56 protein-coding genes (2 of these 56 running past the window's edge) are annotated in these 54,964 nt (G+C 63.3%); 40 read left to right on the forward strand and 16 right to left on the reverse strand.

What is annotated here, in order from left to right:
* Position 1: a 1-nt sliver of an ArsR/SmtB family transcription factor gene (locus HB375_RS11330; RefSeq protein WP_246728445.1), read on the reverse strand. Its footprint begins 704 nt before the window's first position; a 1-nt sliver of its 705-nt coding sequence is all that appears in the window; its start codon straddles the left edge of the window (only 1 of its three bases is visible, at position 1); its stop codon lies off the left edge, out of view.
* Positions 2-135: 134 nt separating this feature from the next.
* On the opposite strand from HB375_RS11330, the gene HB375_RS11335 reads away from it, so the two are divergent.
* Positions 136-1,059 (forward strand): DMT family transporter, encoded by a 924-nt coding sequence (locus tag HB375_RS11335; protein WP_167673078.1) that lies wholly within the window; start codon positions 136-138, stop codon positions 1,057-1,059.
* A 230-nt stretch (positions 1,060-1,289) separates the two neighbouring features.
* Here the strand turns inward: HB375_RS11335 and HB375_RS11340 are convergent, their stop codons facing one another.
* Positions 1,290-1,577, reverse strand: a complete 288-nt coding sequence (locus HB375_RS11340) for a hypothetical protein (protein WP_167673079.1) — start codon at positions 1,575-1,577, stop codon at positions 1,290-1,292.
* A gap of 221 nt (positions 1,578-1,798) precedes the next feature.
* On the opposite strand from HB375_RS11340, the gene gatB reads away from it, so the two are divergent.
* The 4 genes from gatB to HB375_RS11360 all read left to right on the forward strand — a co-directional run bounded on the left by gatB (position 1,799) and on the right by HB375_RS11360 (position 5,597).
* Positions 1,799-3,274, forward strand: a complete 1,476-nt coding sequence (gatB, locus tag HB375_RS11345; RefSeq protein ID WP_167673080.1) for an Asp-tRNA(Asn)/Glu-tRNA(Gln) amidotransferase subunit GatB — start codon at positions 1,799-1,801, stop codon at positions 3,272-3,274.
* 56 nt (positions 3,275-3,330) lie between these two features.
* The gene (locus HB375_RS11350) at positions 3,331-3,963 is read left to right on the forward strand and encodes an SGNH/GDSL hydrolase family protein (RefSeq protein ID WP_167673081.1); all 633 of its coding nucleotides are present in this window, start codon (positions 3,331-3,333) and stop codon (positions 3,961-3,963) included.
* A gap of 537 nt (positions 3,964-4,500) precedes the next feature.
* Positions 4,501-5,142: a glutathione S-transferase family protein gene (locus HB375_RS11355; protein ID WP_167673082.1), complete on the forward strand. Its 642-nt coding sequence runs from the start codon at positions 4,501-4,503 to the stop codon at positions 5,140-5,142.
* On the forward strand, positions 5,139-5,597 hold the full coding sequence (locus HB375_RS11360; protein ID WP_167673083.1) for a GNAT family N-acetyltransferase: 459 nt from the start codon (positions 5,139-5,141) through the stop codon (positions 5,595-5,597). Before HB375_RS11355 ends, HB375_RS11360 begins: the two co-directional genes overlap by 4 nt.
* A gap of 28 nt (positions 5,598-5,625) precedes the next feature.
* Here HB375_RS11360 and HB375_RS11365 read toward each other — a convergent pair whose 3' ends face one another.
* Positions 5,626-5,991: a hypothetical protein gene (locus HB375_RS11365; protein ID WP_167673084.1), complete on the reverse strand. Its 366-nt coding sequence runs from the start codon at positions 5,989-5,991 to the stop codon at positions 5,626-5,628.
* Positions 5,992-6,051: 60 nt separating this feature from the next.
* Positions 6,052-6,303 carry a hypothetical protein gene (locus HB375_RS11370; RefSeq protein WP_167673085.1) on the reverse strand — a complete coding sequence of 84 codons (252 nt, stop codon included), beginning with the start codon at positions 6,301-6,303 and terminating at the stop codon, positions 6,052-6,054.
* Between the two features lie 187 nt (positions 6,304-6,490).
* Here HB375_RS11370 and HB375_RS11375 point away from each other — a divergent pair, with 187 nt between their 5' ends.
* Positions 6,491-7,198 carry a glutathione S-transferase N-terminal domain-containing protein gene (locus HB375_RS11375; RefSeq protein ID WP_167673086.1) on the forward strand — a complete coding sequence of 236 codons (708 nt, stop codon included), beginning with the start codon at positions 6,491-6,493 and terminating at the stop codon, positions 7,196-7,198.
* A 51-nt stretch (positions 7,199-7,249) separates the two neighbouring features.
* Here the strand turns inward: HB375_RS11375 and HB375_RS11380 are convergent, their stop codons facing one another.
* Positions 7,250-7,654 carry a DUF2147 domain-containing protein gene (locus tag HB375_RS11380; protein WP_167673087.1) on the reverse strand — a complete coding sequence of 135 codons (405 nt, stop codon included), beginning with the start codon at positions 7,652-7,654 and terminating at the stop codon, positions 7,250-7,252.
* Positions 7,655-7,869: 215 nt separating this feature from the next.
* Here HB375_RS11380 and ndk point away from each other — a divergent pair, with 215 nt between their 5' ends.
* The 3 genes from ndk to HB375_RS11395 all read left to right on the forward strand — a co-directional run bounded on the left by ndk (position 7,870) and on the right by HB375_RS11395 (position 10,966).
* Positions 7,870-8,292, forward strand: a complete 423-nt coding sequence (ndk, locus tag HB375_RS11385) for a nucleoside-diphosphate kinase (RefSeq protein ID WP_167673088.1) — start codon at positions 7,870-7,872, stop codon at positions 8,290-8,292.
* 99 nt (positions 8,293-8,391) lie between these two features.
* On the forward strand, positions 8,392-10,521 hold the full coding sequence (locus HB375_RS11390; RefSeq protein WP_167673089.1) for a molybdopterin-containing oxidoreductase family protein: 2,130 nt from the start codon (positions 8,392-8,394) through the stop codon (positions 10,519-10,521).
* A gap of 82 nt (positions 10,522-10,603) precedes the next feature.
* Entirely contained in the window at positions 10,604-10,966 is a 363-nt protein-coding gene (locus HB375_RS11395) for a hypothetical protein (RefSeq protein ID WP_167673090.1), read from the forward strand.
* A gap of 51 nt (positions 10,967-11,017) precedes the next feature.
* On the opposite strand, the gene purN is transcribed toward HB375_RS11395, so the two are convergent.
* The 4 genes from purN to HB375_RS11415 all read right to left on the reverse strand — a co-directional run bounded on the left by purN (position 11,018) and on the right by HB375_RS11415 (position 14,110).
* Complete coding sequence (gene purN, locus HB375_RS11400; protein WP_167673091.1) at positions 11,018-11,662, reverse strand: phosphoribosylglycinamide formyltransferase; 645 nt, start codon at positions 11,660-11,662, stop codon at positions 11,018-11,020.
* Positions 11,662-12,729, reverse strand: coding sequence for a phosphoribosylformylglycinamidine cyclo-ligase (gene purM, locus HB375_RS11405; RefSeq protein ID WP_167673092.1), 1,068 nt, complete (start codon positions 12,727-12,729; stop codon positions 11,662-11,664). The genes purN and purM overlap by 1 nt, the downstream gene beginning before the upstream one ends.
* 239 nt (positions 12,730-12,968) lie before the next feature.
* Positions 12,969-13,496, reverse strand: coding sequence for a hypothetical protein (locus tag HB375_RS11410; RefSeq protein ID WP_167673093.1), 528 nt, complete (start codon positions 13,494-13,496; stop codon positions 12,969-12,971).
* A gap of 8 nt (positions 13,497-13,504) precedes the next feature.
* Positions 13,505-14,110, reverse strand: coding sequence for a hypothetical protein (locus HB375_RS11415; protein ID WP_167673094.1), 606 nt, complete (start codon positions 14,108-14,110; stop codon positions 13,505-13,507).
* A 163-nt stretch (positions 14,111-14,273) separates the two neighbouring features.
* Here HB375_RS11415 and HB375_RS11420 point away from each other — a divergent pair, with 163 nt between their 5' ends.
* From HB375_RS11420 to HB375_RS11450, 7 genes are all read left to right on the forward strand, one after another.
* The gene (locus HB375_RS11420; RefSeq protein ID WP_167673095.1) at positions 14,274-14,804 is read left to right on the forward strand and encodes a CDP-alcohol phosphatidyltransferase family protein; all 531 of its coding nucleotides are present in this window, start codon (positions 14,274-14,276) and stop codon (positions 14,802-14,804) included.
* Positions 14,805-14,830: 26 nt separating this feature from the next.
* Positions 14,831-15,913, forward strand: coding sequence for an AI-2E family transporter (locus tag HB375_RS11425; RefSeq protein WP_167673096.1), 1,083 nt, complete (start codon positions 14,831-14,833; stop codon positions 15,911-15,913).
* Positions 15,906-16,598 carry a P-loop NTPase family protein gene (locus HB375_RS11430; protein ID WP_167673097.1) on the forward strand — a complete coding sequence of 231 codons (693 nt, stop codon included), beginning with the start codon at positions 15,906-15,908 and terminating at the stop codon, positions 16,596-16,598. Before HB375_RS11425 ends, HB375_RS11430 begins: the two co-directional genes overlap by 8 nt.
* A gap of 149 nt (positions 16,599-16,747) precedes the next feature.
* Complete coding sequence (locus tag HB375_RS11435; protein ID WP_246728476.1) at positions 16,748-18,916, forward strand: RNA degradosome polyphosphate kinase; 2,169 nt, start codon at positions 16,748-16,750, stop codon at positions 18,914-18,916.
* A gap of 1 nt (position 18,917) precedes the next feature.
* Entirely contained in the window at positions 18,918-20,438 is a 1,521-nt protein-coding gene (gene ppx / locus HB375_RS11440) for an exopolyphosphatase (protein WP_167673099.1), read from the forward strand.
* Between the two features lie 151 nt (positions 20,439-20,589).
* Entirely contained in the window at positions 20,590-21,213 is a 624-nt protein-coding gene (locus HB375_RS11445) for a 2OG-Fe(II) oxygenase (protein WP_167673100.1), read from the forward strand.
* Between the two features lie 72 nt (positions 21,214-21,285).
* On the forward strand, positions 21,286-21,828 hold the full coding sequence (locus HB375_RS11450) for an NUDIX domain-containing protein (protein WP_246728446.1): 543 nt from the start codon (positions 21,286-21,288) through the stop codon (positions 21,826-21,828).
* Positions 21,829-21,870: 42 nt separating this feature from the next.
* On the opposite strand, the gene HB375_RS11455 is transcribed toward HB375_RS11450, so the two are convergent.
* Both HB375_RS11455 and rnd read right to left on the reverse strand, forming a co-directional pair.
* Positions 21,871-22,278, reverse strand: a complete 408-nt coding sequence (locus tag HB375_RS11455; protein WP_167673101.1) for a hypothetical protein — start codon at positions 22,276-22,278, stop codon at positions 21,871-21,873.
* Between the two features lie 265 nt (positions 22,279-22,543).
* On the reverse strand, positions 22,544-23,713 hold the full coding sequence (gene rnd, locus HB375_RS11460) for a ribonuclease D (RefSeq protein WP_167673102.1): 1,170 nt from the start codon (positions 23,711-23,713) through the stop codon (positions 22,544-22,546).
* Between the two features lie 254 nt (positions 23,714-23,967).
* On the opposite strand from rnd, the gene aspS reads away from it, so the two are divergent.
* The 3 genes from aspS to HB375_RS11475 are packed head-to-tail and all read left to right on the forward strand — an operon-like array spanning position 23,968 to position 27,743.
* Positions 23,968-25,776 carry an aspartate--tRNA ligase gene (aspS, locus tag HB375_RS11465; RefSeq protein ID WP_167673278.1) on the forward strand — a complete coding sequence of 603 codons (1,809 nt, stop codon included), beginning with the start codon at positions 23,968-23,970 and terminating at the stop codon, positions 25,774-25,776.
* A gap of 12 nt (positions 25,777-25,788) precedes the next feature.
* On the forward strand, positions 25,789-26,655 hold the full coding sequence (locus HB375_RS11470; RefSeq protein WP_167673103.1) for a glycosyltransferase family 2 protein: 867 nt from the start codon (positions 25,789-25,791) through the stop codon (positions 26,653-26,655).
* Positions 26,652-27,743, forward strand: a complete 1,092-nt coding sequence (locus HB375_RS11475; RefSeq protein WP_167673104.1) for an acyltransferase family protein — start codon at positions 26,652-26,654, stop codon at positions 27,741-27,743. The genes HB375_RS11470 and HB375_RS11475 overlap by 4 nt, the downstream gene beginning before the upstream one ends.
* Here HB375_RS11475 and HB375_RS11480 read toward each other — a convergent pair.
* Positions 27,715-28,335: a CatB-related O-acetyltransferase gene (locus HB375_RS11480; protein ID WP_167673105.1), complete on the reverse strand. Its 621-nt coding sequence runs from the start codon at positions 28,333-28,335 to the stop codon at positions 27,715-27,717. The genes HB375_RS11475 and HB375_RS11480 overlap by 29 nt on opposite strands.
* A gap of 105 nt (positions 28,336-28,440) precedes the next feature.
* On the opposite strand from HB375_RS11480, the gene HB375_RS11485 reads away from it, so the two are divergent.
* Entirely contained in the window at positions 28,441-30,735 is a 2,295-nt protein-coding gene (locus HB375_RS11485; protein ID WP_167673106.1) for an NADP-dependent malic enzyme, read from the forward strand.
* A 91-nt stretch (positions 30,736-30,826) separates the two neighbouring features.
* Here the strand turns inward: HB375_RS11485 and HB375_RS11490 are convergent, their stop codons facing one another.
* A complete protein-coding gene (locus HB375_RS11490) occupies positions 30,827-32,686 on the reverse strand; it encodes a hypothetical protein (RefSeq protein ID WP_167673107.1) in 1,860 nt (619 codons plus the stop codon).
* 85 nt (positions 32,687-32,771) lie between these two features.
* Complete coding sequence (gene erpA, locus HB375_RS11495) at positions 32,772-33,098, reverse strand: iron-sulfur cluster insertion protein ErpA (protein WP_167673108.1); 327 nt, start codon at positions 33,096-33,098, stop codon at positions 32,772-32,774.
* A 95-nt stretch (positions 33,099-33,193) separates the two neighbouring features.
* Here erpA and HB375_RS11500 point away from each other — a divergent pair, with 95 nt between their 5' ends.
* From HB375_RS11500 to HB375_RS11565, 14 genes are all read left to right on the forward strand, one after another.
* Positions 33,194-34,399 (forward strand): deoxyguanosinetriphosphate triphosphohydrolase, encoded by a 1,206-nt coding sequence (locus HB375_RS11500; protein WP_167673109.1) that lies wholly within the window; start codon positions 33,194-33,196, stop codon positions 34,397-34,399.
* A gap of 49 nt (positions 34,400-34,448) precedes the next feature.
* Positions 34,449-36,209 (forward strand): arginine--tRNA ligase, encoded by a 1,761-nt coding sequence (argS, locus tag HB375_RS11505; protein WP_167673110.1) that lies wholly within the window; start codon positions 34,449-34,451, stop codon positions 36,207-36,209.
* A 111-nt stretch (positions 36,210-36,320) separates the two neighbouring features.
* Positions 36,321-37,787 (forward strand): SPOR domain-containing protein, encoded by a 1,467-nt coding sequence (locus HB375_RS11510; protein WP_167673111.1) that lies wholly within the window; start codon positions 36,321-36,323, stop codon positions 37,785-37,787.
* Between the two features lie 54 nt (positions 37,788-37,841).
* The gene (gene nagZ / locus HB375_RS11515) at positions 37,842-38,861 is read left to right on the forward strand and encodes a beta-N-acetylhexosaminidase (RefSeq protein ID WP_167673112.1); all 1,020 of its coding nucleotides are present in this window, start codon (positions 37,842-37,844) and stop codon (positions 38,859-38,861) included.
* A gap of 30 nt (positions 38,862-38,891) precedes the next feature.
* Positions 38,892-39,692, forward strand: coding sequence for a segregation and condensation protein A (locus HB375_RS11520; protein WP_167673113.1), 801 nt, complete (start codon positions 38,892-38,894; stop codon positions 39,690-39,692).
* Position 39,693: 1 nt separating this feature from the next.
* Positions 39,694-40,401 (forward strand): SMC-Scp complex subunit ScpB, encoded by a 708-nt coding sequence (scpB, locus tag HB375_RS11525; protein WP_167673114.1) that lies wholly within the window; start codon positions 39,694-39,696, stop codon positions 40,399-40,401.
* Positions 40,398-41,519 (forward strand): ABC transporter ATP-binding protein, encoded by a 1,122-nt coding sequence (locus HB375_RS11530; protein WP_167673115.1) that lies wholly within the window; start codon positions 40,398-40,400, stop codon positions 41,517-41,519. Before scpB ends, HB375_RS11530 begins: the two co-directional genes overlap by 4 nt.
* Positions 41,520-41,575: 56 nt before the next feature.
* Positions 41,576-41,818: a twin-arginine translocase TatA/TatE family subunit gene (locus HB375_RS11535; RefSeq protein ID WP_167673116.1), complete on the forward strand. Its 243-nt coding sequence runs from the start codon at positions 41,576-41,578 to the stop codon at positions 41,816-41,818.
* 53 nt (positions 41,819-41,871) lie between these two features.
* Positions 41,872-42,378, forward strand: coding sequence for a Sec-independent protein translocase protein TatB (gene tatB, locus HB375_RS11540; RefSeq protein ID WP_167673117.1), 507 nt, complete (start codon positions 41,872-41,874; stop codon positions 42,376-42,378).
* Positions 42,378-43,178 carry a twin-arginine translocase subunit TatC gene (gene tatC, locus HB375_RS11545; RefSeq protein ID WP_167673118.1) on the forward strand — a complete coding sequence of 267 codons (801 nt, stop codon included), beginning with the start codon at positions 42,378-42,380 and terminating at the stop codon, positions 43,176-43,178. Before tatB ends, tatC begins: the two co-directional genes overlap by 1 nt.
* A 95-nt stretch (positions 43,179-43,273) precedes the next feature.
* Entirely contained in the window at positions 43,274-44,638 is a 1,365-nt protein-coding gene (gene serS, locus HB375_RS11550) for a serine--tRNA ligase (protein ID WP_167673119.1), read from the forward strand.
* Between the two features lies 1 nt (position 44,639).
* Entirely contained in the window at positions 44,640-45,407 is a 768-nt protein-coding gene (gene surE / locus HB375_RS11555) for a 5'/3'-nucleotidase SurE (RefSeq protein ID WP_167673120.1), read from the forward strand.
* Between the two features lie 10 nt (positions 45,408-45,417).
* The gene (locus tag HB375_RS11560; RefSeq protein WP_167673121.1) at positions 45,418-46,119 is read left to right on the forward strand and encodes a protein-L-isoaspartate O-methyltransferase family protein; all 702 of its coding nucleotides are present in this window, start codon (positions 45,418-45,420) and stop codon (positions 46,117-46,119) included.
* A gap of 116 nt (positions 46,120-46,235) precedes the next feature.
* Positions 46,236-47,441, forward strand: a complete 1,206-nt coding sequence (locus tag HB375_RS11565; protein WP_167673122.1) for a M23 family metallopeptidase — start codon at positions 46,236-46,238, stop codon at positions 47,439-47,441.
* 88 nt (positions 47,442-47,529) lie between these two features.
* On the opposite strand, the gene HB375_RS11570 is transcribed toward HB375_RS11565, so the two are convergent.
* Positions 47,530-48,423, reverse strand: coding sequence for an ATP-binding protein (locus tag HB375_RS11570; protein ID WP_167673123.1), 894 nt, complete (start codon positions 48,421-48,423; stop codon positions 47,530-47,532).
* Between the two features lie 246 nt (positions 48,424-48,669).
* Between HB375_RS11570 and yajC the strand changes: the two genes are divergently transcribed.
* The 5 genes from yajC (at position 48,670) to HB375_RS11595 (ending at position 52,943) form a co-directional block, all read left to right on the forward strand.
* Positions 48,670-48,948 carry a preprotein translocase subunit YajC gene (yajC, locus tag HB375_RS11575; protein ID WP_205800145.1) on the forward strand — a complete coding sequence of 93 codons (279 nt, stop codon included), beginning with the start codon at positions 48,670-48,672 and terminating at the stop codon, positions 48,946-48,948.
* Between the two features lie 194 nt (positions 48,949-49,142).
* On the forward strand, positions 49,143-50,750 hold the full coding sequence (gene secD, locus HB375_RS11580) for a protein translocase subunit SecD (protein ID WP_167673125.1): 1,608 nt from the start codon (positions 49,143-49,145) through the stop codon (positions 50,748-50,750).
* A 12-nt stretch (positions 50,751-50,762) separates the two neighbouring features.
* Entirely contained in the window at positions 50,763-51,701 is a 939-nt protein-coding gene (gene secF, locus HB375_RS11585; RefSeq protein WP_167673126.1) for a protein translocase subunit SecF, read from the forward strand.
* 4 nt (positions 51,702-51,705) lie between these two features.
* Positions 51,706-52,092 (forward strand): Mth938-like domain-containing protein, encoded by a 387-nt coding sequence (locus HB375_RS11590; RefSeq protein WP_167673127.1) that lies wholly within the window; start codon positions 51,706-51,708, stop codon positions 52,090-52,092.
* Between the two features lie 2 nt (positions 52,093-52,094).
* Positions 52,095-52,943 (forward strand): phytoene/squalene synthase family protein, encoded by an 849-nt coding sequence (locus HB375_RS11595; RefSeq protein ID WP_167673128.1) that lies wholly within the window; start codon positions 52,095-52,097, stop codon positions 52,941-52,943.
* 4 nt (positions 52,944-52,947) lie between these two features.
* Here the strand turns inward: HB375_RS11595 and trmFO are convergent, their stop codons facing one another.
* The gene (trmFO, locus tag HB375_RS11600; protein WP_167673129.1) at positions 52,948-54,366 is read right to left on the reverse strand and encodes a methylenetetrahydrofolate--tRNA-(uracil(54)-C(5))-methyltransferase (FADH(2)-oxidizing) TrmFO; all 1,419 of its coding nucleotides are present in this window, start codon (positions 54,364-54,366) and stop codon (positions 52,948-52,950) included.
* 89 nt (positions 54,367-54,455) lie between these two features.
* Between trmFO and HB375_RS11605 the strand changes: the two genes are divergently transcribed.
* Positions 54,456-54,964, forward strand: partial view of a glucose 1-dehydrogenase gene (locus HB375_RS11605; RefSeq protein WP_167673130.1) — the 5' portion only. Its footprint extends 250 nt past the window's final position; the window shows 509 of its 759 coding nt (coding positions 1-509); the start codon lies at positions 54,456-54,458; the stop codon falls past the right edge of the window.

Below are 54,964 nucleotides of genomic sequence, written 5' to 3' on the forward strand. Positions count from 1 at the left end.
TGGACTGATCATAGGCCTTATAAACGTCCGGGTCAGCACAGGACGTTTCGGCCGTCGCCGAAGCGTTCCAAGAGGACTTGCGCCGAGCGCCATGACACTGTGCTCGCATCACCCCGAAACGAACGGAAAATGTCCATGGCTCCCGATTCATCGAAGACGCCGCGCTATGCCGTCGAACTGGCGCTGCTGGCGGCGCTCGCGACCCTTTGGGGCGCGTCCTACACCTTCATCAAGCTCGGTATCGAGACGATCCCGCCCGTCACGCTCATTGCCGGGCGCACCATTATCGCGGGCGCGGTACTGCTGGTCATCCTGCGTCTGCGCGGCATCACGCTTCCGCGCGATGCGGCGAGTTGGCGAAACTTCGCCATTCAGGCCTGTCTCAACAGCGTCATCCCCTTCACGCTCATCGCCTGGGCGGAAAAGTCGGTCGATGCGGGGCTTGCGGTGATCCTGAACTCCATGACCCCGGTCTTCACCTTCCTCATCACCCTCGTCTGGTCCCGCCACGAGCCCACGACCTTTCGCAAGATGGCGGGGGTGTTGATCGGCCTTTCGGGAACCTGCGTCATCGTCGGCGCGCAGGCCTTCACGCATATCGGGCAGGAGTTGGTGTCCCAGCTCGCCGTAGTGCTGGCGACGGTCTGCTATGCCGGGGCGGCAATCTTTGGACGCAACTTCAAGGACCTCGATCCCATGGCCCCGGCGGCGGGCTCGCTTGTCGCTGGAGCGGCCATGCTGATCCCGGTCAGCCTCATCGTCGACCGGCCCTGGACGCTGTCGCCCTCGGCCTCGTCGATCATGGCGCTGGCCGGCCTTGCGGTGTTCTCCACCTCAATCGCCTTCGCTATCTATTTCAGGCTCATCAGGACGCTCGGCTCAGTCGGGACGACCGCGCAGGCCTATCTCCGCGCGCCCATCGGCGTGGCGATTGGAGCTTATTTCCTCGGCGAGCGGCTGAGTTCCTCGGCCTGGATCGGCCTTGCCTGCATCTTGGTCGGCGTGGCGCTGATGACGATTCCGCGAAGGGAGAAGGCACCGGTTCCGAAATTGGCGTGACTTGGGAGCGGCGTCAGGCTGCAACATAAGAAAAAGGGCCGTGGCAATGCCGCGGCCCTTCGCGTTTTCAAATGTGCTGTCCGATCAGACGAACGGAAGTCGTCGGCGGCAAATTGGGTCTTCGTCGTCCACATGTGTGGGCGCGCTGGGTGGCGCCCTAAGACGTTGCGCCTCATGCGGAGGCGCAACGAGAGGACCTGACTTTCGCCAGGCCCTCAAAGAGATCGCTTCTATTGATTGGGAGTGGTCGGGTTGCCGGTGTTGGGCGACATGGGGGTCGCGGGCGCTGACGTCGGCGGCTCCGGAGCCGTGCGCGGTTCGGTCTGCGTCGGTGTGCTGCCCGTCGTCGTCGGTTCGCGGTTGCCGCCGCTATAGAAAAGGAAGGCCAGCAGACCAAGGGCGACAACAAGACCGGCGATCAGATAAGCAAGAGTGTTGGAGCCTCGCGTTTCCGTCTCATAAAGATCAGCATCGCGGTTGTAGAGATTAGGTTCCCGATCCATAGGATCCATAGCCATTGTCTACTCCTTGCCCGTTTTGTAGGTGTGTCAACGCTCAAGGGGAGATGCGGTTTCATTCCGGCTTGGCCATGAACTTGAAAGATCATAAGAATATCATCGTTTATCTTGACGCTGGCGAGGCTGTTCTGGGCGGGTGTTCGGATTGAAAGGGGTTGACCCGGACGGGTGGAGGCTCTTACTCCGGGCATGAAACGTTGAGAGATGAAGGCGCGAAGGTCATGAACGCTCCGGTCAATCCGAAGAAACTCATCAAGGGCGCGACAGGCGATTGGGAAGTCATCGTCGGCATGGAGATCCATGCCCAGGTGACGAGCCAGGCGAAGCTGTTTTCCGGTGCCTCGACGGCTTTCGGCGGCGACCCCAACAGCCACGTCTCGCTTGTCGATGCGGCCATGCCCGGCATGCTGCCCGTGATCAACGAGGAATGCGTGCGTCAGGCCATCCGTACGGGTCTCGGGCTGAAGGCTGAGATCAACCTGAAGAGCACCTTCGACCGCAAGAATTATTTCTATCCGGATCTGCCCCAGGGCTACCAGATCAGCCAGTACAAGAGCCCCATCGTGGGCGAGGGCGAGGTCATCGTTGACGTCCCGGAAAGCGGTGAGACGATCACGGTGCGCATCGAGCGCCTGCACCTCGAGCAGGATGCGGGCAAGTCGATCCACGACCTGCACCCGACCATGAGCTTCGTCGATCTCAATCGCTCTGGCGTGGCGCTGATGGAAATCGTGTCGAAGCCGGACATCCGCTCGTCGGACGAGGCGCGCGCTTATGTGACCAAGCTGCGCACGATCCTGCGCTATCTCGGCACCTGCGACGGCGACATGGACAAGGGCAACCTGCGCGCGGACGTGAACGTCTCAGTGCGCCGTCCCGGCGAGCCGTTGGGCACGCGCTGCGAAATCAAGAACGTCAACTCCATCCGCTTCATCGGCCAAGCCATCGAGGTCGAGGCGCGCCGCCAGATCGGCATTCTGGAAGATGGTGGCACCATCGACCAGGAAACCCGCCTCTTCGATCCCGGCAAGGGCGAGACACGCTCCATGCGCTCGAAGGAAGAAGCGCACGACTACCGCTACTTCCCCGATCCGGACCTGCTGCCGCTCGAATTCGACCAGGCTTATGTGGACGATCTCGCGCAGCACCTGCCGGAACTGCCGGACGCCAAGAAGGCGCGTTTCATGGGCGATTATGGCCTCTCGGCCTACGACGCGAGCGTGTTGGTGGCCGAGCGCGCCTCCGCCGATTATTTCGAGGAAGCCACCAAGGGCCGCGACGGCAAGGCCGCCGCGAACTGGATCATCAACGAACTGTTCGGACGCCTGAACAAGGAAGGCAAGGACATCTCCTCCTCGCCGGTTTCCGCCGCGCAGATCGGCGCGATCATCGACCTGATCGGCGAGAACGTGATCTCCGGCAAGATCGCCAAGGACCTGTTCGAGATCGTCTTCACCGAAGGCGGCGACCCGCGTCAGATCGTCGAAGCGCGCGGCATGAAGCAGGTCACCGATACCGGCGCCATCGAAAAGGCCATCGACGAAGTGATTGCCTCCAACCCGGACAAGGTGGAGCAGGCGAAGGCGAAGCCGACGCTACTCGGCTGGTTCGTCGGCCAGGTCATGAAACAGACCGGCGGCAAGGCGAACCCGCAAGCCGTGAACGAGCTTCTGAAGTCGAAGCTCGGCATCGAGTGATTGAAACGGCCCGGTGATGACATCGCCGGGCTTTTTCTTTTCGGGCATGTGAAATCATGACCGCGCAGCAGCCCAATCCCTTCGCGCCGCACTGGCTGATCCGCGACATCGTCATCGGATCGCATATTCCAGCCGCGGGGCCGGGCAATTTGCTGTTCATCGGCGATTCCATCGTCGAGGGTTTTTACTGGAACCGCGTGGCCGCGCTGCCGGTCGTCAATGCGGGCTATTCAGGCATATGGACCGAGGCGCTGGAGCCGAAGGTGCCGCGCCTCGTGGAAGCAGCGAAGCCGCGTATCGTCGCGCTGCTCGTCGGCACCAACGATGCCAAGAAGGGACAGACCGAAAGCGGCCTCGATGCGGTTATCGACGTCTTTTCGCGCACGGTGCGCCAGGCTGTGAGTGCGGGCGCGCCGGTCATCGTCGTCACGCCGCCGCCGGTCGAGACAAGTAAGCGCCTTACAAACTTCTATTCGGTCGAGGCCATGAGCCTCCTCAGCCGCCGCATTATGAGTATCGCGGAGGGCGAGGGAGTGCATGTCGTGGACATGCACGGCGCCTTTGCAGCCGAGAACGGCGATGCGAAGGCGGGCGTGACGACCGATGGCGTCCACCTGTCGGCCCAGGCCTATCGCGCCATGCACGATATGCTGGAGCGCAAGATTGCACATCTCACGGATCGCACCTGACGATCCGCGTGGGGTTGGCAACACGCCTGACCTGCCCTAATATTCGCCCACGGCTGAAGTCTCAGCCGGTTCTCATCAACCCGCAGCCGAAGGAGGCGTCACATGGCTCTGCCTTGCTCATGCGCACGCGCGCGCCTTCACCCCATTCACGTTGCAGGTTTCGATGAAACAAATCACGCTGGCTCTTGTCTGGCTGACAATTAGAATTGACATTCTCCCGGCTTTTGAACGCACGCCGAAAACACACTCCACGACACGTCTTTCTCCCTCCGCGCTGAGAACCATGCTCGGTACGAGACTGAGCCACCATTTGCTGAAGGACATCGGCGGAGACAGAGGGGCGCAGGACTGACCGGTATCTTACGGAAATTCATAGACCGAGACCTTATGCATCCCGGTCAGCTTCGGGGACTTCGTGCCTTCGCTCATGCAGCGCGTCGCGGCAATGGATTGCGACGCGCAAGGTGCGAGGTCGGCTGCTTTCGATAAAAAAGCCGATGGGCTAAGGTCGGTCACCCGATATCGCGAGGTTGATTCATGTCCGCACGCTTCGAACTCCATGGCACGTTTCTGTCCGGTCCGACCTACAAGGTCGGCCTCGCGCTGTCCCTTGCGGGTGAACCTTTCGATTATGTGCATGTGAGCTTGCGTGACGGCGAGCATAAGCAGTCCGCCTACATGTCGAAGCAGCGTTATGGGCAGGTGCCGCTTCTCGTTGACAGGTCGAACGGGCGCCAGCTTTGCCAGTCCGCTGCGATCCTCGAATACCTGGCTGACAAGCTTGGCAAATTCGGCGGCGCCACGCTCGATGAGCGCCTGGAAATCCGCGAATGGCTCTTTTGGGACTTCGACCGCCTCGCGCCGCCGATCTATCGCACGCGGGCGATCAAGGCCGGCTACCGCAAGGGCGGGCCGGAAATCCTTGAAATGTACGCGACGGAAGCGCCGCTTGCGCTTGGCGTGCTCGACAAGCACCTTGCCGGTCGCGATTGGATGGTCGGAGAGGGCGTCTCCATCGCCGACATCGACATTTTTGGCGTGCTGACTTACGCGGCCGAGGGCGGGTTCGACCTCAGCGCGTATACCAATATTGCCGCCTGGATGAAGCGCATGGAAGCGCTGCCGGGCTTCGGCGCGCAGCCGGGGCTTCTGCCGCAGGCCTCCCGCGAGGCCGCATGAGCGCGTTGTCGTTCCGCGAGGCGACGGCGGATGATCTGGAAGCGATCATCCGCCTGCACGAGGAAGACGAACTCGGCTCGCACGGCGACGCCTGGACGCCGGAGAACCGGCCTGCCTATGAGGCTGCGTTCAAGGCCATTGCCGCGAGCGCCGAGAACAAGCTCTTCGTCGCCCTGCAGGATGGTGAGATCGTCGGTACATTCCAGCTCACCTTCATTCCCAACCTGACGAGCCGAGGCGCTTTACGGGTGAAGGTGGAGAGCGTGAAGGTGAAAGCCGCCAAGCGCTCCCTCGGCATCGGCGCTCAGATGATCGCCTTCGCGGAGGAGGAAGCGCGCAAGGGCGGGGCGGCCATGTTGGAACTGACCTCCAACAAGACCCGCAAAGAGGCGCACCGCTTCTACGAGCGCATCGGCTTCTCGCGCAGCCACGAGGGGTTCAAGAAGAAGTTTTGACTGGGCGCCGCGGAGCTTATGCCGTGGTTCAAACGCCCGCTTCAGGGCGGCAGCGGAACCAGACGACTTCATCTTCTTGATTGAGGACAACATCGGTGAATCTTGCGCCCGTCGTCAGACACCGCAGGTGAAAGCCACCTTTCAACTTCACCTCGGAGCAGAGTTGATCAAGCTCTTGATCATCGTCCGGCCATGAGGAGGCGTCGGTAAAATAGGGGCGGTAACGCTCGAACTTGGACGTGTCGAGCAAGCGCCCATAAGTCCACGGAAAGTCGATCGCCTTGACCGCTATTTCCGCGATGGCTTCGCCACCAAGCTCTAGGACAAGCCGCTCAGGGAAATGCTCAGGAGGCGGCGCGGCAAGAGCAACGATCCGTTTCAGCCGGTTCCACATCCTGAGGCTCGTCCGAAGGGACGCGTGCGTGACCGTTTATCTATCACGCACGCTGTCGTCTTAAGCCTTCCCAGCCTTTAGGCGCTTGTTGCACTCGCTCCAGAACTGCGGCCACTTCGCATCCTTGGCGACGGCGCCCTTGGCCTTGGCTTCCTTCCATTCGGCGCTGCACTTGTGCATCCGCTCGCGGGCGGCGAGTTGGCCGGCGGTCGGCTCTTTCTTCGGTGCATCCTGAGCCAGAGCCTCGAGCGGCCAGGCGAGCGACAGCACGGTGGCGGCGGCAAGCGCAGTGCGGAGAACGCGGTTCGTCATCAAAAAACTCCCAGATGCCGTCGGAACGGCGGCTAGGGTTCATCTCATAGTGAAATATTGAAACATGCAAGCGCGGCCGGGGAGGCATGCGGCCTATCCACCGGATTTCGCCTGGAGTCGTGCGCCGATCGATCATATGTCTTAAGTTCCGGCATCAGACGATGTCACGAACTTGAAGAGGCGTTTTATGGCGGGTTCCGCACAACAGCCCATCGATCTCTATTACTGGCCGACTCCGAACGGATGGAAGATCTCCATCATGCTGGAAGAGACGGGGCTGCCTTATACGGTCCATCCGGTGAACATCGGCAAGGGTGACCAGTTCAAGCCGGAATATCTGGCGATCTCGCCCAACAACAAGATGCCCGCCATCGTGGACCCGAACGGGCCGGGCGGCCAGCCGATCTCGGTGTTTGAATCCGGCGCGATCCTGCAATATCTCGGTCGCAAGACCGGCCAGTTCTATCCGCAGGACGAGCGCAAGCGGGTCGATGTCGATCAATGGCTGTTCTGGCAGATGGGCGGTTTCGGCCCCATGCTCGGCCAGACGCATCATTTCCGCATCTATGCGCCGGAAAAGATCCCTTACGCCGTCGACCGCTACACCAACGAGGCCAACCGGCTCTATGGCGTCCTGAACAAGCAGCTTGCGACCCGTGAATTCGTGGCGGGCGAGTATTCCATCGCCGACATGGCTATCCTGCCCTGGGCGAAGCTGTGGGAGCGCCAGGGCCAGAACATCGAGGACTTCCCGCACGTGAAGCGCTGGCTCGACACCGTGCTCGCGCGTCCCGCAGTCCAGCGCGGCATCACGGTCAGCGCCGAGGAGCGCGGCAAGACCGACCTGACGGACCCGAAGGTCCAGGCGGTCCTGTTCGGACAGCGGGCGCGGTAAAGGGCCTGTCATGGCCGGGCATGTCCCGGCCATCCATCCCCGATCCGGTCTCTAATTCACCTTCGTCCAGGTCTGCGAACGGCAGATCAGGCCGCCGAAAACGCAGCCGGAGAGCTTCATGGCCTGGCCTTGGAAGCTCATCTTGCCCGTATAGGTCTTGCCGTCCTTGTAGTTGTAGAGTTGGCCGGAAAATCCGTCGCCGGCGGGCTGGATGTCGGTGATCATGTGGACGCCGACGAGATTGCGGCTGCGCAGAGAGGCATCCGGGTTGTTCACGTCCTTGGCCTCGCCCTGGACGCTGACGATGGTGCCACAATAGGCCGAGCCGCATTTGGCGATCTTCACGCGGGTTTCGCCGCTTTCGCTGAGGTAGGTTCCGCTGGGATCGGCGGGCTGAGCGTTCACGGCCCCAGCAAGAAGAAGCAGGCCGAGGCCGGCAAGCGTGGCGGATTTCATGATTCACTCCCGAAGTGCCGGTCTTCATCCTGACGCCGGCTCTTTCGAGAACATTAGCGCATTTTTCGGGAAAAGGGAGATTGCGGTCTTAAAGGGGGCTCGAGCGTTTCCCTTTCGCAAGGGGCTTCGCAGGCGCGAAAAGGCGCTTGAGAGGGGCCGGAAGCGCGGCTATAAGCGCGGCACTTTCCACATTTTGACCTCAAGAGTGAACAGTCATGGCCCTCGAGCGCACTTTTTCCATCATCAAGCCCGACGCGACCGCCCGTAACCTTACCGGCGCGGTCAATGCCGTCATCGAAAAGTCGGGCCTGCGCATCGTGGCGCAGAAGCGCATTCTCATGAGCCGCCGCGAGGCTGAGACCTTCTATGCGGTCCACAAGGAGCGTCCCTTCTTCGGTGAGCTCGTGGACTTCATGATCTCCGGCCCGGTCGTCGTGCAGGTTCTCGAAGGCGAGGGCGCGGTGCTCCGCTACCGCGAGATCATGGGCGCCACCAACCCGGAGAGCGCTGCTGAGGGCACCATCCGCAAGCTCTACGCCAAGTCCATCGGCGAGAACTCGGTGCACGGCTCGGACAGCACCGACAACGCCAAGATCGAGATCGCCCAGTTCTTCTCGGGCAACGAGATCGTCGGCTAACGCCGACCTTGGCCCCCGCCTGGGTGACTATAAGACCTCAAAGGGCCGCCTTCGGGCGGCCTTTTCTTTTCCAGGGCTCACCGCCATCATGCGCCCGCCATGAATCAAGCTCCCCGCATCGATCGCCGCACCTCCGTTTGCCCGCACGATTGCCCGTCCTCATGCTCGCTCGACGTGGAGGTCATCGATGGCCGGTCCATCGGTCGGGTGCATGGGGCGAAGACCAACAGCTACACGGCGGGCGTGATCTGCGCGAAGGTGGCGCGCTATGCCGAGCGCATCCATCATCCCGACCGGCTGCAATACCCGCTGAGGCGAACCGGGCCGAAGGGTTCTGGGCAGTTCGAGCGCATTTCGTGGGACGAGGCGCTCGACATCGTGGCCAATCGGTTTCTGGCGGCCGAGCGCGATTTCGGGGCGCAATCCGTCTGGCCCTATTACTACGCGGGCACGATGGGCTTCGTCATGCGCGACGGCATCAACCGCCTGCGGCATGTCAAAAAGTATTCGGGCCAATATTCCACCATCTGCACCACCATGGCTTGGACCGGTTACATCGCCGGGACGGGCAAGCTCGCGGGGCCGGATCCGCGCGAGATGGCCGTGTCGGATTGTGTGGTGATCTGGGGCACGAACCCGGTGCACACCCAGGTCAACGTGATGACGCACGCGATGCGCGCCCGCAAGGAACGCGGCGCGAAGATCGTCGCCATCGACATCTACATGAACGCCACCATGAAGCAGGCCGACATGGCGCTGCTCGTGAAGCCGGGCACGGACGGCGCGCTCGCCTGCGCGGTGATGCACGTGCTCTTCCGCGACGGCTATGCGGATTGGGATTATCTCGAACGCTACACCGACCATCCGCGTGAGCTGGAAGAGCATCTGAAAAGCCGCGATCCGGTCTGGGCCGCCGCAATCACCGGGCTCTCCGTCGAAGAGATCGAGACCTTCGCCAAACTCGTGGGGGAGAGAAAGCGCACCTATTTCCGCCTCGGCTACGGCTTCGGACGCCAGCGCAACGGCGTCGTCAACATGCACGCGGCGGCTTCCATCGCGGCAGTGACGGGAGCCTGGAAATACGAAGGTGGCGGCGCATTCCACAACAACGGCGCGATCTATCACTGGAACAAGGCGCTGATCGAGGGACATGACGCCATCGACCCCACGATCCGCAGACTCGATCAATCGCAGATCGGCCGCGTGCTGACAGGCGATGCGACGGCTCTCTTCAATGGCCCTCCGGTGAAGGCAATGCTGATTCAGAACACCAATCCGGTCTCCGTCGCGCCGGAGCAGGAGTTGGTGAAGTCGGGTTTCTTGCGGGATGACCTGTTCGTCTGCGTGCACGAACAGTTCATGACCGAGACGGCGCTCATGGCCGATATCGTGCTGCCCGCGACCATGTTCATGGAGCATGACGATTTCTACCAGGGCGGCGGGCATCAATATTTCCAGCTGGGGCCGAAGCTGATCGACCCGCCGGGCGAGTGCCGCTCGAACCACGAGGTCATCCGCGATCTGGCGAAGCGCCTCGGCGCGCAGCATCGTGGGTTCGAGATGGCGCCGCGCCAGATCATCGACTGGACGCTCCAGAACTCCGGCTGGGGCACGCTGGAGAACCTGGAACGGCAGATCCATGTGGATGCGCAGCCCTCCTTCGAGGAGGCGCATTATCTCAACGGGTTCGGCTATCCGGACGGCAAGTTCCGCTTCAAGCCGGATTGGACCAAGGTGCCCAACAAGAATAACGGGCCGATGGGGCCGTGGGCCAAAATGCCCTCGCTGCCGGATCATTGGCCCGTGATCGAGGAAGCAACGGAGGACTACCCCTTCCGCCTCGCCACAAGCCCGGCGCGAAACTTCCTCAATTCCACTTTCAACGAAACCCCGACATCGCAGGCGAAGGAGGGGCGACCGGAGGTGATGATCCATCCGGATGATGCGGAAGCGCTCGCCATCGCAGACGGCGATTGGGTGAAGCTGCAGAACCAGCGCGGCGAGGTCTTTTCGCGGGCACGCTTGTTCGATGGTGTGCGGCGTGGCGTCGTGATCGCGGAGTCGATCTGGCCGAATGCGGCGCATCCTTTTGGACGCGGCATCAACACGCTGACTGGCGCGGATCAACCCGCGCCCTATGGCGGCGCGGCCTTTCACGACAACCGCGTTGCGGTGAACAAGCAGGCGCCTGGAGGGGAATGGGAAGCCGCGACATCGGCGAAAGCTTAAGGGTATCTTCCTCGCCCCTTGATCCTGCGAAGCCAAGCCTATCCTTAAGATTGATAGGTTCGTTTCGCCCTCGGGGTTTCCCATGACATTCATTCTTCGCACGACGCTCGCCGCTGCCGCGATTGCGGCCTCCGTAACAGCCGCCTTTGCCGCCGCCTCCACCACGCCGACGGTGTATCAACCCGATCCGGCGCTGAAGACCGCGAGCCTCAGCGAGTTGCAGGCGCGTGTGCGCCAGGCCTGCTCCGTGACCCAGGCGCGGATGCAAAGCGTCAGCGAAGTCTCGCTCTCCCGCAAATGCGATTGTTACGCGGGACGCACCATGCGCTCCTTGAGCAGCGATGAGGTGCAGGCCTATCGCGACACGGGCGTTTTCAACGACGGGGCCCGCGCGAAGGCGTTCGGCGCCATCGACGCCTGCAAGCTGCAGCGGCCGACGCTGTAATCCGTCCGCGATTTCCATTCGATCTGGGAGGTGTCGGGAGTTCGGCGCGCCTTATTTTGGCGAGCGCAGAGAGCCTTCGGCGGACCAGGCGTTAGTGAAAACCACCTTGCCACCTTCGAGCCGTGCGCGGCCTTCGCAGATGAGACGCAGGGCCTGAGGATAGAGCGCGTGCTCCTGCATCAGGACGCGCGCTGCGAGCGTATCTTCCGTGTCTCCGGGGACGACCGGAACAACCGCCTGGGCGACGATGGGGCCGGCGTCGAGCTCCGGCACCACGAAGTGCACCGTGCAGCCGTGCACGAGCACGCCTTCCTCCAGCGCGCGCTGGTGGGTGTGTGTGCCGCGGAAGAGGGGGAGGAGGGAGGGGTGGATGTTCAGCATCCGGCCCGCCCAGCGCTCCACGAACCACGGCGTCAGCACGCGCATGAAGCCCGCAAGGCAGATGAAATCGATATTCCGCTCGCGCAAGGAGGCGTCCAGCGCTTGTTCGAAGCTCTCGCGGGAGGAATAGGCCTTGTGATCGATGGCGAGTGCCTCGATGTCCGCCTGCCGCGCCCGGTCCAGGCCGCCTGCATCGGGACGGTTGGAGAGCACGAGGGCGATCTCGGCGGGGAAATCCGCGGCATGGGCGGCCTCGATGAGCGAGACCATGTTCGAGCCGCGCCCGGAGATCAGAATGGCGATGCGACGGGTCATCAGAGCGTCAGGCTGCCGGAGGTTTTGACCGGTTCGCCATCCTCATGCGCGATGGTCTCGCCGATGTGGATGGGGTTTTCGCCAGCGTCCCGCAGGCTCGCCATGACGGCGTCGGCCTTGTCGGCGGCCGCGACCACGATCATGCCGATGCCGCAATTGAAGGTGCGCAGCATCTCGGCCTCGACCACGCCGCCGGTCTTGGCAAGCCAGCCGAACACGGGCGGGACGGGAATGGCGTTAAGATCGAGCCGCACGCCGACACCCGCGGGCAGGACGCGCGGAATGTTGTCGGGGAAGCCGCCGCCGGTGATGTGGCACAGCGCGTTGATGCCGTCCGTCGCCTTGAGGGCGGCCAGAAGCGGCTTCACGTAGATGCGGGTGGGGTCGAGCAGGGCCGCGCCGAGGGTGCGGCCCGGCGCGAAGGGGGCAGGAGCGTCCCAGGCGAGGCCGGACGCCTCGACGATGCGGCGCACCAGAGAAAAGCCGTTGGAATGGACGCCTGAAGAAGGCAGGCCGATCAAAACGTCGCCGACCTTGACCTCCTTCGGCAAAAGCGTGCCGCGCTCCGCCGCGCCCACGGCAAAGCCCGCAAGGTCGTAGTCGCCCCGGGCGTAGAGGCCCGGCATCTCCGCCGTCTCGCCGCCGATCAGCGCGCAGCCCGCAAGGCGGCAGCCTTCGGCGATGCCCTTGACGATGTCGACGCCGACGGAGGGCTCCAGCTTGCCCGTGGCGAAGTAGTCGAGAAAGAGCAGGGGCTCCGCGCCCTGCACGATGATGTCGTTCACGCACATGGCCACAAGGTCGATGCCGATGGTGTCGTGAATGCCGGTATCGATGGCGATCTTGACCTTGGTGCCGACGCCGTCATTGGCGGCGACCAGGATCGGGTCCTTGAAGCCAGCGGCCTTAAGGTCGAACAGCCCGCCGAACCCGCCGATCTCGGCATCCGCGCCGGGGCGGCGCGTGGCGCGCACGAGAGGCTTGATCTGATCGACCATCGCATTGCCCGCGTCGATATCGACGCCCGCTTGCGCATAGGTCAGGCCGTTCTTCAGTTTCTCGGTCATCGGCATACCCCGTGTTGCTGGGGCAGTAAGGCGAGAGGGGGCCGGAAGCAAGGGGCATTGCGCCGCTGAGGGGGTATTCCTGGGGGGCGGGTCCTGAGCTCCTCCCTAAAGGGGAAGAGGCGCTCGCGAGCTTTTTGCCTAAGGCCGTGGCGCCGCTAATTGTGCGATATAGCGCTCATAGAATGAGCGAGCTCTACCAGAAGCGCCTTCCTTGTTGGATGTTGTGTATTCTATTTCAATTACTTTGTTTTGGGTTGGTGTTGCAAATTTGAACAGTTCATACTCGGTTGCTTCAGTTGTATATGAATAGTGTATATATGTTGTTTTTCCAAGTATTGGCTGTCAATGAGGCGAAATCTTAATTCTGGGTTCAACATAGATCTTAATTCCAGTTCGCGGCGCGCGAATTCCGATGCATATTTGGCAATATCAAGTGTGTTTTCTGGCGCTTTGCTTAAAGCAAAAAACTTTTGTTCGTATAAGTTGATCTTAATTTCGGCTAATTCAACATCTTCACGCTTATAAAGAACACCGAAATTCCGACCGTGCCGGACACACGTGTACTCGCGCATCTTCTCGCGCCGGAGGCCATTGAGCTCGTCCGGAAACTGGAAGTCTTCGACAACGGACGAGGATTCCATCTCCTCAAAGCCTTTGCCTCGGCATGCCTCCGCAGGCGCAAGCGATAGCGCCAACAGCGGAAGAGCGAGGCCTGCGATGAGGCCGAGGCGGGCAACGGAGCGTCCGGGCATGGGAATGAAACGCACGAGCTGCCTCAAATAGACTGCTGATCGCCGCGCTGTTTCGGCTGGGGAAGGGATTTCAGGCGAGAAAAGTAATCATCCCGGAATTTCGTCGCCGTCTTTTCGGCCTCCTTCTGCTGGGGCGTCGAATAGCGGATCTTCACGAACTTGCCGCCAGCAACGGTCACGAAGGCGAAAGAGGCGAGATTGATGCTGTTGACCGTATAGGATGTCGCTGCGGAGGCAGTCTTCGCGTTGGTCGTCACTTTTTTGACGGCAAGATTTTTGATCCGGCCGATTTCGCTCATGGTCTGGATTTCGCGCAGGACCGTAGCCAGCTCTTCCGCAAGATCCGAGGGCCTGGCTGAGGAGAGATCCTTCTCCCGGTCATAGACGTAGATGTCGGCCCAGCCGGATTGGCTCTTGTAGCGCACGCTGAAGCCGAAGCCTCCCGGCCCCGGAAACCGCTGCATCTGCCCGCGAGCGTGACCACTGATCGCGTCCGGGAAAGGGAAGCCATCGATTGTGTCAGAGGATTCTTGCTGGACGCTCGATTGCGCCCAGGCGGGCGCGGATGAAAAGGCGGAGGCCGAGAGGGCCAGAATAGCCCCAAGAAGGATGAAAGCCCGGCCGATCATGGTGCCCTCGCATTTTTCGAATGAGATAACGTGAGAATGGATGAGGTCGCGGGAGCGGGCAAGCGGCTCCACCCGGAGCGGGCGGCGCTTCCATCGCCCTTATCCCCAGCCGTCCCCAACCTGACATTGAACTTGGCAGTCCGAGACGCCATCATCCCTACCGATGACCATTCCGAACTTCATCACCATCGCCCGGCTCATCATCGTTCCGCTTGTCATCGTGATGATCATGCAGCAGCGATGGGAGACGGCTTTCATTCTGTTTGTGGTGGCCGGCGTCTCCGACGCCATCGACGGCTTCATCGCCCGCAATTTCAACATGCAGAGCGAGTTCGGGGCCTATATCGACCCCTTGGCCGATAAGGCTTTGCTGGTGTCGATCTATGTCTCGTTGGCCATCGTCGGGGCGATCCCCGGCTGGCTCGCCATCGTCGTCGTCTCGCGAGACGTGATGATCGTGTCGGCGGTGATGCTCTCTTGGGTCATGAGCCGTCCGGTGACGATCAAGCCGCTTCTCGTCAGCAAGCTTAACACCCTGGCGCAACTGGCCTTCGCGGCCTATGCGCTGGCAGCCAATGCCTACGGGGTCGACCTTGGCGGGTTCGATGAGGTGGCCATGCTGGTTGTCGCCGCCTTGACCGTCGCCTCTGCCGGTGCCTATCTCGGAGGCTGGTTGCGACATATGTCGAGTTGAGGCTGCGGATGGAGTTTGGGCGGACGATGACGATCCAACGGCAGATCGCATTCTGGATCGCGGCGCTGGTGGTGCTCGGCCTCATGCTGTTCACCCTCCGCACCATCCTTTTGCCTTTCGTGGCGGGCTTTGCGCTGGCCTATCTGCTCGACCCGCTGGCGGACCGGATGCAGAAGCTCGGCATCGGGCGGCTGGGGGCGAGCCTCGTCATCCTCGTTCTGTTTGTCCTCATCTTCATCCTGACCCTCGTCATCCTCGTGCCGCTCGCCGCGCAGCAGGTGGGGGCTTTCGTCGAGAAATTGCCGAGCTATGTGGCCCGGCTCCAGCAACTTGCGGCGGAGCAGGGCGGGCCGTTGATCGAACGGCTCGGCGGTTCGCGGGCGCTGCAGGAAATGCAGACCTCGGTCGGCAACCTGATCTCGCAGGGCATCGCGTGGATCGGGACCTTCCTGCAATCCCTGTGGTCGGGCGGCCAAGCGCTGCTCAGCATCTTCTCCCTGCTCGTCGTGACGCCGGTGGTGGCCTTCTACATGCTCGTGGACTGGGACCGCATGGTCGCGACCATCGATTCCTGGATGCCGGTGAAGCAGCGCGACACCGTGCGCGCCATCGCTCGCGACATTGACCGGGCGATTGCCGGCTTCGTGCGCGGCCAGGCTTTGGTGTGCCTCATCCTCGGCTCGTTCTACGCCATCGGCCTTTCGATCATCGGGCTGAATTTCGGCGGCATGATCGGCATGACCGCGGGCCTATTGAGCTTCATCCCCTATGTCGGGTCGCTCACGGGCCTCATCCTGTCCCTCGGCGTTGCCATCGTGCAGTTCTGGCCGGACTGGACGATGATCCTCGCGACGCTCGGAGTGTTCGTGTTCGGCCAGTTCGTCGAGGGCAATATTTTGTCGCCCAAGCTCGTCGGGGAATCCGTCGGGCTGCATCCGGTCTGGCTGATGTTCGCGCTGCTCGCCTTCGGCGCGCTGTTCGGCTTCGTCGGTCTGATACTCGCGGTTCCGCTCGCGGCGGCGCTCGGCGTGATTGCGCGCTTTGCCCTGAAGCAATATCTCGCCAGCCCGCTCTATCGCGGCAACGGGCAGGTTGACATCGATGCGTGAGGCTCCCCGGCAACTCGCCTTCGACCTGCCGCTCGACCCCCGATACGGGCGGGAGGATTTTCTGGTCAGCCCGTCGAACGAGCAGGCCTATGCGCTGATCGAAAGTTGGCCGGAATGGCCGGACAACATTCTCCTTCTCACCGGTCCACGCGGCAGCGGCAAGAGCCACCTGGCCGCTATCTGGGCGGAGAGCGCCCACGCCTGGACCATCGACGCCTTCGAGGTCACGCAGGACAAGGTGCCTCACCTGATTTCCAACGGCGCGCTCGCCATCGAGGACATGGATGAAGCGGACCGCGACGAGGCGGCTTTGTTCCACCTGCTGAACCTCGCACGAGAGCGAAAGGCCTTCCTTCTCCTGACATCGGAGACGCCGCCGGATCGCTGGAACATCCGCACGCCGGACCTTCTCTCGCGCCTGCGTCTCGCGCCGAGCGTGTCGCTGGGCGCGCCCGACGACGCCTTGTTGAAAGCCGTGCTGGTGAAGCTATTTGTTGACCGGCAGCTCGTGGTCGATACCAGTGTGGTCGACTACATCGCGCTGCGGATCGAGCGGTCGCTGGCAAGGGCGGCGGAACTCGTGACCCTTCTCGACAAGGAGGCCCTCAGCCGGGGGCGGCGCGTTTCCCGCGCCATTGCGGCGGAAATGCTGGGTGCGGCGCAGGAAGCGGATGAGATCGAGTGAAGCTGGAGCCGGAAGTCTTGTCACCCAACCGTCGTGAAACCGTCACGAAGTCCAAAGCAAAACGGACCTCGACCAAAAAGGCGGCGGAGGGCGACGTGAAAAGTGCCTTGGCGTTGAAAGAGACGGAAATTGTCGTCAGCGAGGCGCCGCTGCCGAAGGCTCCGCCGGACATCGAGCTTGACGGCGCGGTGCTGAGACAGTTCCCGCAACGCTTCATCAATCGCGAATTGTCGTGGCTTCAGTTTAACCGGCGCGTGCTGGAGGAGGCTTCCAACGGCAATCATCCGCTGCTGGAAGAATTGCGCTTCCTGTCGATTTCCGCCGACAACCTCGACGAATTTTTCATGGTCCGTGTCGCGGGCCTGCGCGGGCAGGTGCGCTCCGGCGTGGCGACGCCGTCGCAGGATGGCCTCACTCCGCAAGACCAGCTTGCCAAGATCGCGGTTGAGGTTGCGCATTTGGCGTCCGACCAGCAGCGACGCTGGCGCGAATTGAAAAAATCGCTCGAGGACGAAGGCATCGTGCTCGTCGACGGGGCGGGGCTGACGAAGCCGGAAGCGACCTGGCTGGAGGATTATTTCCTCAATCACATCTTCCCAGTCCTGACACCGCTCGCCATCGACCCGGCGCATCCGTTCCCGTTCATTCCCAATCTCGGCTCGTCGATTGCGCTCAAGCTTGTGCGGAAGAGCGACGGCAAGGTGCTGAACGCGCTCATCCGCCTGCCGTCGCGCGCCGAGCGCTTCATCCGCCTGCCGGATTTCGCGGAAACGGGCTCGACTCGTTTCATGGCGCTGGAGCAGGTCATCGTGCTCTATACGAGCCGTCTCTTCCCCGGCTACGAGGTGCAGGGGCAGGGCGCTTTCCGCGTCATTCGCGACTCCGATCTGGAAATCGAGGAAGAGGCGGAAGATCTGGTGCGCCAGTTCGAGTCCGTGCTCAAGCAACGCCGTCGCGGCAGCGTCATCAGGCTCGAGGTCGAGGCGGCAATGCCGGAAGACCTGCGCCTGTTCGTGGCCGAGGAATCGGAAATCGCGAGCGACGAGATGTTCGTCGTCGAGGGCATGATGGGATTGAACGATCTCGCCCAGCTCGTCGCGCTCGACCGGCCGGATCTTAAGTTCAAGCCTTACAATCCGCGTTTCCCCGAGCGCATCCGCGAGCATAGCGGGGATTGCTTCGCGGCGATCCGGCAGAAGGACATCATCGTCCATCATCCTTACGAGTCTTTCGACGCGGTGGTGCAGTTCCTGCGTCAGGCGGCGCGCGATCCGAACGTGGTCGCGATCAAGCAGACGCTCTATCGCACGTCGTCGGATTCCCCCATCGTTGCGGCGCTGGCCGAAGCGGCGGAGGCGGGCAAGTCCGTCACCGCGTTGGTGGAGCTGAAGGCGCGCTTCGACGAAGAGGCCAATATCCGCTGGGCGCGTGACCTCGAACGCGCGGGCGCGCAGGTGGTGTTCGGCTTCATCGAGTTGAAGACGCACGCCAAACTGTCGATGATCGTGCGGCGCGAGGGCGGGCAGCTCATCACGTACTGCCATGTGGGCACCGGCAATTATCACCCCATCACGGCGCGCATCTATACCGATCTGTCCTTCTTCACCGCCGATCCGGTGATCGGGCGCGATATCTCCCGCATCTTCAACTACGTCACTGGCTATGCGGAGCCTGCCGAGATGGAGCGCATGGCGGTGTCGCCGCTGACGCTGAAGAAGCGCCTGCTCCAGCATATCGAGGAGGAGGTCGCCCACGCGAAGGCCGGGCGCCCGGCAGCGATCTGGGGCAAGTGCAACTCGCTCGTCGATCCCGTCATCATCGATGCGCTTTATGACGCGAGCGCTGCCGGCGTGCAGATCGATCTTGTCGTGCGCGGCATCTGTTGCCTGCGTCCCGGCATCAAGGGCCTGTCGGAGAACATCCGCGTCAAGTCCATCGTCGGGCGCTTCCTGGAGCACACCCGCATTTACGCCTTCGGCAACGGCCAGGGACTGCCGAACCCGAAGGCGCATGTCTACATCTCGTCCGCCGATCTCATGCCGCGCAATCTCGACCGGCGCGTCGAGGCGTTGATGCCCGTGGTCAATCCCACCGTGCATCAGCAGGTGCTGGATCAGATCATGCTGGCGAACCTCCTCGACAACGAACAGAGCTGGACGGTGCTGCCCGATGGCACCAGTCGCCGGATCGTACCTACGAAGGGCGAGGAGCCGTTCAACGCCCACAAGTATTTCATGACGAATCCAAGCTTGTCGGGACGTGGAAAATCGCTCAAGACATCAAGCCCCAAGGCACTTGCAAAGCGCGGGCAACGCTGACATGGCCCAAGGTTTCGAGGCTCCGGGACGGCTCAAAATCGGCCGCCCCGTCGCGATCATCGACATCGGCTCAAACTCCGTGCGCCTCGTGGTGTACGAGGGTTTAGCGCGCGCGGTTACGCCGATGTATAATGAAAAGGTGCTCTGCGGCCTCGGTCGCCAGGTGGCGACGACCGGGCGTCTCGATCACGATGCGGTGGATCGCGCCCTGCGCGCGCTCGCCCGGTTCAAGGTGTTGTGCGAGACGATGCACGTCTCTGACATCTATGTGCTGGCGACCGCCGCCGCGCGCGATGCGTCGAACGGGCCGGCCTTTCTGGAAGCTGCGTCCGAAGCCTGCGGCCAGCCGATCGATCTGCTCTCAGGTGCCAAGGAAGCGCAGTTTTCGGCCCTCGGAGTGGTCGCTGGCTTCCATGCGCCGGATGGCATCGTGGGCGACATGGGCGGCGGCAGCCTGGAACTCGTCGATGTCAACGGCTTTTCGGTCGGGGAGGGCGTCACGATGCCCCTCGGCGGCCTCGCCTTGCAGGACCTCAGCGGCGGCTCGCTGAAGAAGGCGCAGAAGATCGTCCGGGCCGCCCTGGCCCGCGCGCCGGAATATCTCGAAAACCTGAACGGCCGCACCTTCTACGCGGTCGGCGGCACCTGGCGCGCTCTCGCGCGCCTGCACCAAGCGGCGCGGGATTATCCGCTCCATGTGATGCACAGCTACTTCATCAACCCGGATGACGGGCTCGACTTCCTGCATCTCGTGGAGGAGGTCGATACCAAGGCGCTCAAAGACATCGAGAGCATTTCCGAGGCTCGCCGCCCGCTTTTGGCCTATGGCGCGATCCTTCTGGAAGAGATCATCCGCCTCGGTCGTCCGAAGGACGTGGCGATTTCGGCCTACGGCGTGCGCGAAGGGCTTTTGTTCGACAAGCTCGACGGGGAGGCGCAGCGGCTCGACCCCCTGTTATCGTCGGCGACCGATCTGAACTTTCTGCGCTCGCGCTCGCCTCGCCATGGCGAGGAGCTATGCGACTGGACCGACCGGTTCATCGAGAGCCTCGGCCTGCCCGAAACGGAGACCGAACACCGGCTGCGCCATGCCGCTTGTCTCCTCGCCGATATCGGCTGGCGCGCTCACCCCGACTATCGGGGCGAGCAGAGCCTCAACCTCATCGCCTACGGTGCCTTTGCCGGGATCGACCATCCGGGGCGGGCCTATCTCGCCCTTGCCATCTTCTTCCGGCATGAGGGCCTGTCTCCCGACAAGGTCGGTTCGCGGATCAAGGTTTTGGCCGGGGCGCGCCTGATGGAACGCGCGCGCCTGCTCGCAGCCATGATGCGGGTGGCCTATCCGGTCTCGGTCGGGATGGGGGGCGTTCTGCCGCAGGCGTCATTACTCGCGCGGGACAATCAGATCGTTCTGCGGCTCCCGGCGGCGCTGGAGTCTCTGGCCAATGAGCGCCTCGCCGGGCGCGTCCGGGCTCTCGCCAAGCTTTTGAACATGGAATCCGTGATCGAGATCGTCCGCTAAGCGGTTTTTCCTGTTCGCCGCGGGTTTACTTCAGCCAAAGTTTGTTCAGAGATAGCGGCCTGGGCGTGACAGGCGCGGATGTAAATTTACAACCGCGTCTGGAACGTATAACCGTCGCTGCAACCTAAGCGATGGGCTGTGGGAGAACATGATGAGCCTGATTAACCTCGCGTCTCTGCGGGCGGCGGAAGCCTCGCGCGATCCTTACAATTACGTTCTAGCGCCGGAATTTTTGCAAAAATCCGCCATCGACGATCTGCGCCGTGACTTCCCCGACATCACCAAGCCGGGCTACCTGACGGTCGACGAGGTCAAGCTCCACGGCAGGTTCAAGCAGCTGATCGAAGAACTCGAGGGTCCGGAGCTCACCGAGGAGCTGTCACGCAAGTTCGGACTGGATCTCCACCCTTATCCGCGCCTGACCACCATCATGAAGCGCTCGCAGCCGAAATACGGCGCGATCCACACCGATGGCCCGTCCAAGGTCATGACCATGCTCGTCTACATGAACGACGAGTGGGAGAAGGATGACGGCGGCCGCCTGCGCGTTCTCTACGACGGCCAGGACTACGAGAAGTACAAGCTCGAAGTGCCGCCGATGATGGGCACCATGTTCGCCTTCCTGCGCTCGGACAATTCCTGGCACGGCCATCTGCCGTTCTCGGGAGAGCGCCGCGTCGTCCAGATCGCCTGGGTCAAGAGCCAGGCCGACGTGGAACGCAAGAAGAAGAACAACAAGGTCGCCCAGTTCTTCAAGGGCATTTTTGGGCGCTAAGGAGCGCTCCCGCGTAATACTTTCGCTGTCATGGCCGGGCATGTCCCGGCCATTTCTTTTTTGGACGACGTCATGCCGCCTGACATCAAGACCAATGCAACCCGCATCGTCTATGAGAACCGCTGGATGCGAGTACGGGAAGACTCCATCACCCGTAAGGACGGCTCACAAGGCATCTACGGCGTGGTCGAAAAGTCCGACTTTGCGGTCATCGTGCCCCTCGATCAGGGAATGATCCATCTCGTCGAGCAATACCGCTATCCGGTCCAGGGCCGCTATTGGGAGCTTCCACAAGGCTCGTGGGAGCAGGCCCCGGACACCGATCCGCTCGATCTCGCCCGCGCGGAGCTGCGCGAGGAAACCGGTCTGACCGCGCGGTCCATGCGCCATGTCGGCCACCTCTTCGAGTGCTACGGCTACTCGACTCAAGGCTACAACATCTATCTGGCGGAGGGCCTTGAGACCGGCGCGGCGGACCGGGAGCGGGAAGAGCAGGACATGATCTCCCGCGCTTTCCCCATCGCCGAGGTCAACGCCATGATCCTCGAAGGCGTGATCAAAGACGCCGCAACGGCCGCGGCCCTGGGGCTGCTGCGGTTGAAGGGGCTGCTTTAAGATGGCCCGATTCATGGGCCGAATGGTAACGAGGTCATCGGCTCAAGTGATGTAAAGCCCCTCGCGTGCTCGGAGAAACCACTTACCCTTCCGTTTATGATAAATCTCCACCCACCCGGCCATGTCTGCCGGGGACTTCGAAATTTTTCCATCGGCCGCATGGAACCAGCGCTTCTCACCCGTGTGTATGAAAATGACCGCGCGCGTGAAGGTCGCGTTGAAAACGGGGAATGTAAACTCCGCCCGCCGCACGAATAGCGGTTCATAGGAACCGTCCTGCCGCTTCATGGAGCTGGCATCGCCGCCCTTGTAGGCCTTCAGAAGCGCGTCTTCCTTACCTCTCGCCGCTTCTTCGTCGCAAAAAATTTCCCCCATTGCACCGGCCGGATCGAGAACGTCAGTCAGCTTGATCCAGTGATGGGGTGGTGAAATGTCGGCGTTGATCGTCAATCCGAGGTACTTCCGGGCCACCCAATGAGGGATGGGATAGCGGCGCCATTCCGTCGCGAATTCGCAGACCGTCGGTTTCTTGTCCCAATCCCCGAGGGCGATTTGGAAGATCCCAATGGCTTCCCGCCTTTGCCGTTGTTGAAGTTCGTCAGCTGCCAGAGCAGGCTGAACCGCTCCGACGGCAGTAAAAGTAGCAAGGATGGCGAGGCAAAATCGGAGCATGAGCGCAGGTCAACATCCTATCGGAAGGGAAAAGCACTTTCCGTCAGCTCGCCTCGGCGGCGCTGAAATGCCGGAGCTTCACGCGGCCGCGTTCCAGCGCGAGGCCGATTTCGCCGTTCTTGAGGGCGAGGGCCTTTTCGCCGAAGAGTGCGCGCCGCCAGCCATGGAGGGAGGGGACCTCCGCCGTGTCGCTTTCGGCGATGGCTTCCAACTCCTCGACGGTAGCGATGATCTTCGGGGCAACGCCCTCCTGCTCGGCCACGGCCTTGAGCAACACTTTGAGCAATTCGACGACCGAGCCTGCGCCTCCGCGCCCGCGGGAGCGTTCCGGCATCGGCACGGCGGCGGGGTCGCGGGCGAGGCCACGCGCGACCGCATCGAGAATTTCTCCGCCGGTGCGCGACCTCTCGAAGCCGTTGGGGATCGAGCGCAGGCGGCCGAGCGCCTCGACGCTACGGGGGGCCGAAGTCGCGAGGTCGATCAGCGCGTCGTCCTTGAGGATGCGCCCGCGCGGCACGTCGCGGTTCTGCGCCTCGCGTTCGCGCCAGGCCGCGATTTCCATGAGAACCGCCACTTCCTTGGCCTTGCGCAGGCGCCCCGCCAGCCGCCGCCAGGCGTTTTCCGGGTCGGCCTGATAGGTCTCCGGCGAGGAGAGGATCGCCATTTCCTCGCTGAGCCAGGACAGGCGACCGTTTTTCTGCAACTGCGCTATCAGCGCCTGATAGACGACGACGAGGTGCGTGACGTCGGACAGGGCGTAGGTGAGCTGCGCCTCGGTCAGGGGCCGGTGCGACCAGTCCGTGAAGCGGGAGGATTTGTCGACCCTGGCCTTCGCAAGGTCGTTGACCAGCTGCTCGTAGGAGACCGAGTCGCCATAGCCGCAGACCATGGCCGCGATCTGGGTGTCGAACAGCGGCTCGGGCACCAGCTTGCCGAGGTTCCAGACGATTTCCAAGTCCTGCCGGGCGGAGTGGAAGACCTTCACCACGTTGCGGTCGGCCATGAGCGCCATGAACGGCTCAAGGCTGATGTCCTCAGCGAGAGGGTCGATGAGAAAGGCATCCGCCGGGTCCGGCCCCGCCATCTGGATCAGGCAGAGCTTGGGGTAATAGGTCGTCTCGCGCAGGAATTCCGTGTCGACGGTGACGAACGGGTGCTTCGCAAGGCGCGCGCAGGCGGCGGCAAGAGCGTCGGTGGAAGTGATCAAATCCATGGACATGTCTCTTAGCTCAAGCGCGGCGAGGAGGCGACCCCCTGACCTGGGGAGGTCCCCTTTCTTCCTATGCAAGAGTGTGTGGATACCCCAGCCGGGGAAGGGCCGTTACGGACGGCGCTGACGCCGAAAAGCTGGGTGCTAGGCCATGCTTGGGCCTCCAAACGGCCCTTCCTCCTTGACTTCCCCGGGCTCCCATGGATGTTGCGGCAAACATTTCATCCAAGCAGGCTCCCAGTATTATGTCCGCCTCCATGCACCGTTACCGTTCCCATACCTGCGGCGCGCTCCGCGAATCCGATGTTGGCCAGGTCGCCCGCCTGTCGGGCTGGTGCCACCGCATCCGCGACCACGGCGGCGTGCTCTTCATCGACCTGCGCGACCATTACGGCATGACGCAGTGCGTGATCGACCCGGATTCCCCGGCCTTCAAGCAGGCCGAGACGGCCCGGTCGGAGTGGGTTGTGCGGGTGGACGGCAAGGTGCGCAAGCGCCCGGCGGGCACGGAGAACCCGGAGCTGCCGACCGGCCTGATCGAGGTCTACATCACCGACATGGAAGTGCTTGGCCCGGCGGCCGAGCTGCCGCTGCCGGTCTTCGGCGACCAGGAATACCCGGAAGAGACGCGCCTCAAGTACCGCTTCCTGGATCTGCGCCGCGAGAAGCTGCACCACAACATCATGAAGCGCGGGGCGATCATCGACTCGCTTCGTCGTCGCATGAAGGGCAGCGGCTTCTTCGAGTTCACGACGCCAATCCTGACGGCGTCCTCGCCCGAAGGTGCGCGCGACTTCCTGGTGCCGTCGCGCCTGCATGGGGGCAAGTTCTACGCGCTGCCGCAGGCTCCGCAGCAGTACAAGCAGCTCATCATGATCTCGGGCTTCGATCGCTATTTCCAGATCGCGCCCTGCTTCCGCGATGAGGACCCGCGCGCTGATCGCCTGCCGGGCGAGTTCTACCAGCTCGACGTGGAAATGAGCTTCGTCACGCAGGAAGACGTTTTCCGCACCATGGAGCCGGTGGTTCGCGACACCTTCAAGGAATTCGCGGACGGCAAGCCGGTGACGGAGGTCTTCCCGCGCATTCCGTACTTCGAGGCGATGCTGAAGTACGGCTCCGACAAGCCGGACCTGCGCAACCCGCTCATCATCTGCGACGTGTCGGACGAGTTCGCGCGCGACGATGTCAGCTTCAACGCTTTCAAGAACGTCATCAAGGCAGGTGGTGTCGTGCGCGCCATCCCGGCCACGGGCGCGGCCTCGCAGCCCCGTTCGTTCTTTGACAAGCTCAATGACTGGGCCCGCACGGAAGGCGCGCCGGGCCTTGGCTATGTGGTGTTCGAGGAAGAGGGCGGTCTGATCGTCGGCAAGGGCCCCATCGCCAAGTTCATCCCGGATGAGGTTCAAAAGCTCATCCGCGACAAGGCGGGCCTGAAGGCGGGCGATGCGGTGTTCTTCTCCGCTGGTGTAGAGGACAAGGCCGCCTCGCTTGCCGGCAAGGCGCGCGTACGCATCGGCGACGAGCTGGGCTTGGGCAACAAGGACCAGTTTGCCTTCTGCTGGATCGTCGATTTCCCGCAATACGAGTGGAACGAGGACGAGAAGAAGATCGACTTCTCCCACAATCCGTTCTCCATGGCCAATATGGATCACGACGCCTTCATGGCCCTCGATCCGTCGGACAAGGAGAAGATCCTCAAGATGACGGCATTCCAGTACGACATGGTTTGCAACGGCTACGAGATGGCCTCGGGCTCGATCCGCAACCACCGTCCCGACCGGATGGTGAAGGCTTTCGAGATCGCCGGGTACGGCGAGAAGGAAGTCATGGAGCGCTTCGGCGGCATGTATCGCGCCTTCCAGTACGGCGCGCCTCCGCACGGCGGCATGGCGGCGGGCATCGACCGCATCGTGATGCTGCTCTGCGGCGCCATTAACCTGCGCGAGATCACGCTGTTCCCGATGAACCAGCGGGCCGAAGACCTGTTGCTTGGTGGGCCCTCGGAGGCGACGCCAAAGCAGTTGCGTGAACTACACCTTCGCCTGAACGTTCAGGAGAAGTGAGCTTAGAGAGCCATGTCCTCGGTCATCGCCATCGTCGTCGCCTTTGACAGTGCTGAGGCGCTGCCGGAGTGCCTCGGCGCCCTGAAGGCGGAAGGGGTCGGGGTGATCGTCGTCGACAACGCGTCCAGCGACGGCAGCGGGACCGAGGCCGAGCGCCTGGGCGCGTGCGTCATCCGCAATGCGCGGAACGAGGGCTATGGCCGGGCCAACAATATCGGCGGATGGGCGGCGGACAGCGAGTTCCTGCTCATCGTCAACCCGGACGTGGTCGTCCAACCCGGAACGGTGGCGGCCCTGCTCGAAGCCGCAGGGCGCTATCCCGACGCAGCGTTGTTTGCGCCGCGGATCGTGGAGCCGAATGGGCGCGTCTTCTACCAGCCGCGCTCGCTTCTTGCGGGCTATCTCCCAAACCCAAGCGGCAAGCTTGTGGTGCCGACAGGCGAGGCCTGCGCGCCGTTCTTTTCCGGCGCGTGCTTCCTGATCCGCCGCGAAGCGTTTCTGAGACTGGGTGGGTTCGACGAAGAAATCTTCCTGTTCTATGAGGACGACGATCTCTGCCGCCGCATCACGGATTCCCACGAGGCTCTGGTCTACGTGCCATCGGCGACAGTGCGGCATGGGCGAGGACGCTCCAGCACGCCGAAACCGGGACTCGTCTTCAAGTCGCGCTGGCATCAGGCGTGGTCGCGGGCCTATGTGAGCCACAAATACGGCCTCTACAGCCCAGCCGCCGGCATGTTCGCCGTCAACGCGGTGAAGACGCTGGGCGCTTTCCTCACCGGCCAGCGCAAGCTCGTCGAGCGTTATGGCGGCTCGGCGGCCGGGGCGTTGGCCTTCATGAGAGGCCGCACGGCGCTGCAGCGGGAAGGGCTTTCATGAAGGCCCTTTTTTTAGGCGCTCCGACCGTGGCCATGGCCTTGGAGCGGGACCGCAACAACTTCGCCGTGATCCGGCTCGCTCTCGCCATCGCAGTCGTTGTCTCCCACGCCTTCAGCGTCACCACGGGCGCCGTGACCGACGAGCCGCTGGCAGCCTCGACCGGATTCACGCTCGGCGAGCATGCGGTGAACGGCTTTTTCGCCATTTCCGGCTTTCTCGTGACCATGAGCTTCGACCGGCGCGGCTGGCGTGATTATGCCATCGCCCGGACCCTGCGCATCGCGCCCGGGCTGATCGTTGCGACTCTCGTGGTGGCTTTTCTCCTCGGGGGCGGGATGACCCGCTTGCCGGTCACGGACTATTGGCAGAGCCCGGGCGTTTTTCGCTTCGTCGGCGCGACGCTGTCGAGCTTCAAGAGCAACATCGCGCTTCCCGGCGTGTTCGAGAACAACCCCTTTACCTTCCCGATGGGGACGGTCTGGACCCTCAAATATGAGGTTCTCTGCTATCTCGGCGTGCTGGTTCTCGGTCTCGTCGGCCTGCTGCGTTCGCGCCTTGCCGCTCTTGTACTGCCCGTTGGCCTCGCTCTAGCGCTCCTCAGCCTCGGTCTTTTCCGGCCCGAAATTCCGAAGGGTGTGGAAACGGCGCTTCGCCTGCCGCTGATCTTCGCCTTCGGTGGCGCGCTTTATGTGTGGCGCTACAAGGCTCGCTTGTCGGGGCCGCTTCTCGCAATTCTTTTCGCGGCGACGTGGCTGGCCAGCGGCACGGTTCTTTACAAGACGCTGCTCTTCATCGTGTCCGCTTATGGGGTTTTATGGCTCGCCCTCGCGTCCGCTTTGACGCGCTGGTCCTATGAGCCGAAGACGGATCTCTCTTACGGCACCTATCTCTATGGCTGGCCGATCCAGCAGAGCCTGCACGCGCTGCTGCCCGCGGCCGCGCCACTCGTGCTGCTCGCGCCGGCGCTCCTCATCACGTTGGTGGTGGCGGCGGTGTCGTGGGTTATCGTCGAGAAGCCGGCCCTCGCCTTGAAGGCGAAGGCCTTGCGGCGTCGGACGCTTAAAGTGACTGAGCCCGCAGCACCCTGACTGCCGCGATCAGTTCCCGCAGCCGGTCGCTTTGCAAAAGCGGGATCAGCGTGGCGATCTTTTCGCGCGGCAGGTCCCACCACTGGATATCCAGCAGAGCCTCGATGGTGGCGTCGTCGAAGCGCTTGCGGATGACTTTTGCCGGGTTCCCACCGACGATGGCGTAGGGCGGCACGTCCTTGGTCACGACCGCATGAGCCGCGACGACCGCCCCGTGCCCGATGGTGATTCCCGACAGAATGATCGCCCCTGAGCCCAGCCACACATCGTGCCCGATGGTCACGTCTCCGCGGGAGGAATGGTAATCCTCGGTCTTCGGGGCGGCCGGCCACAGGTCGGGGAGGGCGGAGAAAGGATAGGTCGTTCCCCAATCCGTCCGGTGGTTGCCGCCGAGCAGGATCTCGACCTTGTCGGCAATGGAGCAGTAACGCCCGATGGTGAGCTTGGTCCCGGCTTCAGGGAAGCGCACCTTGGGACGCCCATAGGAGAACTCCCCAATCTCGTAGCCGTAGCGCGTCGTGAGTCGCGCCAGGTGCAACCGGGTCTGATTATGCGGGTTCTTCCAATTCTTCAGGCGATGAAGCAGCCTCATGCGCGGCCCTCCATTGCGCTAGAAGAGCGTTGACGGAAGGGGACAAGGCGCGCACAAGGGCCGCTCGCGAATGACGTGCGGCGACAGGTGCAAGGAGCGTTTCGGATGGGTGACAACATCTCGCAGGATCTGAAATCGGGAGCCATCTTCTATCACCGCTACCCGCGCCCCGGAAAGCTCGAGATCCAGCCCACGAAGCCCCTAGGCAATCAGCGCGACCTCGCTTTGGCCTATTCGCCCGGTGTTGCGGCCCCTTGCGAGGCCATCGCCGCCGATCCGTCGGAGGCTGCAAACCTCACCTCCCGCCAGAATCTCGTGGCGGTCATTTCCAACGGCACGGCGGTTTTGGGCCTCGGCGACATCGGTCCGCTGGCCTCCAAACCCGTCATGGAAGGCAAGGCGGTCCTGTTCAAGAAGTTCTCCGGCATCGACGTCTTCGACATCGAAGTGGCGGAGAAGAGCGTCGACAAGCTCGTCGAGGTCATCGCAGCCCTCGAGCCGACCTTCGGCGGCATCAATCTCGAAGACATCAAGGCCCCCGAATGCTTCGAGGTGGAGGAGCAACTCAAAGCCCGCATGGGCATCCCGGTCTTCCACGACGACCAGCACGGCACGGCGATCATCGTGGGTGCCGCCGTCACCAACGCCCTGGAGCTTGCGGGCAAGCGCATCGAGGACGTGAAGATCGTCACCTCCGGCGCGGGCGCGGCGGCTTTGGCCTGCCTCAACCTCCTCGTCTCGCTCGGCGCGAAGCGCGAGAACATCTGGGTCACGGACATCGAAGGCGTCGTCTATGAGGGTCGCGAAAAGCTCATGGACCGCTGGAAGTCGGTCTATGCGCAGAAGACCGATGCACGCACGCTGGCCGAAGTGATAGAGAACGCCGACGTGTTCCTCGGCCTTTCAGCAGGCGGCGTCCTCAAGCCGGATATGCTGAAGAAAATGGCCCCGCGCCCGCTCGTTATGGCGCTGGCGAACCCCAATCCAGAAATCATGCCGGAGGAGGCCGAGGCGGCCCGCCCCGACGCCATGATCTGCACCGGGCGCTCGGATTATCCGAACCAGGTCAACAACGTCCTGTGCTTTCCTTACATCTTCCGCGGCGCGCTCGATGTGGGCGCGACGACCATCAACGAGGAGATGAAGGCCGCCGCCGTGAAGGCCATCGCAGGTCTTGCGCGAGAAGCGCCGTCCGAAGTCGTGGCGCGCGCCTATGGCGGCGAGGCTCATCCCTTCGGCCCGAAGTCCCTCATCCCGAGCCCGTTCGATCCGCGCTTGATCCTGCGCATCGCACCTGATGTCGCGAAGGCGGCGATGGATTCCGGCGTCGCGACCCGGCCGCTGGAAGACCTCGAAGCTTACGCGGATTCGCTCGGCCGCTTCGTCTTCCGCTCCGGCTTCATCATGAAGCCGCTCTTCTCCAAGGCGAAGGCCGATCCCAAGCGTGTCATCTACGCCGAGGGTGAGGACGAGCGCGTGCTCCGCGCAGTGCAGGTGATTGTCGAGGAAGGCATCGCCAAGCCGATCCTCATCGGCCGTCCGAACGTCGTCGAGGCACGCATCAAGCGCTTCGGCCTCTCCATGGCGATCGGCAAGCACTTCGAGCTGGTGAACCCCGAGGACGATCCGCGTTATCGCGATTACGTTGCGTCCTATGTAGAAGCAGCGGGCCGCAAGGGCATTACACCCGACGCCGCGAAGACGTTGGTGCGCACCAACACCACGGTCATCGGCGCGCTCGCCGTGCGGCGCGGCGATGCGGATGCGCTGGTCTGCGGTCTCGAAGGGCGCTTCCAGTCGCGTCTGAAGCACATCAAGGACATCATCGGCTTCGCCCCCGGCGTGCATGAGATGGCGGCGCTCTCGCTCGTCATCACGTCGAAGGGCGCGTATTTCCTCGCGGATACGCATGTGCAGTACAATCCGAACGCGCAGCAGATCGCGGACATGACGATTGCCTGCGCGAGCCACGTCCGCCGCTTCGGCATTGCGCCCAAAATCGCGTTGCTCTCGCACGCGGACTTTGGCGCGGCTGACACTCCTTCCGCCGTCAAGATGCGCGAGGCGCTGGAACTCATCAACGAGCGCGCGCCTGACCTCGAAGTCGATGGCGAGATGCAGGCCGACGCGGCACTCTCGGAAATGATCCGCGAGCGGGTCTATCCGGCCTCGCGCCTGAAGGGTGAGGCGAATGTGCTGATTATGCCGAACCTGGACGCCGCCAATATCGCATTCCAGTTCACGAAGATTTTGGCGGATTCGCTGCCCGTCGGCCCGATCCTGATCGGTCCCGCAAAGCCCGCGCACATCCTCACCCCGTCGGTGACGGCGCGCGGCATCGTCAACATCACGGCGATTGCGGTGGTGGAGGCGCAGGCGGCGGAGCAGCAGCGCGGCTGACCGTCAACGAACATTCTTCGATGTCATGGCCGGGCCTGTCCCGGCCATCTTGTTTTTGAGATCTCGCGCATCGAGGCGAGGAAGCCACCCGCTACTCCGCTTTCGCCGTCACGTTCAGCTTGACGAAGGCGTCTGCGGGTTCCTGCAAGGCGGTGATGTCCACAAGGCTCAGGCCACTTGGGTCCTTGGTCTTGGCATTGACCGTCAGTCGTCCGGGCTTGGCGATGAAGCGCGCGATAGCCTGGCTGAGGGCTTTTGCCTGTTCCGACGTGCCAATGATCGAGGGGAGGGCGACCGCTGCGGCGGTGCCGTAAGTGGCACGCAGGGTTTCCGGCTTGGTCTTCTGCTCCTTGGCCGCTTTCTCGAGATAGCGTTCGAACAGGCCCTTGTTCTCCACGGTGATGTCGAGCGCCTTGGCCTTCGCGCCCACCAAAGCGACGGCAGCGATGGCGGTATCGGGATCGAACACGTCTTTCGTCACGCCGCCCAGCAGACCGGTCATGGAAATGCTGCCCATGTCCTGGCCGCTCAGCGAATATTCGCGAATGTTCAGTTCTTCCGTTTCGGCGTTCCAGAGGGCCGACAGGAGGAGGGACAGGTCGAGGTTCTTGTAGCCGAGCGCGATGAGATCGCGGATGCCTTCCTCGTCGCTCTTCGCCGGCAATTCCATGGCGAGGTTCTGCAAGCCGATCCTGATATTGGTCGGGATGCCATTGACCGGCTTATCGGCGGTCAGCTCCAGATCCTTCCATCCGAGCTTTGCCCGCTCGTCCTTTTTGCCCTTGTCCGCCGAGACGTCGATATCTACGCCCGAAATGTGCATCGTGCCCCAGGTCGGGATAAGCGAGCGCACCGTCGCGGCGTCGGCATCCTTGATCGTTTTTGCGTCGAACTTCTTAAGGGCCTCAAAAGTTGGGCCGAAGGAAAAGCCGGTCAGGCTGATGGTGCCGATCTTGATGCTTTCGCTTTTGCCGAAAAATTCCATTCCCTCAATGCGTGCATCCGCTGGCCGGGAGGCCGTGGCGCCCGTGTAAGCCATACGATTGATGCGCCCGGTCACATCGGTATCTTTTGCTTTCGACCCTGTGATCTCGATGCCGGTCGCCTCGACGGACGCGAAGTCGAAGGCGCTTAAGAGGTCGGCGGCCGTTCTGACAAGTTTTGCCTGGTCCTCCTCAGAGAGGTCGCCCTTTCCGCCAAGCTCGGCCAGGGCCGCAAGGCTGTCAGTCCACGAGTCTTTCGTCGTCCGCGCCATGAAGTCCCGGCCGGCCACGCGCGCGATCCGGACGTTCACGCCTTCCTCGCTGGCCTCGATGTTCTCAACCGTAAAGGCGCCGTGGATCTTGGTCGGCGGACTGGAGGCAGAATCCGCCCTCGTCTCGAAGAGTTTGGCGTAAGCCGGTAGGTCGAAATCACTGATCGACATCCGCCCGTAGCTCAATGCCAGCGTGGTCTTCGACCCGCTGGTCTCAACACCGATTGTGTCCGCGGTCGCGGTCGCGATCCGGCCATTGGCGACATCCTTCAGGACGACGTTCTTAAGGATATTGGTCTGCGTCTCGGGGCCGAACTTTTGCGTCACCTTCAGTTCGGGAATCGTGATTTGCCGTGCGCCAATGGCGCTCAGGCGGGCCGAGACGGGTTCCGTCGAGGCGGAGGCGAACAGGGCCTCGATGGTCGCGCGCGGGGATGTTACGCCGGTGAGGTCGACCCGTTTGGCCTCATAGCTCGTCGTGCCGATGGTGAAGCGGACGTTCTCCAGACTGAAAGTGTCGGCGGCCTGCGCCCAGGCGGCGCTCCAGAGGGACGTGCGTACGGCTCCGATTTGCAGGGCGGTGCCGCTCCTCGCAAAGCCGATGTCATGGATGATGGCCGGTTCAAATTGCAGCGCGGCGGAGCCTGCGATTAACGCCAGTGCGCAAATTCCAGAACGATATATCGACCTTGTCATCTATCCCCCAAAACGCTGAAAAGTCTCGGGTTTCATAGACCGTCGCGAAGGCGTGCGGGAGAGGGGATGAGAATAAAAGCGAAGGTTAGAGCGAAAACGACGTGCCGCAGCCGCAGGAGGCGGTCGCGTGGGGGTTCTCGATCTTGAACGACTGGCCGATCAGATCGTCCACGAAGTCGATCACCGAGCCGTCCATGTATTGGATCGACACCTGATCCACGAGAACGGCGGCGCCGTCCCGCTCGATCACAAGGTCGTCGCCCTGCCGGGTCCGATCGACGTCGAAGGCGTATTGGAAGCCTGAGCAGCCACCGCCGTTGACGCTGATTCTCAGCATCGAGCCCGCCGGCTCCGAGGCCATGATCTCGTTGATGCGGCGGGCAGCGCGTTCCGTCAGGGTGATTTCGGACATTGATTTTATCCAGTCGACGAGAAGACGTTATCTTGGACAAGCGGTTAAGAGCAAGGTAAGTGCCCGCTGACAAGCCTTCAACCCGAGGATGAGCTGTGCGGCCTTTTGGCGAACGATGGCGAGCCCCTTATGCCTGCGATCCGGGTGCGGCCCGGGGGCGGCTTTATCCGGAGGCGGTTTCCCCCACCCGCAGCGATTTTCAGCGCGACCGGGACCGGATCATCCATTCCTCGGCCTTCCGGCGGCTCAAGCATAAGACGCAAGTCTTCGTCTATCACGAGGGCGACCATTTCCGCACGCGCCTGACCCACACCATCGAGGTCAGCCAGATCGCCCGGGCGCTGGCGCGCTCGCTGGGGCTCGACGAGGATCTGGCCGAGGCGCTGGCCTTGTCCCATGACCTTGGCCACACCCCCTTCGGACACACGGGCGAGGACACCCTCGACGAATGCATGAGATCCTTCGGCGGGTTCGACCATAACGCCCAGGCGTTGCGGATCGTGACGCGGCTGGAGCGGCGCTATGCCGAATATGACGGCCTCAACCTGACCTGGGAGACCCTGGAGGGGTTGGTCAAGCACAACGGCCCGCTGCTCGATGCCGACGGCAAGCCGACCTCGCGCTATGCGGAACGCGGGATTCCACTGGCGATCCTGGAATACAACGCCCAGCAGGACCTTGAACTCGCGACCTATGCCAGCGCCGAAGCACAGGCTGCAGCGATTGCCGATGACATTGCCTATGATGCCCATGACATCGACGACGGCTTGAGAGCTGGCCTGTTCGGGGTCGAAGACCTGCGCGAGGTGCCGTTTCTCGACACGCTCCTGCGCGAGATCGAGGCGCGCTATCCGAAGCTCGACCTGTCCCGCCGCATTCATGAACTGACCCGCCGGGTCATTACCCGCTTCGTGGAAGACGTGGTGGCGGAAGGCGACCGCCGGCTCGCGGCGCTGGCTCCCGCGTCCGCCGCTGATATCCGCCACGCGAATGCGACGACCATCTGCTTTTCGCCCGCCATGCAGGAGGCCGAGGCGTCGGTGAAGCGATTCCTCTACGCCCACATGTATCGCCACCCCAAGGTCATGGAGGTCCGCCGGCAGGCGGATGACGTGCTCCGCGACCTTTTCCGGCGCTTCATGACCGATCCCCAGGCGATGCCGGAGGAGTGGAGGGCGGACCTTCCGACAGACGAGCCGCGTCTCGCCCGCCGTGTGGCGGACTACATCGCCGGCATGACCGACCGCTACGCGATCCTTGAACACCGGCGTCTGTTTGACGTAACCCCCGACTTGCGTTAGGCGCGCCAAAGCTTTTTAAGGGCGAGTTGCCCTATCGAGATACAGTACCATGAACATTTTCGCGTTGTTTGAGAAGCGGGTGGCGGATGCGCTTGGCCATCTGGCCGAGGCGGGAAAGATCCCATCGGGGCTCGATGTGAGCCGCGTGGTGGTCGAGCCGCCGCGCGACCCGTCTCACGGTGATCTCGCCACCAACGCCGCCATGGTGCTCGCCAAGGAAGCGCGCATGAATCCGCGCGCCCTGGCCGATCTTCTCGTCGCCGAACTCCAAACCGACCCGCGCGTCACGAAGGTGGATGTCGCCGGTCCTGGCTTCATCAATCTCCGGCTCGCTCCGGAGGTTCTGCATGAGGTTCTGCGCGCCGCCGTCGCCGACAGCGAAGGCTTCGGCCGCAGCGGGCAGGGGGGCGGTGAACCCGTCAACGTAGAGTACGTCTCCGCCAACCCGACCGGGCCGATGCATGTGGGCCATGGCCGCGGCGCGGTGTTCGGCGATGCGCTCTCCGCGTTGCTCGCCTTCGCCGGCTACAAGGTGACGCGCGAATACTACATCAACGACGCGGGCGCGCAGGTGGATGTCGTCGCCCGCTCCGCCTTCCTCCGCTACCGGGAGGCGCTGGGCCAGGATATCGGCCCGATCCCGGAAGGGCTTTATCCGGGCGATTATCTCAAGCCGGTCGGCGAGCGCCTTGCGCGCGATTATGGAGCGAGCCTGCTCGATAAGCCGGAGGCAGAGTGGCTGCCGCAGCTGCGTGATATCTCGATCGACATGATGATGGACATGATCCGCGCCGATCTCGCGGTGCTGAACATCCATCACGACGTCTTCTTCTCCGAGCGCACCTTGCAGGAGGGCAACGGCGGCGAGGTTGCCAAGACCATCGCCGAGATGAAGGCGCGCGACCTCGTCTATATGGGCCGTCTGCCGCCTCCGAAGGGCCAGAAGGACGATGACTGGGAGGACCGCGAGCAGCTCCTGTTCCGCGCCACCGCCTTTGGCGACGAGGTGGACCGCCCGCTGCTGAAGTCGGACGGCTCGTTCACTTATTTCGCCTCCGACATCGCCTATCACCGCTCCAAGTTCGAGCGCGGCTTCGCCTCTATGATCGACGTGTGGGGCGCGGACCATGGCGGCTATGTCAAGCGCATGCAGGCTGCGGTGAAGGCCGTCACGGGTGGCAAGGGCGACCTCGACGTGAAGCTCTGCCAGCTCGTGAAGCTTTTGCGCGGCGGCGAGCCGGTGAAGATGTCCAAGCGGGCCGGCGACTTTGTGACGCTGCGAGATGTTGTGGATGAAGTGGGCCGCGACGCGGTGCGCTTCATGATGCTTTTCCGCAAGAACGACGCGACCCTGGACTTCGATCTGGCCAAGGTCGTCGAGCAGTCGAAGGACAATCCGGTCTTCTACGTGCAGTATGCCCATGCCCGCTGCGCCTCGGTCTTCAGACAGTCGGCGGAAGCTTTTCCTGGCACGAAGTTTTCTGCGGAAGAACTTTTAAAAGCGGACCTTTCCATCCTCGCCGATGAAGCGGAAACGGACCTGATTCACCGCATCGCGCAGTTTCCGCGCATGGTAGAGGCCGCGGCCGAAGCACATGAGCCTCACCGTGTGGCGTTTTACCTCTATGAGCTCGCCAGTGCGTTCCATAGTCTGTGGAACAAGGGCAAAGACTTGCCGCAATTACGTTTTGTTAATCAAACTCATAAAGATTCAACTCAAGCGAGGCTCGCTCTCGTGCATGCCCTCAAGGGCGTGCTCGCATCTGGCCTCACAATTTTGGGCGTCACGGCACCTGATGAGATGCGCTGACGGCCTTTGAAGCGGGGCTATCGTTTCAAGGTCTTCTGAGCCGGGTGGTTGAACGTCGTGTTCGGCGGGGGCGATTGTCGCTCTCGTCGTGATTACCGGAGGTCCGGCGCAATGAGCGAATCAGTAAAGCCCCGTTTTGCGGTGGATCTCGGCGAGATCGAGCGGCAGATTGCCCAGGCGCAGCCCGCGCCGTCTCAGCCCATTTCTGCGAGTCGGAACGACCCGCTGGCGGAGCTTGCCCGCATCGTGGGGCAGGACGATCCCTTTCAGTCTCTGCTGGCCAGCGAGCCACCGGCCCGGCGCGGTCAGGCCGGATCGAACCTGGATGATCTTTTTGCTGCAGAGCCTGCGCCGGCTGCGCGCGGTGCTGCCCAGCCTCAATCGCAGGTTCAGCCCCAGGCACGTCAAAGTGACTTCGATCTGACGGCTTTCGATCTCGATTCTTATCCGCAGGCCCCTGCGCGCGCCGCTGAGCCGGCCTATGCCTACCAGGCGCCGGCCGCCGCTCCCTCGCGCGGCCACGATACTTACGATGCTGGGGCTCACAGCCTGCATTATTACGATGAGGCGCCTCAAGGCGCCGCCGGCTATGAGCAGGCCAAGCCCATGGGTTACGAGCCGGTGGCCAAGCCGCGGTCCCGCAAGGGGCTGATTGCGGTGGGTGCGATTCTCGGGGCTGTCGTCATCGGCGGCGGCGGTGCGTACCTCATGAGCGGCAAGTCCGGCGTCGCCAGTGGCGGCCAGCCGCCGCTCATCAAGGCGACGAACGAGCCGGTCAAGGTCCAGCCGCAAAATCCCGGCGGAGTCGAGATTCCGAACCAGAACAAGCAGATCTACGAGCGCGCCAACACGAACACCGAGACCAAGGTCGTGAGCCGCGAGGAGCAGCCCGTCGATGTGAAGCAGGTGGCCCGGATGAATTCCGGCAACACCGATGCAACGGCTTCGACCAGCCTGAATCTCGGCGAGCCGCGCAAGGTGCGCACCGTCTCCATCAAGCCTGACGGCTCCGCGGCGAAGCCGGAGGCTCCGGCCAGCGCCGGTGCGAACACGAACGCTTCTGCCAACGCGAATGCCCGTCCGGTCGCGATGCCCGCGCCCATGACCTTGCCGCCGGCAGCGCAGCCGACGCCTCCCGCGCCGACCCAGGCTCAGGCGGCTCAGCCGAAGCCGACCGCCAACACGCCGGTCGCCGCGCCCGCGATCCCGGCGGCCAAGCCTGCCGCTACTGCAGCAGCGACGCCTGCACCTGCGGCTCCGGCCGCTCCTACGCCTGCTCCGCAGAAGGTGGCTTCGGCGCAGCCAATGGCCCCCGCGCCGGCAGCGACCGTTTCGGAAGGTGGCTATTCGGTCCAGCTGGCGGTCCGTGGCTCGGAAGGCGAAGCGCAGACGGCTTTCCAGCAGTTGCAGAAAAAATATGACGATCTCGATGGCGTGCCGTCGATGATCCGCAAGGCCGAGGTGAACGGCAACACCGTCTACCGCGTCCGCGTCGGCCCCTTGTCGCGGGAAGAGGCCTCGTCCCTCTGCTCGAAGCTGCAAGGGCAGGGCGGGCAGTGCTTTGTGGCCAAGAACTAGCCGGTCGCGGCAAGACTCCTTGACCCTGCGTTGCAGGGGACGTAAGGCGCGGGAATGACCACCCGCGCCTTTATTGCTGGTTGCTCCAGCCACGAGTTGAACCCCGACGAGGTGTCCTTCTTCCGAGATGCCGCGCCCTGGGGGTTCATTCTTTTCCGCCGGAACATCGACAATCCCGCTCAGGTCAAGGCGCTCTGCCACGCTTTGCGCGAGGCCGTGGGGCGGGCGGACGCCCCCATCCTCATCGACCAAGAGGGTGGGCGGGTCCAGCGCATGGGGCCGCCGCACTGGCCCAAATATCCATCGGGCCGCGCCTACGGGCAGGTCCATGCCAACGATCCCCTGATCCAGCGCGAAATCGCGCGGCTGGGAGCGCGCCTCATCGCCCATGATCTGCGTGCCGTCGGCATTACGGTCGATTGCCTGCCGGTGCTCGATGTGCCTTCGCCGGGAGCGCATGACGTCATCGGCGACCGGGCCTATGCCCGCAGCCCGGAACGGGTGGCGGTGCTGGGGAGGGCAGCGGCCGAGGGGCTGCTGGCGGGCGGCGTCCTGCCGGTCGTCAAGCACATGCCCGGCCACGGCCGCGCCGGGGCAGACAGCCACCTGGCACTTCCCGTGGTCGAGGCGTCTCGGCATGAGCTGGAAGCCCATGATTTCGCGCCCTTCCGGGTGCTGACGGACATGCCCCTCGCGATGACTGCCCACGTGGTCTACACGGCTCTCGACCCCGAAAAGCCGGCAACGACGTCGCCTATCGTCATGAAGGACATCATTCGGGGTCATATTGGCTATGACGGCCTCGTCATGACCGATGACCTGTCTATGCAGGCCCTTTCCGGTACTTTGCGAGAGCGGGCGGAAGCCGCTTTTGCGGCCGGATGCGACATGGGCCTCCATTGCAACGGCAAGATGGACGAGATGGAGGCGGTCGTCGAGGCGGCTCCCATTCTGGAAGGCGTGGCCCTGCGCCGGGCCGATGCGGCCCTTTCGCGCATTCTCCATGAGCCGGAGCCGCTGGATCCTGTGGATGCCCGCGCAAGACTTGACGCTGCGCTCGCGATGGTGGCGTAAGCTGCTCCCCATCTGAGTTGAGTAGCGGAAATGGCGAAGACCTTACCTTTTGAGGACGTCGCGCCCACGGAGAGGGGCGAGACCGAGCCCGCGCTTCTGGTCGATGTGGATGGCTTCGAGGGGCCGCTCGATCTGCTGCTGGAGCTTGCCCGCCGTCAAAAGGTCGATCTGCACCGCATCTCGATCCTGGCCCTGGCCGAGCAATACCTCGTCTTTATCGAGGAAGCCCGCCGCATGCGCCTGGAGCTGGCGGCGGATTATCTCGTCATGGCGGCGTGGCTCGCCTATCTCAAGTCCCGCCTGCTGCTGCCCGAACCGCCGAAAGGTGAGGAGCCGAGCGCCGAGGACCTGGCGACCGCGCTGGCTTTGCGTTTGCGCCGCCTGGAGGCCATTCGCGAAGTGGCCAAGAAGCTGGGCGAGCGGAGCCTGCTTGGACGCGATGTTTTCGCCCGCGGCGCGCCGGAGCCGGTCGTCATCCACAGGGACTCGCGTTTCGAGGCCGCGCTCTACGATTTGCTTGCGGCTTACGCGCGTCAGCGCCAAATTCGGCTCAACGCTAGGGTTTCCCTCCATAAGCGGACCGTCTGGTCTCTTGTCGATGCGCGGGAGGCCCTGGAACGGCTTGTGGGCCACCTCAGCGACTGGGTGACCCTCGATACCTATCTCGTCGAGTACATGGTCGAGCCGGAGATGCGGCCGACCGTGCTGGCCTCGGCTCTGTCCGCCACCCTGGAGATGGTGCGGGAAGGCAAGCTCACCGTCCGGCAGGACGAAGCCTTCGCGCCCGTCTGGGTGAGACCTGTCGCAGATCCAGCCGAGGCAGGAGCCTGATATGGAAGAAGCAATCGAAGCGACCGAGGTGGAGGCCGTGGAGGTCAGCCACGTCCCGGATCACGGTGAGGCTTTGCGGATCGCCGAGGCTCTCCTGTTCGCCTCTGCCGAGCCCTTGAGCGTCGAGGAACTGACCGGCCGCCTGCCCGAAGGGGCCGATGTCGAGCGGATTCTCGAAGAGCTCGCATCCTTTTACGAGAGAAGGGGGGTCAACCTCGTCCGTGTGGCCGGGCGCTGGGCCTTCCGGACCGCGAGCGACCTTTCCTTCGTGCTCGCCCGCGACGTGGTGGAGCAGCGCAAGCTGTCCCGCGCCGCCATGGAAACCCTGGCAATCGTTGCCTACCACCAGCCCGTGACCCGCGCCGAGATCGAAGAAATCCGCGGCGTCGCGACCTCGAAGGGCACGCTCGACACGCTTCTGGAGACGGGCTGGATCCGGTTGCGGGGACGCCGCCGCGCACCGGGACGTCCGGTGACCTACGGCACGACCCCCGCCTTTCTGAACCATTTTGGCCTTGATGCCATCGACGATCTGCCGGGCCTCGAGGAGCTGAAGGGCGCAGGATTCCTTGAAGGCCGCGTTCCCTCCGACCTGTCGGTGCCCGTGCCGTCCGACGACGAGACGCTCCGGCCTGACGAGGACCCTCTCGACCAGGACGATCTTTTCATGCCGATCGTGCCTGAACCGGAGGGACCGGAAGAGGAATGACCGAAGGCCCCCTGTCGGCCCGCGACCGCTTCCGCCTGCCGCGCTGGGGACAGCGCGGGACGGCGGGCGCCTCGATCCCGGCTCAGCTCTCGTTCGAGAATATCGTTCAGATCTATGGCAGCCAACGCGTGCTGGATGGCGTTTCGCTGACCGTTGAGCCGGGCGAGCTTGTCTGTCTGCTCGGCCATTCAGGGTGTGGAAAGACGACGCTGCTGCGCATTGCGGCGGGCGTAGAGACACCGACCTCGGGTCGTGTCCTGATGGATCGGCTCGAAGTCAGTGGGCCGGCGGCTTTCGTGGAGCCGGAACGGCGCGGCATCGGCCTGATGTTCCAGGATTATGCGCTCTTTCCGCACATGACGATTCTGGAAAACGTGAAGTTTGGCCTGAAGGATCTGTCGGTCGCGGAGGCGGATGTCGCAGCGCGGCGCGCCTTGTCCCGCGTTGGGCTTGAAAGCTTCGCGGACGAATTTCCGCATACCTTGTCCGGCGGCGAGCAGCAGCGCGTGGCCTTGGCGCGGTCCATCGCGCCGCGCCCCGGCGTTCTTTTGATGGACGAGCCGTTTTCCAACCTCGACAAGCGGATGCGTGACGCCATCCGCGACGAAACCGTCGCGATCCTGCGCGAAACCGGGGCCACGACCATCGTCGTGACCCACGATCCGGAGGAGGCGATGCGGATTGCCGACCGCATCGTCCTGATGCGCGCCGGCCGGATCATCCAGCAGGGACGGTCGGAGGAGATCTACCACCACCCCGCCAACCTTTTTGCTGCGCGGTTCTTCTGCGATTTCAATGAAATCAAGGCGACGGTGAAAGGCGGCCAAGCTCATTCTCCCGTCGGCATCTTCGCCGCGCCGCATGTTGAGGATGGTCCCGCAATTGTTTGCATCCGCCCGCAGGGCCTGAGATTGAAGCCTTCCGGTTTCTGTCTGCCGGGGCGTGTGGTATCTCGCCGCTTTCTCGGGGAGGTCGAACTGGTTCATATTGGTGTACAGGGCGTGGAACGACCGCTCCAGGCCCGGGTTCACGATCCCGTGGGAGCCAAAGAAGGCCAGGACGTCGGGATTGAGATCGACCCGAAGGATGTTCTTGTTTTCGCCGCGTCCGATGCCTAGGTTGGCCGCACATTCGAATTCAGTAGCCGCGCCGGATCCGGCGCAGGAGGATTGCCATGGGTGGCGCTAGCATTTGGCATTGGATCGTCGTGGGTCTGCTTGTCGTCCTGCTCTTCGGACGCGGCAAGATTTCCGACATGATGGGCGATGTCGCGAAGGGCATCAAAGCCTTCAAGAAGGGCATGGCCGAAGAGGACACCAACGCGGCAAATCCGGCTCAGCCGTCCGAGCCCGTCCGCACGCTCGATCACCAGTCCACAAGCACAACTTCGGCGACGAGCGATCACAAGGTCGGCTGAACGGCGACAAGCCGCTCGGTGCGGCTTTCAAGAGGTGGAGTCGAGGCCACGCCATGTTTGACATGAGCTGGGGTGAGGTCCTGGTGATCGGCGGTGTTGCGCTGATCGTCATCGGCCCGAAGGATTTGCCGCGCGCCCTGCGCACGGTCGGCCAAGTCACGGGCAAAATCCGCCGTATGGCGGCGGAATTCCAGGGTCAGTTCCAGGAAGCGATGCGCGAGGCCGAGCTTGACGACGTCAAGCAGCAGCTTCAGGGCATGAACGAGTCGGTCTCGTCGATGAACAAGGGCTTCAACCCGATCCAGACGATCCGAGATGAGTTGAAATCGGCTGTCGAAACGCCGGTTGCGCCTACCGAAAAGCCTGCCTCCGAGCCAGTTGCCAACGCTCCCGCGGAAGGAGCGGCGACGCCCGATCCAGTCGAATTGCCTATTCCGACGCTGCCGCCGGTCGAGGACCCGGCCGAGCTGATCGCCGAATCCTTGCGGCGAGAGGCCGAAGCTGCCGAGCAGGCAGCAAGCCCTGCGCCCACCCCGAACGAACCGGACGCGAAATCCTGATGGCCAATGTCGAAGAGGATGAGGTCGAGGCATCACGTGCGCCTCTGATCGAGCACCTGATCGAACTGCGCAGCCGCCTCATCAAAGCGCTGATCGCGTTCATCGTGATGTTCTTCATCTGCTTTGCCGGGGCGAAGTACATCTACAACATCCTCGTGCTGCCTTACGTGCACGCGGTCGGCTCGCCGGAGAAGGCGCACCTCGTCTATACCCACGGCCTGGAATATCTGTTTACCCAGATCCAGGTGGCGGTTTTCGGCGCGGGTTTCCTGGCTTTCCCGGTCATCGCCGTTCAAGTCTACAAATTCGTCGCGCCGGGCCTCTACAAAAACGAACGCCGCGCCTTCCTGCCTTACCTGATCGCGACGCCGGTCCTCTTCGCGCTGGGCGCGGCCTGCGTCTATTTCATCGCGATGCCGGTGTTGATGCGCTTTTCGGTGGGAATGCAGCAGCTCGCCACGGATTCCTCGCCCGCCATCGAATTCTTGCCGAAGGTCAGCGAATATCTCTCGCTCATCATGACGCTGATCTTCGCCTTCGGCATCTGCTTCCAGCTTCCGGTCGTCCTGACCCTGCTGGCGCGGGCCGGGATCATCGATTCGCAGTTCCTCGTGGAGCGGCGGCGTTATGCGATCGTGCTGGTGTTCATTCTCGCGGCGGTGCTGACCCCGCCTGACGTGATCAGCCAGTTCGCCCTTGCGGTCCCCACCTTGGTTCTTTACGAGGCGTCCATCATCTCCGTCCGCATGGTGGAGAAGAAGCGTGCGGAAGCCGAGGCCGCGCGCGCGGCAGCCGGATAGGCAAAGAAGCCTTCCCTCCTGACCGCAATCCTTGGCATAATGTGGGGGCGGTCGTGTTCTCGGGCAGGACCGCCTCCTGAAGACGGTCCTTTCCCATGCATGACATTCGTTCCATCCGCGAAAACCCCGCGGCTTTCGACCAAGGCCTCCGCAACCGGGGCATGGAGCCTTTGTCCGCACGGCTGATCGCCCTCGACGACAGCCGCAAGAGTGCCGTCTCCGCGCTCCAGGCATCCCTGGAGCGCCGCAACAGCCTGTCGAAGGAGATCGGGCAGGCCAAGGCGCAGAAGGACGAGGCTCGCGCGCAGGCGCTGATGGCCGATGTCGCCGGCCTGAAGGAGCGCATTCCCCAGCTTGAGCAGGAAGAGCGCCAGGCCGGAGCAGAGCTTGAGGCTCTGCTCGCCGCCATCCCAAATACGCCCAAGCAGGAAGTGCCGGTCGGCGCCGACGAGACCGGCAATGTGGAGCGCCACCGCTTCGGCAATCCGAAGAACCTTGCCGCCGCCAAACAGCATTTCGAGATCGGCGAGGCCATGGGTCTCATGGATTTCGAAACCGCCGCGAAGCTCTCCGGCTCGCGTTTCGTCGTCCTGAAGGGCGGCCTCGCGCGGCTTGAGCGCGCGCTCGGCCAGTTCATGATCGACCTGCACACCAGCGAGCACGGTTACACGGAAGTGAACCCGCCGCTTCTGGTGCGCGACGAGGCGATGTTCGGCACGGCGCAGTTGCCGAAGTTCGAGGACGATCAGTTCTGGGCGTTCCCGGGCTCAGCGCTGGAAGAATTCGTCGCCTCCGCCATCGATGGTCAGGCGACGCGCGAAACGCTGCTGAAGGCGATCCACGATGTGCGCTACGGCCTCATCCCGACCGCCGAGGTGACGCTGACCAATCTCGTGCGCGAAGCGATCCTCTCGGAGGAGGAGCTTCCGCTCCGCTTCACGGCCCTGACGCCGAGCTTCCGCGCCGAGGCCGGCTCTGCCGGTCGCGACACGCGCGGCATGATCCGACAGCACCAGTTCGTGAAATGCGAGCTGGTCTCGATCACCACGCCGGAAACGTCCGCCGACGAGCATGAGCGCATGCTCACGAGCGCCGAGAACGTGCTGAAGAAGCTCGATCTGCCGTTTCGCACCATGACGCTCTGCACGGGCGATATGGGCTTTGCTTCGACCAAGACCTATGACATCGAGGTCTGGCTGCCGGGGCAGGGGATGTATCGCGAGATTTCGAGCTGCTCGGTCTGCTCGGATTTCCAGGCTCGCCGCATGAACGCCCGCTACCGGCCCGCCGACGGCAAGGGCCCGCGTTTCGTGCACACGCTCAACGGCTCGGGCCTCGCGGTCGGCCGCACGCTCGTGGCGGTGCTGGAAAACTACCAGAACGAGGATGGCAGTGTGACGGTGCCCACCGTGCTCCAACCTTATATGGGCGGCATGACCCGCATCGAGGGCCGAGCCTGACATGCGCATTCTCTGCACCAACGACGATGGCATCCACGCGCCCGGCCTCAAAATCCTTGAGGCCATCGCGCGGGCGCTGTCCGACGATGTGTGGGTGGTGGCGCCCGAAACCGACCAGAGCGGCGTGTCTCACTCGCTCTCGCTCAACGATCCGCTGCGCCTGCGCGAAATCTCCGGCCGCCACTTCGCGGTGAAGGGAACGCCGACTGATTGCGTCATCATGGGTGTGCGCCACCTTTTGCGCGATCAGAAGCCCGATCTCGTGCTCTCCGGCGTGAACCGGGGGCAGAATGTTGCTGAGGATGTGAGCTATTCCGGCACCGTCGCCGGAGCCATTGAAGGGACGCTGCTCGGCGTTCCTTCCATCGCGCTCTCTCAGGCCTATGGGGCGGGTAATCGCAATCTGCTGAAATGGCACTGCGCGGAAACGCATGGTCCGCACGTCGTGCGCAAGATCCTCGACGCGGGTATCGAGAAGGGCGTTCTCGTCAACGTGAATTTTCCCGATGCCGAACCGGATGATGTCGAGGGGATTGCGCTCGTCAATCAGGGCCAGAGGACGCAGGAACTGCTGCGCCTCGACAAGCGCGAGGATGGGCGCGGCAACCCTTATTACTGGATTGCATTCGAACGCCGGCCCTTCACGCCGGCCAATGGCACCGATCTCTGGGCCATCGCGAACCGACGCATCGCCGTCACTCCGCTGAGGCTCGACATGACCGACGAGCCGACGCTCACACGCTACGCACGAGCCTTCGAGCAGGGGTGAGACAGAGCCGATGAGCGAAGCCCCGCCGAAGCCAGGACAGATCGATCTGCCGTTTTTCCCGGCGGATTGTCGGGAGGATGAGGCGATCGGCGTCGCCTCGTTCATCCTGTCCTTGCGGGCACGGGGCATTCGCGACACGGCGGTGCTGCGGGCGATGGAACTTGTACCGCGCGAGGTCTTTGCGCCCCGGCGTTTCAGTGATCTGTCGCGCACGGATGTCGCGTTGCCGCTTCCCTGCGGGCAGACCATGACCTCGCCCGGAACCGTTGCGACGATGCTTGTGGCGCTTGGGCTAGGGCAGGGCCAGCGCGTCCTCGAAGTCGGCACCGGCAGCGGTTATGTCACCGCCGTTCTGGCGAAGCTCGGTGCGGAGGTTCATTCCGTCGAGCGGTTCAGTACGTTGGCCGAGAGCGCCGCGCAGCATTTGAAAATCGTGGATGCGGGCAAGGTCCGCATCGAGATCGGCGACGGGCTCGCGACGCGGCCCCGCGAGCGGTTCGACCGCATTCTTTTGAACGGTGCGGTGGCTGAAATCCCCCACGCGGTGACGACTCTGCTCGGAATGGGCGGACGTCTGGTCGGGGCTCTCACCCTTGAAGGTTTGCCGCGCTTGGTGCGCATCGACAAGCTCGAAGGCGGGGAGTTCCGGCAGGAACTCGGAGCGCCGTTGCGGCTCTCGCCCCTGGTGCCCGGCGCCGCTACGACTCTGTAAGCGCGCCTCAGAAAATTCCGATCAAGGTTACGACAAAATTCAGGGCAGCAACGGTTGCTTAACCTGAATAGGTTTTTAATGCGCCCCATAGCGTTGCGTTCGGTTGGGGTTGAGTCATGCGTCTGAGTTTCGGTTCTGGGCTATCGCGGATCGCTCTCGCAGGCTTGGTCAGCAGCGCGGTGGCGTCCTGTAGTTCCGATACTTTGCGATTTACCGAGACGCCGTTCTCCAACCCGTTCTCGTCCAGCGATCGCGTCGCTGCGAGCGAGCCCATGCAGTCGCGCCCGATGGTCGCTTCCGTGCCGGCGGCTCCCGTTCAGTCGCAGGCGCTTCCTCCGGTCCAGACTCAGCCGCTCTCTCAGCCGATGCAGGCCACCGCGCCCGTTCCCGGTGGCGCAAGCGGATGGTCGGCCGCTGGTGGAACGCAGATCACGGTCGGCAACAACGACAATCTCAACATGATTTCCCAGCGCTACGGCGTTCCTGCCAGCGCCATTCTGGCGGCGAGCGGTCTGTCTAGCCCGAGCCAGGTGGTGCCGGGCCAGCGCGTGGTGATCCCGGTTTACAATGCGGGTGGATCGCAGATGGCGGCCGCAGCGCAGGCTCCGTCGCGTGCTCCGCAGCCTGTCGCCGCGGCTCAGCCTGCAGGGCAGGGCAAGCTACGCTTCGTCGACAGCTCCAAGGCGCCCGCTCGCGGCGTGCCGGAGCCGGTCGACGCCGGCAAGCGGGCGCGTCCTGGCACGGCCGCGACCGCACAGGCGGCCCCGATGGCAAAGGCGCCCGCTACCGTCGCCGCTGCACCCGCTCAGCCTCTCGTTTCCACGCCGAAGCCAGTCGAGGCTCCGAAGGTCGCAGCCGTCACCGCGCCTGAGCCGGTCAGGCCCGCCGCCGTCGCGCCGCAGGCCGAAGTCGCCAAGGCTCCGGCTCAGGACCCTGACCAGACCGCCAGCGTTTCGGGCGAGTTCCGTTGGCCCGCCCGTGGCCGCGTGATCGCCGGGTTCGGCGCCGATGGCGGCAATGAAGGCATCAATATCGCGGTTCCGGAAGGAACGCCGGTCAAGGCTGCAGAGGCCGGGACCGTGACCTATGCGGGCAGCGAGGTGAAGGGCTACGGCAACCTCGTCCTGATCCGCCATGAGAACGGGTACGTCTCGGCTTATGCCCATAACGGCTCGCTCAGCGTGAAGCGCGGCGAGCAGGTGAAGCGCGGACAGGTGATCGCCACCTCCGGCCAGAGCGGCAACGTGACCTCGCCGCAGCTGCACTTCGAAATCCGCAAGGGCTCGACCCCGGTCGACCCGCTCAAGCACCTCGGCGGCTAAAGAGCCATTTCAGTTCCGACCGGCTTTCGTAACCCGAAGTCGGTCACGAGAAGGGGACGGCAGAGCTCAGCTGCCGTCCCTTTTGTCGTTAGATGGCCTGACCCAACCGTCCCGCGAGATCCTGGATGAACTGCCAGGCCGTGCGGCCGGAGCGGGCGCCGCGGGTGGTGGCCCATTCAAGAGCCTCGGCACGGATCGCCTCCCGCTCTCCCTTCAGGCCGAGGTGGTCGACATAGGCGAAGACCATGTCGAGATATTCGTCCTGGCTGCATTTGTGGAAGCCGAGCCAGAGGCCGAAGCGGTCGGAGAGAGAAACCTTTTCCTCGATGGCCTCGCCGGGGTTGATGGCGGTGGAGCGCTCGTTGTCCATCATGTCGCGCGGCAACAGGTGACGGCGGTTGGACGTGGCGTAGAAGATCACGTTGTCCGGTCGCCCCTCGATGCCGCCTTCGAGCACGGCCTTGAGGGATTTGTAGGAAGTGTCGTCGGCGTCGAAGGACAGGTCGTCGCAGAACACGATGAACCGGTGCGGGTCGGCACGCAGCAGCGCCATCAGGTCGGGGAGGGTTTCGATGTCCTCCCGGTGGATCTCGATAAGCTTGAGCGCGCGGGAGCCGGCTGAGCGGGTTTGGTTGATCTCCGCGTGGACCGCCTTCACCAGCGAAGACTTGCCCATGCCCCGCGCGCCCCAGAGGAGGGCGTTGTTGGCCGGCAGGCCCGTCGCAAAGCGTTGGGTGTTCTCGGCCAGCGTGTCCCGTACCCGATCGATTCCGCGCAGGAGCCCCATTTCGACCCGGTTCACCTTGGGCACGGGCGAGAGCCGCCGCGCCGCCGCGTGCCACACGAATGCGTCGGCGGCCTGAAAATCCGCCTGCGGCGCTGCCGCTGGCGCAAGGCGCTCCAGGGCGTCGGCGATGCGCTTCAGGAGGGCCAGGGATTCGGGGGAGGCGGAGGCCGAAGGGTCTGACGAGGGATGGGACATGACGCTCTCAAAACCGGTATCGGAGTTGATTACCGTGGAAGCTTGGCAGCGTCCATGGACGCGACCTCTGGAAATCCCGGCAACTTCATTTGATTTCGTGGAGTCGATGGGTATAGTCCGCCCGCTTCTAGTCCCGTTTGGCGCGGGTGGGCGGCTCCCGCCTGCCTCGCGCCTTTATCCATGGAGAGCCGCTTGTTCATTTCGCCAGCCTTCGCGCAAGGGGCCCCCGCTGGGGGCGGAACGGATATGATCCTTCAATTCGTTCCGTTCATCCTCATCTTCGTCATCATGTGGTTCCTCATCATCCGTCCGCAGCAGCGCCGGGTGAAGGCTCACCAGGAGATGATCAAGAACGTCCGTCGCGGTGACACGGTCGTGACCTCCGGCGGCATCATCGGCAAGGTCACGAAGGTTCTCGAGGACTCGGCCGATGTCGAGGTCGAGATCGCCGAGGGCGTCAAGGTCAAGGTGGCCCGCGCCATGATCTCCGAAATGCGCACCAAGAGCGAGCCGGTCAAGGCTTAAGGGCACGATCCGACTTCGTGCTTGAAGAAAGACGATAGGGCGGGCGCGACGACGATGATCGGCCCGTTCCCGCTCTAGAGCATGATCAGAACAAGTGGACACCGGTTGTTCGCTCGGATCATGCGGCAAAGGAATCGAGAGCTTGGTCATGTTTCAAAGAGACATGATCAAACTCTAGAAAGGTTGAGTTGACGATGCTGCGTTACTCGAGGTCGAAGATCATCGCCACCATGGCGGTTATCGTCATCGGTCTGCTTCTGGCAGTTCCGAGCATGATGAGCCGCGAACAGCGTCTGGCATTCCAGAACTCGCTGCCGAGCTGGGTGCCGTCCTGGCTCGTCCCGTCGCGCGCCATCGTCCTCGGCCTCGACCTTCAGGGCGGCTCGCACGTGCTGCTCGAAGTGGACGTGCCGGACCTTCTGCGCACGCAGACGACGCAGTTGCGCGACGACGTTCGCCGGGTTCTGCGCGAAGCCCGCGTTTCGCCGCAGGGCGGCATTCAGCTCCTGCCGCGCGGCGTGCAGATCCGCGTGCCGGACGCCGCCGAGCGCGAAAAGCTGATGCCCAAGCTGCGCGAACTCACTCAGCCTATCGGCAATGCCGTTCTGGGCCAGAGCGGCAGCCGCGATATCGAGATCACCACCACGCCGGAAGGCCTGATCACGATGGCCTACACCGACGCCGGCGTGAACGAGAAGGTGCGCCGCGCGACCGAGCAGGCCATCGAAGTCGTTCGCCGCCGCATCGATATACAGGGAACGACGGAGCCCAGCATCCAGCGCCAGGGCGCGGACCGCATTCTGGTACAGGTGCCGGGGCTACAGGACCCGCAGCGTCTCAAGGAGCTTTTGGGCAAGACCGCCAAGCTCGAATTCCGTCTGCTGGCGCAGCCCGGCGCAACGGATGTCGACATGCTGGCCATGAAGGAAGCCGGTGGACAGAAGGTGCCGGTGGAGCGCCGCGTGATCGCCGAAGGCGGCGATCTCATCGACGCGCAACCCTCCTTCGACAGCCGCTCCAACGAGCCCATCGTCAATTTCCGCTTCAACATCCGCGGCGCGCAGCGCTTCGGCCAAGCGACGACCGAAAATCTCGAACGGTCGCTCGCCATCGTCCTCGACAACGAGGTGGTGTCCGCACCGACCATTAAGAGCCCGATCACCGGCGGTCAGGGCATGATTTCGGGCCGCTTCACCGTACAACAGGTGAACGATCTCGCCGTGCTCCTGCGCGCCGGTGCGCTGCCCGCGAAGCTGACCGTCGTGGAAGAGCGTACCGTCGGCCCCGGCCTCGGACAGGACTCGATTCAGGCCGGCAAGATGGCGACCTATGTCGCCACCGTTCTGGTCGTGGCCTTCATGTTCATGACCTACGGGCTCTTCGGCTTGTTCGCGAACATCGCGCTTCTGGTCCATGTGGGCCTGATCTTCGGCTTGATGTCTCTGCTCGAGGCGACGCTGACCCTGCCGGGCATTGCGGGCATCGTGCTCACCATCGGCACGGCGGTCGACTCCAACGTGCTGATCTATGAGCGCATCCGCGAGGAGGTCCATGCCGGACGATCGATCGTCTCAGGCATTCAGGCGGGCTTCGAGCGTGCTTTCGCGACCATCATCGATTCCAACAGCACCATGGCGATTGCGGCCGTGATCCTGTTCTTCCTCGGATCGGGTCCGGTCCGCGGCTTCGCCGTCGTGTTCATTCTCGGCATTCTGACCACGGTCATCACCGCCGTCACCCTGACGCGCATGATGATCGCGCTCTGGTATCATTGGGCCCGGCCCAAAGCCCTTCCGTTCTAAGGAGTTTCCGTCATGCGTCTTCTTCGGATCTGGCCGGAAAACTCCCATTTCGACTTCATGAGCCTGCGGCGCTTCTCGTTCCCGCTGTCGGCTTTCCTGTCGCTGCTGACCGTCGTGCTGCTCATGACCATCGGCCTCAATTTCGGCATCGACTTCAAGGGCGGCACGCTCATGGAGTTGCAGGCGAAATCGGGTCATGCCGACGTGGCGAAAATCCGCAAGGCCGCCGACTCCTTCGGCTTCGGCGAAGTCGAGGTGCAGGAGTTTGGCACCGCCGGAGGCGTATCGCTGCGTTTCCCCATCCAGCAGGGTGGCGAGTCCGCGCAGAGCGCCGTGGTGCAGAAGGCCCGCGATACGTTCAGCGACGAATATGAGTTCCGTCGCGTGGAGACCGTCGGTCCGCGCGTGTCGGGCGAGCTGGTTCAGTCCGGCACCATCGGCATCATCCTCGCGGTGATCGCGGTGCTGTTCTATCTCTGGTTCCGCTTCGAGCGGGAGCTGGCGCTCGGCGCGATCTTCGGCACGCTGCACGACATCGTGCTGACCATCGGCTTCTTCGTCATCACGCAGCACGAGTTCAACATGACCTCGATTGCGGCGATCCTGACCATCGTCGGTTACTCGCTGAACGAGACGGTGGTGGTGTTCGACCGTACGCGCGAACTGATGCGTCGCTACAAGACCATGCCGACAAAGGAACTGTTGAACCTGTCGATCAACACGACGATGTCGCGCACCGTGATGACCGCGGCGACCACGGCGTTGTCGCTGCTCGCGCTGGTAATCTTCGGCGGGCGGGCCATTGAGAGCTTCGCGCAGGTCATGCTGTCGGGCGTCGCCATCTGCACGTACTCGGCCATCTTCATCTCGTCGCCGATGTTGATCTATATCGGCCTGCGCAGCTCCGAGACTGCAAAGGCGCCGGAAGGAAAGGTCGCTCCGGCGGAGTAAGATAATGGGCGAAGGTCGCCTCTATGACGGCTTCCTGCCGGGGCGCTACGCAATAGACGCCTACGGCAATGGCGGCTTTCGCTTCGCGGACATGTCCCATCGCGGGTCGATCCTCGTGCTGCCCTCGGGCATCCGCGCGTGGCCCGTGGTCTCGATGGCGGATGTGAACGAGGGCACGCTTGCGCCGATCTTCGCCGAGGGCGATGCTATCGAGCTGTTGTTGCTGGGGACGGGGCGCGAGGTGGCCGCGTTACCCGAGCCGTTGCGGGCGCGATTCCGCGAGGCGCGGGTCGGCCTCGATGTGATGCAGACCGGCGCGGCCGCGCGCACTTACAACATCCTGCTCGCGGAAAACCGTAAGGTCGGCGCAGCGCTCATCGCCGTGCCCTGACCATGGCGGATCACGATTTCGATTTTGCTTATTCCCATTGCGAAGGCCTTGTGCGGGACCTGGACCCGGATCGCTATTGGGCGAGCCTGTTCGCGCCGGCTGAGAAGCGCGGTCACCTCCATGCGCTTTACGCCTTCAGCATCGAGATCGCGCGGGTGCGGGAAGCTGTGCGCGAGGCGTTGGTCGGCGAGATCCGCCTGCAATGGTGGCGCGATGCGCTTCAGGGTGAGATGCGCGGCGACGTGCGCGCCAACCCGGTCGCTGCGGCGCTCGATGATACCATCGTCAAATTCCGCCTGCCGCGACAGGCACTCGTCAACCTGATCGATGCACGCATCTTCGATCTCTATGATGATCCGATGCCGAGCCTGAACGACCTCGAAGGCTATTGCGGCGAAACCTCGTCTGTTCTCATCCAGCTCGCCAGCATGATCCTGGCCGATGGCGCCGATCCCGGTTCGGCAGACGCTGCCGGGCATGCGGGCGTCGCTTATGCAATCACCGGATTGCTACGCGCCTTCCCGTGGCATGCGCGGCAGGGGCAGATTTACATTCCGGCGGAGATTTTGGCTCGCCACGGCGTCGTGCGTGATGACATCGTAGCGGGACGCGGCGGTCCCGGCCTTGACCAGGCGCTGGCGGATATGCGCGCAGTGGCGCGCCGGCATGTCCAGCAGGCGCGCGAGTTGCGCTCGACGATCTCGCCACAAGTCTCTCCCGCGTTTCAGGGGCTGGCACTTGTCGGCCCTTACCTCAAAGCCATGGAGAGACGCGGCTACGATCCGTTCCACACCGAGATCGAACTGCCCCGCTGGCGGAAGATCTGGGCTCTCTGGCACGGGCCTTTTTAAGCCATCATTCGGCCGCAGCCGGCAACGCGCTTTTCGCCATCCACGCCGCCAAATCCGCCCGCGCGCGGTCCGTCAGCGCGCGCTTCTTGGCGACGGCCTTCGCCGGGCCGCGCAGACGCTTGCCGTTCTCGTCCTTGGGGGAGAACTCGAGCAGCGGGAACAGGCCGAAATTGACATTCATGGGCTGGAACGAGCGTGGGCCTTCATCGATGGTTTCGATGTGGCCACCCGTGATGTGGTTGATGAGCGCGCCCAAAGCCGTCGTGGACGGCAGCGGGTCGATGGGGCGGCCGAGCCGTTCGGCGGCTGCGAAACGGCCCGTCATGAGGCCGACGGCGGCGCTTTCCACATAGCCTTCGCAGCCGGTGATCTGACCCGCAAAGCGCAGGCGCGGCATGGCCCTCAGCCTGAGCGTATTGTCCAAAAGCTTTGGCGAATTGAGATAGGTGTTGCGATGCAGCCCACCGAGGCGCGCGAATTCCGCGTTCTCCAGGCCGGGGATCATCCGGAACACATTGCCCTGCACGCCATATTTCAGCTTGGTCTGGAAGCCGACCATGTTGAACAGGGTGCCGAGCGCGTTGTCCTGGCGCAATTGCACGATGGCGTAGGGCTTCTTGTCCGGGTTGTTTGGATCGGTCAGGCCGACTGGCTTCATGGGCCCGTGGCGCAAGGTCTCGCGGCCGCGCTCGGCCATGACCTCTATGGGAAGGCAACCGTCGAAATAGGGCGTGTTTGCTTCCCATTCCTTGAAATCGGTCTTGTCGCCCGTAATCAGCGCATCGATGAAGGCGTCGTATTGCTCCTTGGTCATCGGGCAGTTGATGTAGTCCTTGCCAGTACCGCCCGGGCCGACCTTGTCATAGCGTGACTGGAACCAGGCCACGTCCATGTTGATGGACTCGCGATAGACGATGGGCGCGATGGCGTCGAAGAAGGCGAGTTCCTTTTCGCCCGTCAGGCCGAGAACCGCTTGGGCCAAAGCCGGCGAGGTGAGGGGACCTGTCGCCACGATGACGGACGACCAATCCTCCGGCGGGAGGCCTGCGACTTCGCCGCGTTCGATGGTGACGAGGGGATGAGCCTCGAGCGTCGCCGTCACAGCATTCGAGAAACCGTCACGGTCGACCGCAAGCGCGCCGCCCGCGGGAACTTGGTTCGCATCGCCCTTGGCCATGATGAGCGAGCCGAGGCTGCGCATCTCCTGGTGCAGCAGGCCGACCGCATTCGCCTCCGCATCGTCGGAGCGGAAGGAATTGGAGCAGACGAGTTCGGCAAGCCCGTCGGTCTTGTGGGCGTCGGTGCCGCGCACCGGGCGCATCTCGTGCAGGATGACGGGCACGCCCGCCTGCGCGATTTGCCAAGCGGCTTCCGAACCGGCGAGACCGCCGCCGATGACGTGGATGGGTTGCAAGCTGCTCATCTTATCCCTCTCGAACGGGGTCTTGTTGACCCTCAAGACGGCGCGGGTCAAGCTGAGCCTTTCCATTTAAAGACACAGGCTCTCAATCAATGTCTCCGAAGCGACCGGTCGTTCTTATTACAGGTGGTGGCCGCGGAATAGGAGCGGCGGTGGCGCAGCTCGCTGCCGCACGCGGCTACGACGTCGCCATCAATTTCAAATCCGACCGGGCCTCCGCGGAGCACGTCTTGGAAACATGCCGGGCCTCCGGCGCGGCGGCGGTCGCGTTGCCAGGAGATGTGACGAATGAGAATGACGTCACGCGCATGTTCGATGAGGCTGAGGCCGCGCTTGGCCGCATCTCCCATGTCGTCAACAACGCAGGGATCACCGGCCGGTCGGGACGGCTGGAGGCGACGGCCGCAGAGACGATCCGCGCCTGCATCGACATCAACGTGCTTGGAGCCCTCTGGGTCGCGCGGGAGGCCGCCAGGCGGCTTTCGACTCGCCAGGGCGGCACTGGCGGCTCCATCGTCAGCATCTCGTCCGTTGCCGCGCGGCTCGGCAGCGCCGGCGAGTATGTCTGGTACGCCGCCTCGAAAGGCGCCATCGATTCGCT

The sequence above is a fragment of the Microvirga terricola genome (assembly GCF_011777495.1).
GTDB classification, from domain to species: Bacteria; Pseudomonadota; Alphaproteobacteria; order Rhizobiales; family Beijerinckiaceae; genus Microvirga; species Microvirga terricola.

Excerpts from the sequence above, each read along its gene's own strand:
- HB375_RS11335 (WP_167673078.1), top strand. The coding sequence starts at position 136 with ATGGCTCCCGATTCATCGAAGACGCCGCGCTATGCCGTCGAACTGGCG.
- HB375_RS11340 (WP_167673079.1), bottom strand. The coding sequence starts at position 1,577 with ATGGCTATGGATCCTATGGATCGGGAACCTAATCTCTACAACCGCGAT.
- gatB (WP_167673080.1), top strand. The coding sequence starts at position 1,799 with ATGAACGCTCCGGTCAATCCGAAGAAACTCATCAAGGGCGCGACAGGC.
- HB375_RS11350 (WP_167673081.1), top strand. The coding sequence starts at position 3,331 with ATGACCGCGCAGCAGCCCAATCCCTTCGCGCCGCACTGGCTGATCCGC.
- HB375_RS11355 (WP_167673082.1), top strand. The coding sequence starts at position 4,501 with ATGTCCGCACGCTTCGAACTCCATGGCACGTTTCTGTCCGGTCCGACC.
- HB375_RS11360 (WP_167673083.1), top strand. The coding sequence starts at position 5,139 with ATGAGCGCGTTGTCGTTCCGCGAGGCGACGGCGGATGATCTGGAAGCG.
- HB375_RS11365 (WP_167673084.1), bottom strand. The coding sequence starts at position 5,991 with ATGTGGAACCGGCTGAAACGGATCGTTGCTCTTGCCGCGCCGCCTCCT.
- HB375_RS11370 (WP_167673085.1), bottom strand. The coding sequence starts at position 6,303 with ATGACGAACCGCGTTCTCCGCACTGCGCTTGCCGCCGCCACCGTGCTG.
- HB375_RS11375 (WP_167673086.1), top strand. The coding sequence starts at position 6,491 with ATGGCGGGTTCCGCACAACAGCCCATCGATCTCTATTACTGGCCGACT.
- HB375_RS11380 (WP_167673087.1), bottom strand. The coding sequence starts at position 7,654 with ATGAAATCCGCCACGCTTGCCGGCCTCGGCCTGCTTCTTCTTGCTGGG.
- ndk (WP_167673088.1), top strand. The coding sequence starts at position 7,870 with ATGGCCCTCGAGCGCACTTTTTCCATCATCAAGCCCGACGCGACCGCC.
- HB375_RS11390 (WP_167673089.1), top strand. The coding sequence starts at position 8,392 with ATGAATCAAGCTCCCCGCATCGATCGCCGCACCTCCGTTTGCCCGCAC.
- HB375_RS11395 (WP_167673090.1), top strand. The coding sequence starts at position 10,604 with ATGACATTCATTCTTCGCACGACGCTCGCCGCTGCCGCGATTGCGGCC.
- purN (WP_167673091.1), bottom strand. The coding sequence starts at position 11,662 with ATGACCCGTCGCATCGCCATTCTGATCTCCGGGCGCGGCTCGAACATG.
- purM (WP_167673092.1), bottom strand. The coding sequence starts at position 12,729 with ATGACCGAGAAACTGAAGAACGGCCTGACCTATGCGCAAGCGGGCGTC.
- HB375_RS11415 (WP_167673094.1), bottom strand. The coding sequence starts at position 14,110 with ATGATCGGCCGGGCTTTCATCCTTCTTGGGGCTATTCTGGCCCTCTCG.
- HB375_RS11420 (WP_167673095.1), top strand. The coding sequence starts at position 14,274 with ATGACCATTCCGAACTTCATCACCATCGCCCGGCTCATCATCGTTCCG.
- HB375_RS11425 (WP_167673096.1), top strand. The coding sequence starts at position 14,831 with ATGACGATCCAACGGCAGATCGCATTCTGGATCGCGGCGCTGGTGGTG.
- HB375_RS11430 (WP_167673097.1), top strand. The coding sequence starts at position 15,906 with ATGCGTGAGGCTCCCCGGCAACTCGCCTTCGACCTGCCGCTCGACCCC.
- ppx (WP_167673099.1), top strand. The coding sequence starts at position 18,918 with ATGGCCCAAGGTTTCGAGGCTCCGGGACGGCTCAAAATCGGCCGCCCC.
- HB375_RS11445 (WP_167673100.1), top strand. The coding sequence starts at position 20,590 with ATGAGCCTGATTAACCTCGCGTCTCTGCGGGCGGCGGAAGCCTCGCGC.
- HB375_RS11450 (WP_246728446.1), top strand. The coding sequence starts at position 21,286 with ATGCCGCCTGACATCAAGACCAATGCAACCCGCATCGTCTATGAGAAC.
- rnd (WP_167673102.1), bottom strand. The coding sequence starts at position 23,713 with ATGGATTTGATCACTTCCACCGACGCTCTTGCCGCCGCCTGCGCGCGC.
- aspS (WP_167673278.1), top strand. The coding sequence starts at position 23,968 with ATGCACCGTTACCGTTCCCATACCTGCGGCGCGCTCCGCGAATCCGAT.
- HB375_RS11470 (WP_167673103.1), top strand. The coding sequence starts at position 25,789 with ATGTCCTCGGTCATCGCCATCGTCGTCGCCTTTGACAGTGCTGAGGCG.
- HB375_RS11475 (WP_167673104.1), top strand. The coding sequence starts at position 26,652 with ATGAAGGCCCTTTTTTTAGGCGCTCCGACCGTGGCCATGGCCTTGGAG.
- HB375_RS11480 (WP_167673105.1), bottom strand. The coding sequence starts at position 28,335 with ATGAGGCTGCTTCATCGCCTGAAGAATTGGAAGAACCCGCATAATCAG.
- HB375_RS11485 (WP_167673106.1), top strand. The coding sequence starts at position 28,441 with ATGGGTGACAACATCTCGCAGGATCTGAAATCGGGAGCCATCTTCTAT.
- HB375_RS11490 (WP_167673107.1), bottom strand. The coding sequence starts at position 32,686 with ATGACAAGGTCGATATATCGTTCTGGAATTTGCGCACTGGCGTTAATC.
- erpA (WP_167673108.1), bottom strand. The coding sequence starts at position 33,098 with ATGTCCGAAATCACCCTGACGGAACGCGCTGCCCGCCGCATCAACGAG.
- argS (WP_167673110.1), top strand. The coding sequence starts at position 34,449 with ATGAACATTTTCGCGTTGTTTGAGAAGCGGGTGGCGGATGCGCTTGGC.
- HB375_RS11510 (WP_167673111.1), top strand. The coding sequence starts at position 36,321 with ATGAGCGAATCAGTAAAGCCCCGTTTTGCGGTGGATCTCGGCGAGATC.
- nagZ (WP_167673112.1), top strand. The coding sequence starts at position 37,842 with ATGACCACCCGCGCCTTTATTGCTGGTTGCTCCAGCCACGAGTTGAAC.
- HB375_RS11520 (WP_167673113.1), top strand. The coding sequence starts at position 38,892 with ATGGCGAAGACCTTACCTTTTGAGGACGTCGCGCCCACGGAGAGGGGC.
- scpB (WP_167673114.1), top strand. The coding sequence starts at position 39,694 with ATGGAAGAAGCAATCGAAGCGACCGAGGTGGAGGCCGTGGAGGTCAGC.
- HB375_RS11530 (WP_167673115.1), top strand. The coding sequence starts at position 40,398 with ATGACCGAAGGCCCCCTGTCGGCCCGCGACCGCTTCCGCCTGCCGCGC.
- HB375_RS11535 (WP_167673116.1), top strand. The coding sequence starts at position 41,576 with ATGGGTGGCGCTAGCATTTGGCATTGGATCGTCGTGGGTCTGCTTGTC.
- tatB (WP_167673117.1), top strand. The coding sequence starts at position 41,872 with ATGTTTGACATGAGCTGGGGTGAGGTCCTGGTGATCGGCGGTGTTGCG.
- tatC (WP_167673118.1), top strand. The coding sequence starts at position 42,378 with ATGGCCAATGTCGAAGAGGATGAGGTCGAGGCATCACGTGCGCCTCTG.
- serS (WP_167673119.1), top strand. The coding sequence starts at position 43,274 with ATGCATGACATTCGTTCCATCCGCGAAAACCCCGCGGCTTTCGACCAA.
- surE (WP_167673120.1), top strand. The coding sequence starts at position 44,640 with ATGCGCATTCTCTGCACCAACGACGATGGCATCCACGCGCCCGGCCTC.
- HB375_RS11560 (WP_167673121.1), top strand. The coding sequence starts at position 45,418 with ATGAGCGAAGCCCCGCCGAAGCCAGGACAGATCGATCTGCCGTTTTTC.
- HB375_RS11565 (WP_167673122.1), top strand. The coding sequence starts at position 46,236 with ATGCGTCTGAGTTTCGGTTCTGGGCTATCGCGGATCGCTCTCGCAGGC.
- HB375_RS11570 (WP_167673123.1), bottom strand. The coding sequence starts at position 48,423 with ATGTCCCATCCCTCGTCAGACCCTTCGGCCTCCGCCTCCCCCGAATCC.
- yajC (WP_205800145.1), top strand. The coding sequence starts at position 48,670 with ATGATCCTTCAATTCGTTCCGTTCATCCTCATCTTCGTCATCATGTGG.
- secD (WP_167673125.1), top strand. The coding sequence starts at position 49,143 with ATGCTGCGTTACTCGAGGTCGAAGATCATCGCCACCATGGCGGTTATC.
- secF (WP_167673126.1), top strand. The coding sequence starts at position 50,763 with ATGCGTCTTCTTCGGATCTGGCCGGAAAACTCCCATTTCGACTTCATG.
- HB375_RS11590 (WP_167673127.1), top strand. The coding sequence starts at position 51,706 with ATGGGCGAAGGTCGCCTCTATGACGGCTTCCTGCCGGGGCGCTACGCA.
- HB375_RS11595 (WP_167673128.1), top strand. The coding sequence starts at position 52,095 with ATGGCGGATCACGATTTCGATTTTGCTTATTCCCATTGCGAAGGCCTT.
- trmFO (WP_167673129.1), bottom strand. The coding sequence starts at position 54,366 with ATGAGCAGCTTGCAACCCATCCACGTCATCGGCGGCGGTCTCGCCGGT.